The sequence below is a fragment of the Amycolatopsis sp. NPDC004169 genome, from assembly GCF_040610315.1.
GTDB lineage: Bacteria > Actinomycetota > Actinomycetes > Mycobacteriales > Pseudonocardiaceae > Amycolatopsis.
Genome location: NZ_JBEXMD010000021.1, coordinates 114,991 through 161,462, shown reverse-complemented (window position 1 = coordinate 161,462; position 46,472 = coordinate 114,991). Strand labels below are relative to the sequence as shown.

Sequence of the window (46,472 nt, the reverse complement as noted above, 5' to 3'; positions counted from 1 at the left end):
AGAACGTCATGAACCGTATCCGGCCGCTGGTCGTCAGCGCGCTGGCGCTCGTCGCCGTCGCTTCCTTGTCCGCCTGTGGCGAGATGGCCGACCGCGCCGCCTGACCGGCGCGGGGCGGGACGACGGGACCCGGCCCGGTGCGTCTTCACGGAGAAGACCCCGGGCCGGGTCCCGCACGTGGCCCCGCCTGCGGCCTCAGCCGAGGTCCTTGCGGAAACTCAGCCGGTCCAGGCCCGGCCCGTCGTAGTCGGGCTGGACCGGCCGGCCTTCGAACTCCTTCGGCCCTGGTTCGGTGACGAACCCCATCCGGGTGTGGAACGCGTGCGAACCCTTGTTCTCCGGCGAAGTGATCGCCCGCACCACCGAGCGACCGTGCTCGGCGCTGTAGGCGAAGAAGCGCTCGTACAGCGCCGCGCCCAGGCCACGGCCGCGTTCGGCGGGCTCGACGCCGACGAAGTGGATGTAGCTCTCGGCCGGCCGCGACGGCGAGAGGAACCCGATCAGGAACGCGACGACCCGGTCGTCCGCCGTCACCAGGAAGCTGCCGTGGGTGAAGTGCTGGAACATCAGCTTCGGCAGCAGCAGCGCCCGCTGCCGAGAGCCCGCCTCGCCGCCGAGGCCGCCCCACCACTCGTCGAGGACGGCCAGCACCGCGAGGTGGTCCTCCGGGTCGGGGTGCCGGATCGTGTGGTGCTGCCAGGGCGGGGGCAGGGGAGTGAGCATGCTGTCCACCCTGTCCACCCTGCCCGCTCCGCCCGCCCGCGGCGAACGGGTTCGCGGTCAGGGGACGAGCTGGTGCACCCCGACCAGCACCTGCTGCCAGACGGCGGCCGGGTCGGCGCCCTGCTCGACCGCCCTGAGCCCCGGCGCGATCACCGTCTCCTGGATCTTGCCGTCGCCGGGCCCCTTGTACTGCGGTTTCCCGACCTTGCGGGCCTGCGCGACGAACACCTGGCCGCTCAGCGCGCCCCCGAAGTAGCCGTTCATCTCGCTGAGCAGGTCCGGCGAGTCGAGGGCCTCGACCTGGCTGGGGAAGTTCCCGCTGACCCGGAACGCGTGCAGCTGCTGCTCGGGCGCGGTCAGCCAGGCGGCGAGCGCGGCCGCCTCCTTCTGGTGCGGGCTCGAGGCGGGCACGGTGAGGAAGGAACCGCCCCAGTTGCCGCCGCCGTCCGGGAAGGTGTCGGTGAGCGCCCACTTGCCCGCGTTGCCGACCCCGGCCTGCTGTTCGATGACGCCGAGCATCCACGAAGGACAGACCTTCGTCGCGAACGCGCCGGTGCGCAGGCCGTTGTTGCCGTCGTCCTCGAAGGCGGTGAGCCCGGCCGACTGCCCCTGCTTCACCGCGGTCGTGACCTGGTTCCAGGCGTCCCGCAGCGCGGTGTTCGTCTCCAGCGTGGGGTGGTTGTCGCGGTCGAGGTAGCCGACCGGCAGCTGGTTGACCTTGGCGTTGAAGACCTGCGCGGCGGAGTCGAACCACGGCTTGCCGTGCGAGCGCTTGACGTACTTCTCGCCGGCCTTGAAGTAGCTGTCCCAGCTGGCGAACATCGTCTTCACCGAGCCGGGGTCGGTCGGCAGCCCGGCGCCTTCGAGCAGGTCCTTGCGGTAGCACATGGCCAGTGGGCCGATGTCCGTGCCGTAGCCGACGAGCTTGCCGTCCTTGCTGCGGCCCGCCTCGTACTTCCACTCCAGCCACCGGCCGGGTTTCACGTCCGCCGGCCCGATCTCGCCCAGGTCGGCGAACTCGTCGGCGTGGGCGAGCACGTCGGCGAGGTGGCCTTCCTCGACGGCCTGGACGTCGGCCAGCGGCTCGTTCTTCTGCAGCTTGGCCAGCAGGTCCTGGTGGTACGGCCCGCCCGCCTCGGTCTTGACCTGGCGGATGGTGAGCCCGGGGTGGGTGAACTCGTAGCCCGGGAGCAGGTCGTCGTAGCCGAACTGCCCGAAGGTGGCCACCGTGAGGGTGATCCGCTCCGGCGTGCCGGGGCCGCACCCCCCGATCAGGAAGAGCAGGACGACGGTGGCGGCGAACGCCGCCGGTCTCCGGAACTGCCTCATGCTCGCGCACTCCCCATCCACGGCACGCGCCCGGCCCTCGTTGGCTGGGAGCGCTCCCGGGGCGAGTCTCGTTTCCCGGTGCGGCGGGTGTCAAGGTGCGCGACGGCGGGTGTCCGCGCGGACACGGACCGGCGCCCTGACCAGTGGTGCCCGGGCTTCCGGTGCGCGTACTCGTGCGAAGGGAGGACGCGGTGAAGCGTCCCACGATCACCGACATCGCCAGGGAGGCCGGCGTCTCCAAAGGTGCGGTGTCCTACGCCCTCAACGGCAGGCCCGGCGTCTCCGAGGCGACCCGGCGGCGGATCACCGAGATCGCCCGCGAGCTCGGGTGGGCGCCGAGCAGCACCGCGCGGGCGCTGTCCGGCGGCCGGTCCGGGGCGCTCGGGCTGGTGCTCGACCGGTCACTGGAGGCGTTCGTCCCGGCCCTGCTCGACGGGTTCGAGGGCGAGTTGCTGCTGCAGGTCGCGCCGGGCCGCGAGGCCGCGCTGGCCATCTACCGCCGCTGGCGGGCCGAGCGCCGGGTCGACGGCGTGCTGCTCACCGATCCGGGCTGCGCGGCCGAACTGGTGCGGATCGGCCTGCCCGCGGTGGTGCTCGGCGGCCCGGGCGGGGTGCCGGGCGTGCCGTCGGTGCTGGTGGACGACGTCACCGGCGCGGCCGAAGCGCTGGCCTACCTCGCGGCATTGGGGCACCGGCACGTGGTCCGCGTCGCCGGCGTGGCCGTGTTCGCCGACCCGGCGGCCCGCCGGAGGGCGTTCACCACCGCGGCGACCGGCCTGCCGAACCCGGGCACGGTCCACCCGGAGCCCTCGGCCGACGCGGTCCGCAGGCTGCTGGCGGCGCGCCCCCGCCCGACGGCGCTGCTGTGCGACACCGACGACCTCGCGGTGGCGGCCCTGGCGGCCGCGCGCGAACTCGGCTTGTCGGTGCCGAAGGACGTGTCGGTGGTGTCGTGGGACGACACCCCGCTGTGCCGCCTGGTCCGCCCGGCGCTGACGGCGATCCGCCGTCCCCTGGCCGAACTGGGCGCACTGGCGGCTTCGGTGCTGCAGGACGTGCTGGCGGGGGAGCGGACCGGGGACGTGTACACGTCCCGGCCGAAACTGATCACGCGCGGCAGCACGGGTCCGGCGACCACGTGAGTGCCGGGCGGGGTCGGCCGCCCGCTGCCGCGGGGCGGGCTCCGGCTGGGGCTGGTCGTGCGGGGGAGTACGGCTGCGGCGAGCACGCGAGGGTCACGGCCGGGCGGGGGTTGACCGCCCCGCTGTCGCGGGGCCTGCCCCGGGCCGCGGCAAGAGGGCCGCTTCGGGGAACCACCCCCGAAGCGGCCCTCCCGGACCGTCCGATCAGGACCCTTCAGCGGCCCTGGCACGTCGGCGACGGTGCCGCGCTGCCTCCCGTCGTGTTCACGACCAGGCCGAAGCTGGTCGTCCCGTCGGCCGCCACGCGGCCGTTCCAGTCGGCGTTGCGGACCGTGACCGCCGAGCCGGACTGGCTCAGCGTGCCGTTCCACACGCTGGCGACCGTCTGGCCGGCGGGCAGCGTCCAGCCGACCTGCCAGCTCGTGTACGCCGTCGTGCTGTGGTTCATCACCGTCACCGTCGCCTGGTAGCCGCCGCTCCAGGTGTTGGTGATCTCCCACATCGCCATGCACGAACCCGACGGCATCGTCGTCGTGGTCGTGGGGGTCGTCGGCGTGGTGGGCGTGGTCGGCGTCGTGGGCGTCGTGGGCGTGGTGGGTGTCGTCGGGGTCGTCGGCGTGGTCGTCGTGCCGGTGCCCGGGTCCTTCACGCCGGTGACCTCGCCGTGCCCGCCGTCGAAGGTGACGTCCGAACAGCCGTAGAAGGTTTCCGAGCTGTCCGAGCGCTTCCACACCGAGTAGATGATGTGCCTGCCCGACTTGTTCGACGGCAGCGCGCCGCTCCACTTGTACTGGCCGTCCACCGTGCCCACCTGGCCGGTCACCGGCGGGTGGTCGATCGTCAGGAACGGCTGGTCCTCCAGCGAGTCCCAGGTGAGCGGCTGGTTCGGGTTCCAGCCGTCCTTGGTCACGTACGTGTAGAACCAGCCCGGGTGGGCGGCCCACGCGTTGTACGAGAAGTCGAACTGGGCGCCGGCGGTGAGGTGGGTCAGCGGCCAGTTGCCGACCCCGTCGAAGCCCGCGTAGTTCGGGTTCCCGCCCGAGCACAGCTTGCCGTCGGGGATGAACCCCCGCGTGCGCCCGGCGCCGTCCGAGCGCAGCACGCCGAACCAGTTGTACAGCGAGTTGGCGCCGCTGACGGCGACCGCGGCCGCGCAGGCCGGGTTCTGCGGCTTGATCTCGCCGGTCGAGCTGAGGCCGTCCTGCCAGCACAGGAAGGTCCGGCTGCCCGGTTTCATCATGGCACCGTGCGCCTCGGCCGTGCCGGTGTTCAGCAGGATGGCGGTCAGGCTCGCCAGCAGCACGGTGACGGCGGCGAGGATGGTACTTCGTCTCCTGGTCACGTCAGTCCCTTCATTGGGTTGCGTGCGTCGAAGACTGGGAGCGCTTCCAAGGTCAGGATACGCGGCGGCGGTCACTTCCGGAACAGCCCGCGATGGCCGGGGCGGGTGCCTTGCCCTACGTTGGCGGGGGCTCCTCGACCGGGCGGGCCGTGGCGAAAGGCAGAGAGTGGACAGTCCGTCTTCGGTTCCCGCCTGGGTGCGCGCCGAACCCGCCCGGCTGCTCGGGTTCGCCCGCGGCGCGGTGCACCCCGGTGGCGGATTCGCCTGGCTCGACGACGCCGGGCGGCCGGTGCTCGACCGGCCCGTCGAAACCTGGATCACCTGCCGGATGACGCACGTCTTCGCGCTGGCCTCGCTCGGCGGCGCGGACACCCACGAGCTGGTCGCCCACGGCGTCGCGGCGCTCACCGGCCCGCTGCGGGACCACGAGCACGGCGGCTGGTACGCCTCCACGGCGCTCGCCGAAAAGCGCGCCTACGAGCACGCGTTCGTCGTGCTGGCGGCCGCGAGCGCGGCCGCGGCCGGTGCCGAAGGGGCGCGGCCCCTGCTGGAGGAGGCGCTGGAAACCGTCGAACGCCGGTTCTGGGAACCCGAGGCCGGGCTCGTCGCCGACGTCTGGGACCGCGGCTGGACGCGGCTGGAGGACTACCGCGGCGCGAACGCCAACATGCACACGGTGGAGGCGTTCCTGGCCGCCGCCGACGTCACCGGCGACCCGGTGTGGGCGGCGCGTGCGCTGTCCATTGTGGAGCGGCTGGTGCACGGCGAAGCCCGCGCGCACGGCTGGCTGCTCCCGGAGCACTACGACCCGGGCTGGCACGTCCGGCTGGAGTTCAACCGCGCCGAGCCCGCCCACCCGTTCCGCCCGTACGGCGCGACCGTCGGGCACCTCTTCGAATGGGCGCGGCTGGCCGTCCACCTCGGACGCGCGCTCGGGGCCGCGGCGCCGCCGTGGCTGGTGCCCGACGCGGCCGCGCTGTTCGACGCGGGCGTCCGGACCGGCTGGGCCGTCGACGGGCGGCCGGGCTTCGTCTACACGACCGACTTCGCCGGGACGCCGGTGGTGCGCACCCGGCTGCACTGGGTGGTCACCGAGGCGATGGCCGCGGCGTGGACGCTGCACCAGGCGACCGGCGACCCGGCGTACCTCGCCCGCTTCGAGGAGTGGTGCGCGCACGCCGAAACCTGCTTCGTCGACCGCGAACTCGGTTCGTGGCACCACGAACTCGACCCGGAAAACCGGCCCGCCGCGACCGTGTGGGCCGGCAAACCGGACGTCTACCACGCCTACCAGGCGACGCTGCTGCCCGGCCTGGCGCCCGCGGCGTCGTTCGCCGGCGCGCTCCTCGCGCGCGGCTAGACTGCGTTCGCCGTCCCCTTTCCCGACTAGGAGAACCATGTCGCCTTTCGTCGCGGCCGAAGACCGGTACGCGGACATGCCCTACCGGCGGGCCGGGCGCAGCGGGCTGAAGCTGCCCGCGGTGTCGCTCGGCCTGTGGCACAACTTCGGGGACGACAAGCCCCTCGACGTCCAGCGGGCCGTGCTGCGCCGGGCGTTCGACCTCGGCGTGACGCACTTCGACCTGGCCAACAACTACGGCCCGCCGCCGGGCTCGGCCGAAGCCAACTTCGGGCGGCACTTCGCCGCCGACTTCCGCCCGTACCGCGACGAGATCCTGGTGTCGTCCAAGGCGGGCTACCTGATGTGGGACGGCCCGTACGGCGAATGGGGCTCCCGCAAGAACCTGCTGGCGAGCCTCGACCAGAGCCTGGCGCGCACCGGGCTGGACCACTTCGACATCTTCTACTCGCACCGCCCGGACCCGGAAACGCCGATCGAAGAGACGATGGGCGCGCTCGACACGGCGGTGCGCTCGGGCAAGGCGCGGTACGCGGGCATCTCGAACTACTCGGCCGAGCAGACGGAGGCGGCGCTCGCCGCGCTGAAGGAGCTGGGCACGCCGCTGCTGATCCACCAGCCGCGGTATTCGATGCTGGACCGCTGGGTCGAGGACGGCCTGCTGGACACCCTCGACACGCACGGAGTCGGCTCGATCGCGTACTCGCCGCTGAGCCAGGGCCTGCTGACCGACCGCTACCTGGACGGCGTACCGGCCGACTCCCGCGCGGCGGGCGCCAGCCCGTTCCTGACCAGCGACCGCCTGACCGAGGACACGCTGGCGACGGTCCGCGCGCTGAACGACGTCGCCAAGCGGCGCGGGCAGACGCTGGCCCAGCTGGCCATCGCCTGGGTACTGCGCGGCGGCCGGGTCACGTCGGCGCTGATCGGGGCGAGCAGTGTCGCGCAGCTGGAGAACACGGTCGCGGCCACGGCGAACCTGGAGTTCGCCGACGAGGAGCTGGCGGAGATCGAGCGGATCCTCGGCCGGTAGCCGATCCGCGTGCGGCCGGGTTCCGCCCGGCGGGCTGCTCGCCGGTGAGCGGCGCGGCGGCTCGATGAGCAGAGCCGGTCGGCAGCCAACGCGCGGGCCCACCGGCGCGTGGCCGAGGACCCCGGCCGGGCTGCTGAGCGGGCGCGCGCCGGCCACGCAGCCCGGTGCGCAGGGCCGGTCAGCAGCCGATCCGCGAGCTGCCCACTGCCACGTCGTCGAACCACAGCGTGTCCGCGTCGCCGGCGTAGCTCTCCCAGCCCAGGCGGAGGTCGGCCAGTGCCGGGTGCCAGGACTTGGCCAGCCACTGCTGGTCGATGTCCTGGGTCGGGACGCCGTCCACCACCAGGCCGGGCACCTCGGCCGAGTCGAGCCAAGTGCGCAGCCTGCCCGCGCTGCCGTCGACCTCGAACTCGAAGCACGACCACGTGCCGGTCGCCAGCGGGACGCTCTGGGCCACCCCGGCCGGGCTCTGCGCGGGCAGCGTGGCGTCGTCGGACTCGCGGTTCCACTGCAGCGCCCGGTTCTGGCCGCCGGCCCGCAGGTCGCGGCCGCCGTCCGCGGTGTCCCGCAGCGCCATGAACGCCACGTGCCCGGTCGGCAGCGGCGTGGTGTGCCGGACCCAGAACCGCCCGAACAGCGGGCCGGAGCCGAAGCCGGAGAGGCTGGTGCCCAGGAACGCGTGGTTGCAGTAGCCGCCCTGGCCGGTGACCTTGACCGACCGGCCGCCGGAGTGCGCGACCGAGGTGTCGACGGCGACCGTGCCGGTGCCCTGGCAGTTGGCCGCGCCGACGGTCCAGCGGCCGCCAGGGGTGCTGCCGGTCTGCTGCTCGAAGTCGTCGCAGATCGCCGCACCCGTGCAGCCCGCGGGCGGCGGCCCCGACGTCGTCGTGGTGGGCGTGGTCGGAGTGGTCGTCGGCGTGGTGGAAGTGGTGGTCGTCGGCGTGGTCGAGGTCGGGGGAGCGGGGTCGCCGCACGAAACGCCGTTGAGCGCGAAGTCCGTCGGCGTGGCGTTCGTCCCGCTGTAGGTGCCCTGGAGGCCGAACGACACCGTGCCGCCGGCGGGCACCGCGCCGTTGTAGGACAGGTTCTGCGCGGTGACGGCGGTCCCGGTCTGCCGGACGGTGGCGTTCCAGGCGGACGTGACGGTCTGGGTGCCGCCGTAGTGCCAGGTGAGCGCCCAGGAGGAGACCGCGGTGGCGCCGTTGGTCACCGTGATGTCGGCGGTGTAGCCGCTCTGCCACTGGTTGACGCGGTAGGCGACCGAGCACGCGGGCGCGGCGGCGGCCGGCCCGGCCAGGACGATCGCGGTGGTGCCCGCCGCGGCGAGGCAGAGCGCGGCGAGGGCGCCGGCGAACCTGTTCATGGATGGGCTCCTCCTCCGGACGCGGACAGGGGCGCCGTGGCCTGCACCACGACGCCCCTGGTTGGTGGCCGCGTTCTGGCGAGGCGACCTGGCATGGGAGCGCTTCCAGCCGCCGGAAAGGTAACCCCGGCGTGTCGTGGTTGTAAAGTCCGACCCGGACGCCGGCCGATCCGGTGGTCCGTTTTCCGCAGCCGGGACGCCCGGCGGCGGCACTGAACGCTCCTGAACGGCCGAAGCCGTTGGGAGGCCGGACATCTCGCGGTAGCGCTGCGCCACCGCTGCGCGCGGCCGGACGCCTCCGTTGGGGTGGATTCCGGAAATCCGCGACAAGATCACACGAGGGGTCCCCGGAAGCCGATATTGGGAGCGCTCTCAGCCGCTCGCCGAGGCCGGTAGCCCGGAAATCCTCGTTGCGGCCTCAACCTCTCGCCAACCGCGGGGGTTCCCGCCCCGTGACGACCTGGGCCCCCTGGGTGACGCTGCGGTAGGGTCGTGAGCGTGCTCCCGTACTCCGGAAATCGTTGGATGAACGATGAGTCGACAGGCCAAGCCAGGCAGTAAGCCCTACCGCGCGCAGCTGCGGGAGCGGCTGACCGCACTGGGCTTCCCCGAGGAGGCGATCCCGGCCCAGGTGGCCAAGAACCTGGTCGTCGAGTGCGGGATCCCGCCGCGCACCGCGTGGCGGCTGGCTTCGGAGCTCTCCCTCGACGTCGCGGCGCACCAGTACAACGCCGTCACCGGAGACCCCCGCGCGGGCATGCGCGGCACGCGGATCTGGGAGTACGAGCAGTGGCCCGAACGCGGCGTGCGGCCCACCGTCGCGGCGCTGCGGGTGCTGGCCCAGGTCTACGGCACCAGCTGGAAGTGCCTGCTCGGGCTGCGTGACCTGGAACAGCTGCCTGCCAAGGACCTCGCCGAGTACCACGCCGACACCGCCCCGGTCGCGCCGGCCGGGCCCCCGCCGTCGCCGGCCCGCACCCTCGTCCGCGTGGACGCCCGCGGGGACGAGGAGATCGGCGGCGACGCCCTCGACGACGCGATCCTGCTCACGAAGACCAACGTGGACGACGTCCAGCTCGACGACCTGTGGGCGGACCTCGACTTCCTGGGCGGCGCCTACACCCGCACCGCGCCCGACTCGATCCTCGCCCAGCTCGCCGTGATCGAGGAGCGGACCACGGCCCTGCTCAAGGGCAGGCAGCGGCCGAAGCAGACCCAGGACCTCCTGCTCATCGGGGCGAAGTCGAGCGCGATGATGGCCTGGATCGCCGGCGACCTCGGCCGCTACCGGCTCTCCCGCGAACTCAACTCCGCCGCCTGGCTCTACACCCAGTACGCCGACGACTTCCTGGCCCGGCGCTGGGTGCGCACGTCCCAGGCCAGGGTGGCGTTCTGGGCCGGGCACGGCGTCGAGTCCGCGAAGCTCGCCGCGGACGGGCTCAACTACCAGGCGGGCGGGCGCCTCACCGACGCCCCGCTCATCCTCGCCGAAGCCCGCGGCTGGTCGTCGGTGCAGGCCGAGGGCCAGGTGCTGGACGCGATCGCGCGCTGGACGGCCATCGAAGACCCGGACCTCGGGGCCGGCGGCGAGGACAGCTTCTTCAACATCACGAAGGACCGGCGCCACTACATGGCGGGCAACTCGCTGCTTTCGGTCGGGCAGGCCGCCGCCGCGCTGCGCGAGTTCACCACCGCCCGCGAGGCCTTCGAGGGGCTGTCGCTGGAAAACCGCTGGGAAGCCATGGATCCGATGATCCGGATCGACACCGGCCGCGCCCACCTGCGGCTCGACGACCTCGAAGGCGCCGCCGCGCAGGTCGAACCGCTGCTGGACGCCGGGGTCGGCAAGCAGCCGGACATGGTGCGTGCCATGCTCAAGCTGATGGCCACGGAACTGTCCGGGCCGCGCTGGCGCTCGGCCACGACGGCCCGCAACCTCGCCGAAGCACTCCTGGACGCCCACGCCTCGGCGCGGCCGTGACGCCAGATCGGATCCGGACGGAGGCGCCCGTGGTGGCACCGCACGATGTCTCCTGCCCGCGAACCCCGTGCGAGGAGGCCGGGCCGGGTGACGGCGGCACCCGGCGGGACGTCGTCGTGGTCGCCGACCGCTTCGCGCAGTTCGCCCGCGACGACCGGGTGTTCACCCTGTCGGACCTGCTGGCCCTGCTCGACTCCGGCGGGCTCGCCGCGCCGGGCGGGCCCTGGGTCGTCCACTACGGCCAGGGCATCGACGTCACCGACGGCGACCTGCTCGAAGCCGCCTGCGAGAAGACCGAAGGTGTCGTGCGGCTGGCGGATCCGGACGCCTTCCGGCTGCCGCCCGAACCGCCCGGCGTCGTCCACAAGAGCCGTCCGGAGAACGTCCTGCTCGCCGCGGTGCACAGCCCCACGCCCACGCACTGCCGGGCCGAGCTGCGGATCCACCGCGACAACGAGCTCGTCCTCGACCACCACACCGGCGAACACGTGCAGGGCATCGTGATCATCGAGGCGATGCGCCAGATCTGCATCGCGCAGTTCGAGACCGCGATCCGCCCCGGCCTCGCCCCGGCCGCGTACGCCGGGGTGTGGAAGCGGATCGATCTGTCCTTCCAGGACTTCCTGTTCCCGCTGCCGGCCACCGTCGAGTCGCTGATCGTCGAATCCGGACTCGAGCGGGAGACCAACCTCAAGTTCCGCGCCACGACGTCGGTGCGCCAGCAGGGCCGCACCGTCGCCACCGCCGGCATCGAGTACTCGATGATCGCGCAGGGGCGCATCGACACCCTCGAACGCCGCAAGGCCGACCAGGCCACCGCGGGCTACCTCGGCTGAAGTCCACACCGGAAGGGAAACCACCTCACGATGTCCGACCTGCAGCAGCAGGACCGCGCCGCGTCCTTCGCACAGGGCCTGAAACTCATCCAGCAGCTCGGCGGGGCCGACCGGCCCGCCGTGCTGGACCTGTTCGAGAGCATCGGGGAGGCCGAGTTCGGCGAGCAGTGCGTCGGCTTCATCTACGGCGACGTCTACCACCGGCCCGGCCTGCCGCTGCCGGAGCGCCAGCTGGCCACCGTCGCCGCGCTCACCGCACTGGGCTACGCGGGGTCGCAGCTGCAGTTCCACGCCAAGGCCGCGCTCAACGTCGGCTGCACCCGCCGCCAGCTGGTCGAGGCGGTGATCCACGTCAGCTCGTTCGCCGGGTTCCCGGCCACGCTCAACGCGCTGACGGCGCTCAAGGCGGCCTTCGACGGCCTGCCCGCCGAGGAACCCGCACCGTCCGAAGAGGCCGGTGAACTGCCGTGGGCGGGCATCGAAGACCGCTACGAGCGCGGTTTGGCCGCGATGAAGGCCGTCGACGGCGAAGCAGGGGAGAAGGTCGCCGAAGGCCTGCGGGACATCGCGCCCGACCTGGCGACCTACATCGTCGAGTTCACCTTCGGCGAGATCTACTCCCGGCCGCACCTGAGCCTGCGCCACCGCGAGATCGTCACGATCGCCGCGTGCGTCGCGCTGGGCACCGCGCTGCCGCAGCTGAAGGTGCACATCCACGGCCTGCTCAACGTCGGCGGCACCGAGCGCGAAGTCGTGGAAACCGTGCTGCACCTGGCCTTCTACTGCGGCTTCCCGGCCGCGCTCAACGCCATCGCGGCCGCGCGGGAAGTGTTCGCGCAGCGGTGAGCGCGTTCCGGAAGCTGCGCGTGGTCGCGCTCGACTGCGACGGCGTGCTCATCGACGACACCTACCTGGCGATGATCGCCCGGTTCGTCACCGCCCACGGCGGGGTGTACGACGCCGCGGCGGAGCGGGACGTGATCGGGCTGCGCGACATCGTCGTGGCCGAGAAGATCACCCGGCTCTGCGGGCTGGACCAGCCGGCCGAGGAGACGCTGAAGCAGCTGTGGGCCGCGCGGCAGGAGTACCTGGCCGAGCACCCGATCCGGGTGGCCGCAGGGGTCCGGGACTGCCTGGAGGCGCTGGCGAAGCTGCCGGTGCGGCTGGTCTGCTACGGCGGCCGGACGCGGGAGCACACCTTCGACCACCACCTCGGCGACCTGGTGGACCTCTTCGACGCCGAAGTGCCGTACGTGAGCATCAACGAGCACCGGCCGGGTGTGGCGCACATCGCGCGGACCGTGTTCGGCGTCGCCTTCGACGAGATCGTGTTCGTCGACGACGTCAGCCGGGTCGCCGAGGACGCTCGCGCGCACGGTGCCGGGTTCGTCGGCTTCCCGTCGAGCCCCGCCCACGCGCGGCAACGGGAGTTCATGGCGGCGGCCGGGGTCCGGCACTTCGCCGCGTCGCCCGGCGAACTGACCCCGGAACTGCTGGCGATCGTCGACGGGGAGCTCGCGACTTCGACACACTGGCCTCGTCGATGAGTCTTCCCGACCCCTTGGAGCCGCTGTGAAGTTCTTCTCCCTGCCGCGTCCCGGCGCCGGGCTCGTCCTGGGCGAGCGCGACGTACCCGAACCCGGTCCGGGGCAGGTCCTGGTCCGGATGCGCGGGTGGGCGGTCAACGCCCGTGACCTGATGATCCTCAAGGGCTTCTACCCGAAGCCGGTGAAGCCGGACGTGATCCCGCTGTCCGACGGCGCCGGCGAGGTGGTCGCGGTGGGACCCGGCGTGCCGGAGTGGGCCGCGGGGGACCGGGTGGCGGCGACCTACTTCCCGGACTGGCTGTCCGGTCCTGGCACGCCGGAGAAGACCGCGGACGACCTGGGCGGCACGCTCGACGGCGTGCTCGCCGAGTACGCCGTTTTCCCGGCTGACGGCCTGGTCGCGGTGCCGGGGCACCTCGACTACGCCGAAGCCGCCACGCTGCCCAGCGCGGGTGTGACGGCGTGGCGGGCGGTCGTCGAGGAGGGCCGGCTGGTCCCGGGCCAGACGGTGCTCACCCTCGGCAGCGGCGGCCTGTCCACGTTCGCGCTGCAGTTCGCCGCGCTCGGCGGCGCCCACGTCGTCTCGACCTCCAGCTCCGACGAGAAGCTCGAGCGGCTGCGCGCGCTCGGCGCCGCCGAGACGCTCAACCACGCGACCACCCCGGAGTGGGGCCCGGCGGTGGCCGCCCGGACCGGCGGCGGCGTCGACCACGTCGTCGACGTGGGCGGCGGCGGCACGATCGGCCAGTCGATGCTCGCCGCGCGCTACGGCGGCCACGTGAGCGTCACCGGCGTCCTGACCCACGAGGGCGGCGCCGACCCGATCCTGGTGCTGGTCAAGCAGCTGACCCTGCGCGGGCTCACCAACGCCTCCCGCGAGACGTTCCAGTCGATGAACCGGGCGATCGAGCGGACCGGCCTGAAGCCGGTGATCGACCGCCGGTTCGCCTTCGACGAGGTGGCCGAGGCGCTCAAGCACCTGGAGTCGGGCACCCACGTGGGGAAGGTCGTGCTGGAGAGCGCCTGAGCCGCCGCTGCCCGCCGGGTAAGTTTTGCCGTCCCGGGTGGGTATTTTCGGTACCTCCGGAGGGTGTTTCCGCAGCTCAGCGGGGTGGTGGCCGGGCGAAAAAGTCCCCTTTGGGCAGGAATGGCGGTCGCCATCGGCAACGGGGAGAGTGGAGTGCACCGGGGACGTCGCCCGAGCAGGCTGCGGCTGCTCGGGCGGTTGCCCCCGGACTGGGGGCGCGGGGAGGGGGTTTCAACCGCCTGGGGGTGGGTTGAAACCCCCTTCGCCCGCGCGTTGGACGCGTCCGGGGTGCCACCACCTGCCCGGTGGCACCCCGGGTCGCATCACGAGGTCGTGCAGGGCCGCCCGTTGAGCGAGATCGCCGCCGGCCGGGAGTTCACCATCCCCGAACTCCCGGTGAAGCCGAACTCGGCGCTCCCGCCGGCGGGAATGGTCTTGTTCCAGCCCGCGTCCAGGGCGGTCACCGCCGCGCTGGTCTGGGTGACCTGCGCGTTCCACGCCTGCGTCACCTTCTGGCCGTCGGCGAACGTCCACGTCACCGTCCACCCGGTCACCGCCGCCGTGCCCGTGTTGCCCACCTTCACCGACGCCTGGAAGCCGCCCTGCCACTGGTTGGTGACCGTGTAGGCCGCCGTGCACGAGCCCGACGGCACCGATGTCGTGGTCGTCGTCGGAGTCGTGGTGGTCGGTGTCGTGGTGGTGGTCGGAGTCGTGGTGGTCGTGGTCGGCGGTGGCTGGGTGCCCCCGGACTCGCCCACGATCACGCCGCGGCCGTTCGTGCCCACGTAGACCCGGCCGTACACCCGCGGGTCCCCGGTCAGCGCCGCCCCGATGTTGCCGTACTGGTGCTGGTCGTCGTTGATCCGCGTCCACGAACCGCCCGCGTCGTCCGACCGGAAGATCCCGCGCACCCCGCTGATCTTCGCGATCGTGTATAACGTCGCATACGTCCGGCCCGGAGCGGCCTTGCCGAACCCGATGTTGTCGGCTTCGGCGACGTTCGCCAGTTTCGTGAAGGACGCGCCGGAGTCGGTCGAGTGCCACAGACCGTACGCCGAGCCGGTGCCACCGGCCAGCCAGACGTCCCCGGCCACGCCCGGCATCGCTTTGAAGTGCGCGGAGCCGGACGGCAGCCCGGTCGCCGCGGTCGCGGTGAACTGCGCCCCGCCGTCGGTGCTGACGTAGAACCGGCCCGCCGCGAACCCGTAGAACCGCTTCGGGTCGACCCGGTCGGACTCGACCACCGCGCCCGCCGGGATGCCGGCGGACGTCGTCCACGACGAGCCGAAGCCGGCCGAGTAGCTGACGTTCGCGCCGTCCGGGCTCCAGACGAACCGGCTGCCGTCGGCGGCCGCGGCCACCGTGCCGCCACTGGCGTTGCCGCCCGGCTCGGCGCCCTGGAACCAGTTCTTGCCGCCGTCGGTGGAGAAGGCGATCCGGTTGTCGTTCGGCCGCGCGGACCGGTCGAGCGTGCCGGTGCGCACGATCGTCGACGGCGAAAGCTCGGCGTAGTCGAGGCTCGTGGTCGTGGTGAACACCGGCTGCGTGTACATCGTGGCCGGGACGGTGTCGAGGCTGTCGTGCCGGAACCCGCCGATGTCACCGAGTCCGGACAGCAGCGGCGCGCCCGACGGCGGGCTGATCAGGTCGAGCACCGCGGTCTCCTCGAGACCGCCGACGACCGGCTTGATCGTGATCTTCCCGCCGCTGTCCCACTTCGTCAGGTCGGACGTGCCGTAGATCGTCGCGCCGGTGCCGTAGAGCAGGTGGTCGGAGTCGAACGGGTCGATCTCCACCGACTCGGTCATCCAGCCGAGCTTCGGCGAAGGCACCGGGGGAGCGGGCTGCGCGCCGAAGGTCAGCCACGGCACCGCGGAGATGTCCTGGGTGTACCGCAGCGACCGGTCCGGGTAGCTCGAGAAGTCCCAGATGCGGGTCCAGGTGGCGCCGCCGTCGGTGCTGCGGAAGAAGATGACGTCCGGCCACCACGACACCTGCGTGGCGACCACCAGCGTGGTGGGGTGCTGCCGGTCGATCGTCAGCCCGCTGTAGCCGAAGTAGTCGTCGGCGCTGTCGGAGGGGATCGGGCTGATCCGCGTCCAGGTCCCGGTCTTCGTGGCGTACTTCCAGACGTCGCCCTTCGCGCCGTCGTACGGGCCGCCGGTGTCACTGGTCGCCAGGTAGAGGTAGCCGCCGGCGCTGTCGAGAACGCCCTTGTGCGCCAGGTAGCCGGTGGGCTGGCCGGGCAGCCGCGCCCACGTCGTGCCGCCGTCGGTGCTGCGGTAGACGGTGTTCTGCTTGTCCGCGACGCCGACGTAGATCGTCTGCGTGGTGCTGCCGCGGGTGCCGGTCGACGGGTCGAACGTCACCCAGGTGACGCCCTCGTTGTCGCTGGAGTACCCCGTCGTGTCGTTCGGGTCGGGGACGTAGGTGCCGGGGTTGGGGAAGGCGGTCACCTTCGCCCAGGTGACGCCGGAGTCCGTGCTGCGCCAGAGCCCGTTGCCGCTGGGGGCGCCGAGGTAGAGCACGCTGTTGCGGTTCGGGTCGATCGCGAGCCGTTCCCCCATGCCGCGCCCGGGCATGTTGCCGCCGAGCTTGAACGGCAGGGCCGCCGCCTGCCAGGTGGCGCCGCGGTCGGCCGAGCGCAGGACCGCGCCGTTGTTCGGGTCCCAGCTGTTGGTGTACATCCCGGCGGCGACGTAGACGCGGTTCGGGTCGAGCGCGTCGGTGGCCAGGCTGACGACACCGTTGTGGCCCCAGTCGGTCCAGCCGACGGAATCCAGCAGCGGGAGCCAGCGCCCGGTGGCGGTGTTCCACCGGTACGCCCCGCCGATGTCGGTGCGGGCGTAGACCAGCCCGGGTTCGCTCTGGTTGAAGACGATCCCCGGGACGAACCCGCCGCCGGCGATTTCCGCGTTGCGCCACGTCGTGGTGGCCGCGGCCGGAGCTGCCGGGGAGGCGGGCGCGCCGAGGGTGACCGCGACGGCGGCGGGCAGGAGAACGGCGAGCGCGGAGACGAAGAGCCGTCTCGCTGATCGGGACGCGGACGGGGAATGAGTTTTCGGCACGACGGTGTGCACAGTGGCCTCCACCTTCTGGGAGCGCTTCCAGAGCGACGGTAAACCAGCGTTCCGAGCGTTGTAAAGCGTTCGACGATTTCGGTGAGCGGGACAGTCCACAGTGGATTCCGAGCCGGCTGCCGCCGGGTTTGTCGGAATCACATACGTGAACGTCGATCAGGTTTCTGAATTGTTATCGCGGACCTTCTTGCCCGCCATTTTCCGGCGTGTGAGTGTGGTGGCCCCTGGCTGGACTGGACCTACGAAAGAGGCGACCCGGCACATGACCGATCAGTCAAGGACGCAGACGGCGCCGGTGCGGCACATCAACCGCACCACGTTGTACTTCTTCGGCGCGCTCGGCGGCATCCTCTTCGGTTACGACCTCGGCGTGATCTCCGGGGTGCTCCCGTTCATCGGGAAACTGTGGGCGTTGACGAGCTGGGACAAGGGCGTGATCACCGCGAGCCTGTCGGTCGGGGCGATCGGCGGCGCGCTGTTCTCCAGCCGCACCAACGAAGCGCTCGGCCGGCGCCGCACGATCATGGTCGCCGCGGGCATCGTGATCGTCGGTACGCTGGCGGCGAGCGTCTCGCCGACGTTCCTGCTGCTGGTGCTCTCGCGGCTGGTCATCGGGCTGGGGATCGGCCTTTCCTCGTCGACCGTGCCGACCTACCTGTCCGAACTGGCCCCGGCGAAGTGGCGCGGCGCGATGGGCGCGCTCAACCAGATCTTCATCGTGCTGGGCATCCTGATCGCGTTCCTGGTCAGCTACTGGCTCGGCCCGATTTCGGCGTGGCGCTGGATGTTCGCCGGCGCGATCGTGCCCGCGGTGGTCCTGCTCGCCGGGCTGGTCTTCCTGCCGGAGACGCCGCGCTGGCTGGTCAAGAACGGCCGCGAGGAGGAGGCCCGGCGGGTGCTGGCCAGCGCGCACGGGAGCACAGTGGACCTCGACGAGGAACTCGCGACGATCCACGAGGTCATCCGGCTCGACACCGAGGAGAAGCCGCGGATCCGCGACCTGTTCTCCGGGTTCGTGCGGCCGATGCTCGTGGTGGCGCTGCTGCTCGCGATCGGCCAGCAGTTCAGCGGGGTCAACGCGATCAACGCCTACTTCCCGACGATGCTCATCGGCCTCGGCTTCGCCACGCAGGCGGCGTTGCTCTCCGGCGTCCTGCTGGGCGTGACGAAGTTCCTGTTCACCGCGTGGGTCGTGTTCGTGGTGGACCGCTGGGGCCGCAAGCCGCTGCTGCTCATCGGCAACGTCATCATGGTGCTCACCCTGGTGGCGGCCGGCCTGGTGGTGCTGAACGTCCACGACACCGGCACGCGCGGCCTGCTGATGCTGGTGATGATGGTGCTCTACCTGGTCGGCTACGAGCTCGGCTGGGGCGCGGTCGTCTGGGTGATGATGTCCGAGGTGTTCCCGCTGAAGTACCGGGCGGCGGGCATGGGCGTCAGCAGCGTGGTCCTGTGGGCGGCGACGGGCATCGTGAGCGCGGTGTTCCCGATCATCTCCGACCCGAAGTCGCTCGGCATCGGCGGCTCGATGTTCCTGTTCGCCGGGATCAACGTGGTGCTGTTCGTGCTCACCAAGTGGCTGGTGCCGGAGACGAAGGGCCGCACGCTGGAGCAGATCGAGCTCGACCTGCGGGCGCGCCAAGGCGTCGCGGCCGTCAAGAGCTGACCCCGGGGGGTCGATCGCCGGCGGGGCACGGAGGCGTCCGTGTCCCGCCGGTTTTCAGTGTGCCGGGGCGGGGGTGAGCTTCCCGGCCAGCCGGCCGATCCACGCCTCGACTTCTTCCGGGGAGCGGTCGGGGAGACCGAAGATCGTCTCGGTGACGCCCAGGGAATCCAGGTGCGCCAGGCGGTCCGGGTCCGGCCGCTCGCCGAGCGCGTGGATCAGCGGGGCGCCGGCACGGCCCTCGTCGGCCCAGATTCCCTTGAGCAGGGCCACGTGCCCGTCCAGGTCGGTGTCGGCCGGGGTGGTGAGCCAGCCGTCGGCGTGCCGGGCGATCCAGCGGAACGTCTTTTCGGACGGACCCGCGCCGAGCACCGCCGGGATGTGCGCCTGGACCGGCTTCGGCCACGCCCAGCTCGGGCCGAACGAGACGAATTCCCCGGTGTAGGCGGCTTCTTCCTCCGTCCACAGTGCACGCATCGCCTCGAGGTACTCGCGCAGCGCGGTGCGGCGGCGGTTCCCGGGCACGCCGTGGTCGGTCAGCTCGTCGACGTTCCAGCCGAAGCCGGCGCCGAGCGTGACGCGGCCGCCGGAGAGGTGGTCGAGGCTGGCGATCGTCTTGGCGAGCGTGATCGGGTCGCTTTCGACCGGCAGGGCGACGGCGGTGGAGAGCCGGATCCGCTCGGTGACCGCGGCCGCCGTCGCCAGCGCGACCCACGGGTCGAGCGTCCGGCTGTAGCGGTCGTCGGGCAGTGACGCGTCCCCGGTGCGCGGGTGCGGTGACTCGCGCTTCACCGGGATGTGGGTGTGCTCGGGGACGTAGAAGGTCGAGAACCCCGCGGCTTCCGCGGCGCGCGCCGCGGCTGCCGGGGTGATTCCCCGGTCGCTGGTGAACAGCACGATTCCGTAGTCCACCCGCGGAGCGTATTAGAACGTGTTTCAGTTTTCAAGGTGACCGGTTGTCACGCTTCGCAATCGATCGACTGCTCCGGGTGGCCTTGAGGGGGGCTCGATGCCGGGCTGTCACACTCGGCGGCGGCAGTGGTGCGCGATCGGCCGACGGAGGTGCGGGGTGACCCGGATGATCCATTGTGGACAGAAGATGTCCCAGTCCGTGGACACGGCGGCGGGGCGGGATGGCGTACCGGGGCCCGTTTCCGATACCGTGGACCACAGGTCGAGAGGCGCTGCAACGGACCACGGGGTCCGCCACGCTCGGCCGGGAATGACCAACCAAGGGCGCCTCCCGACCAAGGGAGGCTGCCGGTGAACACCCCGCACCAGTCAGAGGCGCGCCTGCGTGAGCTGCTCGACCAGCGGGTCGCCGTGCTCGACGGTGCCTGGGGCACCATGCTGCAGGGCGCCGGGCTCACCCCGGCCGACTACCGCGGCGACCGCTTCGGCGAGCACACCCACGACGTCACCGGCGACCCCGACCTGCTGAACCTCACCCGCCCGGACGTCATCCTCGACGTCCACCGCCAGTACCTGGCCGCGGGCGCGGACATCACCACCACCAACACCTTCACCGCCACCAGCATCGGCCAGGCCGACTACGGCCTGCAGGCCTACGTCCACGAGATGAACGTCCGCGGCGCGCAGCTGGCCCGCCAGGCCGCCGACGAGGCAGGCGGCAAGTTCGTCGCCGGCTCGATCGGGCCGCTCAACGTCACCCTCAGCCTGTCGCCCAAGGTCGACGACCCGGCGTACCGGGCGGTCACGTTCGAGCAGGTCAAGGCCGCCTACGCCGAGCAGATCGCCGGCCTCGCCGAGGGCGGCGTCGACCTGCTGCTCATCGAGACGATCTTCGACACGCTGAACTGCAAGGCCGCCATCGCCGCCGCCCGCGAGGTCGCGCCGGAGCTGCCGCTGTGGATCTCGGTGACCATCGTCGACCTCAGCGGCCGGACGCTGTCGGGGCAGACCGTCGAGGCGTTCTGGAGCTCGATCGAGCACGCGAAACCGCTGGTCGTCGGCGTGAACTGCTCGCTGGGCGCGGAGGAGATGCGCCCGCACGTCGAGGAGCTCGCCCGGATCGCCGACGCCTACGTCGCCTGCCACCCCAACGCCGGCCTGCCGAACGCGTTCGGCGGCTACGACCAGACACCGGAGGAGACGGCCGGGCTGATCGGCGGCTTCGCCCGCGAAGGCCTGGTCAACCTGGTCGGCGGCTGCTGCGGCACGACCCCGGGACACATCGCGAAGATCGCCGAGGCCGCGAAGGAAGTCACGCCGCGGGAGGTGCCGGCGCCGCGCACGCACACGCGCTTCAGCGGCCTCGAGCCGTTCGGCATCGGGGCCGACACCGGGTTCGTGATGATCGGCGAGCGCACCAACGTCACCGGCTCCAAGCGGTTCCGCCGGCTCATCGAATCCGGCGACCACCAGGGCGCGGTCGACGTCGCGCTGGAGCAGGTTCGCGGCGGGGCCAACCTGCTCGACGTCAACATGGACGCCGACCTGCTGGAATCCGAGCAGGCGATGACGACGTTCCTCAACCTGATCGCCACCGAGCCCGAGGTGGCCCGGATCCCGGTGATGGTCGACAGCTCCAAGTGGAGCGTGCTCGAAGCCGGCCTGCGCTGCCTGCAGGGCAAGGGCGTGGTCAACTCGATCAGCCTCAAGGAGGGCGAGGAGCCCTTCCTCGCCCAGGCCCGCACGATCCGCGACTACGGCGCCGGCGTCGTCGTGATGGCCTTCGACGAGCAGGGCCAGGCCGACACCGCCGACCGCAAGGTGGAGATCTGCGCCCGCGCTTACGACCTGCTGACGCAGAAGGCGGGCTTCGCGGGCGAAGACATCATCTTCGACCCGAACGTCCTCGCCGTCGCCACCGGCATCGCCGAGCACAACGGCTACGCGAAGGCGTTCATCGAGGCCCTGCCCCGGATCAAGGAGCGCTGTCCCGGCGCACGGACCAGCGGCGGCATCTCGAACCTGTCGTTCTCCTTCCGCGGCAACGACGTGGTGCGCGAAGCGATGCACTCGGCGTTCCTGTACTACGCGGTCAAGGCCGGGCTGGACATGGGCATCGTCAACGCCGGCCAGCTCGCCGTCTACGAGGACATCCCGAAGGACCTCCTGGAGCTGGTCGAGGACGTGCTCTTCGACCGCCGCGAAGACGCCACCGACCGCCTGGTCAGCTTCGCCGAGAACGTCAAGGGCAGCGGCACCAAGCGCGTCGTGGACCTCTCCTGGCGCGAAGGCACGGTGGGCGAGCGCCTGTCCCACGCGCTGGTCCACGGCATCGTGGACTACATCGAAGAAGACACCGAAGAGGCGCGGCAGCAGTTCGCGCGGCCCCTCGAGGTCATCGAGGGCCCGCTGATGGACGGCATGAAGATCGTCGGCGACCTGTTCGGCTCCGGCAAGATGTTCCTGCCGCAGGTGGTCAAGAGCGCCCGCGTGATGAAGCGGTCGGTCGCCTACCTCGAGCCGTTCATGGAGGCGGAGAAGGAGAAGGCGCGCCAGGAGGGCAGGCTGGCCTCGGCCGGCGGCCAGGGCAAGATCGTGCTGGCCACGGTCAAGGGCGACGTCCACGACATCGGCAAGAACATCGTCGGGGTCGTGCTGGGCTGCAACAACTACGAGGTCATCGACCTCGGCGTGATGGTGCCGGCCGGCAAGATCCTCGACACCGCGGTGACCGAAGGCGCCGACGCGGTCGGGCTGTCCGGGCTGATCACGCCGTCGCTGGACGAGATGGTCGCGGTCGCCACCGAAATGCAGCGGCGCGGCTTGAAGATGCCGCTGCTCATCGGCGGCGCGACGACGTCCAAGCAGCACACCGCGGTCAAGATCGCCCCGGCCTACGACAACGCGACGGTGCACGTGCTCGACGCCTCGCGCGTGGTCGGCGTCGTCTCCGACCTGCTCGACCCGGACCGCTCGATCGCGCTGACCGCGAAGAACCGGGCCGACCAGGAAGTGCTGCGCGAGCAGCACGCCAGCAAGCAGCGCCGCCCGATGCTCACCCTCGAGCAGGCTCGCGCGAACCCCGAAAAGGTGGCCTTCGACGGCCTGCCGACCCCGGTGTTCACCGGTCGGCGCGTGGTCGAGCCGGGCATCGCGGAACTGCGCGAGATGATCGACTGGCAGTTCCTGTTCCTGGCCTGGGAGCTCAAGGGCAAGTACCCGGCCATCCTGGAGCAGCCGGTCGCCCGCGAGCTGTTCGACGACGCGAACACGCTGCTCGACCAGATCATCGCCGACGGCAGCTTCACCGCGAAGGGCGCGTACGCGTTCTGGCCCGCGCACAGCGAAGGCGACGACATCCTGCTCGAAGGCGACTTCGCGCACGTCAAGTTCCCGATGCTGCGGCAGCAGACGGCCAAGCCGGAGGACCGGGCGAACCGCTGCCTGGCCGACTACATCGCCCCGATCGGCGACCACCTCGGCGGCTTCGCGGTGGCCATCCACGGTGCCGAGGCGCTGGCCGCGCGCTACGAGGCCGAGCAGGACGACTACCGCGCCATCATGGTCAAGGCGCTGGCCGACCGGCTCGCCGAGGCGTTCGCCGAGCACATCCACCTGCGGGCCCGCCGCGACTGGTTCGAGCCGGACGCGCAGCCGAAGCTGGAGGACCTGCACGCGGAGCGGTTCCGCGGCATCCGCCCGGCCCTCGGCTACCCGGCCAGCCCCGACCACAGCCAGAAGCGCGAGCTGTTCGCGCTGCTGGAGGCGGGCGAGCTCGGGATGGACCTGACCGAGTCGTTCGCGATGACGCCGGCGGCGAGCGTGTCCGGGCTGATCTTCGCCCACCCGGACTCCCGCTACTTCACCGTCGGCAGGCTCGGCCGCGACCAGGTCGAGGACTACGCCCGCCGCAAGGGCGTCGAGGTCGCCGAGGTCGAGCAGTGGCTGCGGCCGAACCTGGCCTACGACCCCGAGGCGTAGTCCGGCAGCTCGATGTCCGTGGCGAACCGGTCGGTCGCCTTGAGCAGCAGGCCGAGCAGGAAGCGGGACTTGAACGTCCAGTCCCGCAGCTTGATCCGCAGCGGCGTGGGCGGCGCGAGGAACGGGCCCGCGCTGCCGCGCTGTGACACCTTCGCGTAGTCCCGCATCAGCTCCTCGTAGCGGGCGAACGCGACCCGGTGCTCGCCGCCGGCGGCGCAGAGCTCACCCGCGAGCACGTACGCGCCGACGACGGCCAGCCCGGTGCCGAAGCCGCCGAGGGTGTTGCCGTAAGCGGCGTCACCGAGCAGGACGACCCGGCCGCGGGAGTAGCGGTCGATCGTGACCCGGCTGAGCGAGTCGAGGTGGAACTCGCGCGCCTGCGGGATCCGGGCCATCAGCTCCGGCACCCGCCAGCCCGCGCCCCGGTAGGCGTCCACCAGCAGCTGCCGCTGCCGTCCGGTGTCGGTGCGGTCGTGGTCCGGTTCCGGTGAGGCGAACACGAAGAACGCCGACGCCTTCGGGCCGCCGACCGCGGCCATCCGGCCCGGTTCGTTGTACATCTGCGCGTCGCCGCTGCCGAGGTCTTCGCCGAGCTCGGCGAGGGCGTAGTGGTAGCCGAGGTACCGCACGTGGTCGCGCTCCGGGCCGAAGGCCAGCCGCCGGACGGTCGAGTGGATCCCGTCGGCGCCGACGACCAGGTCGAACCGGCGCGGCCGGGCGTGTTCGAAGGTGACTTCCACGCCGCCGGTGGTCTCGGTCAAGGACGTGACGGTGTCGCCGAAGAGGTACTCGCAGTCCGTGTGCGCGTACAGGATTTCGGCCAGGTCGCCGCGGCGGATCTCGATGTCACCACCGGTGAACTCGCCGGGGATCACGGCCCGCGGCCGCCCGGCGGCGTCGACGATGGTCTGGTCCTGCCCGCCGGTCCGGCGGCGCAGGACGTCGCCGAGGACACCCATGCGGTCGAGGACGGTCCGGTGGGTGGCGCCTTTGAAGTCGACGGCCTGCCCGCCGGGCCGCAGCGCGGGCGCGCGTTCGACGACGGTGACGGTCCAGCCGGAGCGGGCGAGCAGGAGGGCGAGAGCGGGGCCGGCGATGCTCGCGCCGGAGATGAGAACGGTGCGGTTGTCCATGCCGCCGAGCTTCACCAGGGCGGCTTACCGCCCCCTGGCGAAGCGCTGACGGTGGCCGTCAGGGGTCAGCTGTCACCGCCCCCGTCAGCCGTCGCCCGCCCGCGGGGGCGCCCCCCGTTTTCCACGCTACCGGAGGGCACCGACAGTTTCCGGATCGTCGCCGGTGGCCCGCTACTCGACGGCGCCGTTGTTCGCCAGCAGTGTCTGGTACCAGCTGTCGTACGGGTGGTTGGTCGCCGGGTAGTTCGCCAGGGGAGTCGTCGCCTGGCTCGCCGAATCGAAGTCCCAGCCGCGGACCAGCCGGCCTGCCTGCCGCGCCGCCGTGATGAACGCGGACTCCGTTGCCGGTGCGGCGTAGAACAACGCGCCCTGCTGCAGCTCTGCGCTGTCGCCCTTCTGGAACTCGTCGAACGCGACCTGGCGGTAGCGGATCCGGTCGCCTGCCACCCGGTCGGTGTCGGCGCGCAGCGTCTGGGCCGAGGTCGGGCCGTCCGCGCCCGTCCACACCGAGACCGTGCGGCCGGCACTCGCCGACGTCGCCTTGGCGAACCGGGCTTCGGACGTCTTGGCGTTGCCGGTCCACGAGACCGTTGTGCCCGCGAGCACGCCGTCCCAGGCCCAGTTCTGGCTGTTGTTCTGGCTCTTGTGGATTTCCCGCAGGTGCGTGCCGTCGGTGAAGGCGACCGTCGGCAGGACGCCGTTGTCGTACTGGTGGCTCGCCTGCCAGGTGATCTCGCCGTCCGCGCCGAGCTTGCCGACGTGGTACCAGAGCGTCGACGCGCCCTGGGACTGGTGCACCTCGACCAGGTCGCCGTTGTCGTTCAGCGCGACGGCCGGTGTCTGGCCGCTGTCGTACTTGCCGTGCCGCAACCAGGTGACCCGGCCGTCGGCGCCGTAGGTCCCGGTCCAGTACCAGAGCGCGCCGGCCCCGGAGTCGTGCACCTCGACGACCTGGCCACGCCCGTTCAGCGCGACCGCCGGGTGGTAGCCGACGTCGCGTTTGTACTCCGTGCGGGAGCCGCCGTCGCCCGACAGCAGCGGCAGCACACGTCCGCGCAGCGCGTCGACGTCCGGCTGCGCCGCCGGGTAGTCCTGCGCCTTCAGCAACCGCGAGCCGAAGACGGACTCCAGCTCCTGGTTGAGCGCGGTCAGGTTGCCGGCGGCGAAGGACGGGTTGTCGGTCAGGTCGTCCTTGAGGTCGAGCATCACGACGATCGGCGCGGCGGCGGGGTGCTGCGCCGACCAGCCGTTCACGACGGCCAGCCAGTCGCGGAGGTTGTTCGACGCCGGGTTGCCACCGCCGTGGTCGACGAGGTTGCCGGGCGAGTCGTGCCCCACGGCGTAGTCGAGCGAGCTCGCGTAGCCGTTGTCGTGCACGTCGAGCTCGAGGAACCGGACGCCGTGGTCGAGCTGGTAGGCGAGGGAGTTCTTGGCGCCGTCGACGTTGCCGGAGTAGCTGTTGTGGGTCGCGCGGAAGACCGACGAGGGGAACGGCGGGCTCGCGGCGTGAGCGGTGGCGGGGGTGAGCAAGGCGGCGGTCAGAGCGGCGGCGGCGAGCGCGGGCAGGCGGCGCATCCTCGGATCCTCACGTCGGGGAACGGGGCGCCGCCCATCCTGGCCGCCGAACGGTTGCGCTGTCTCGAATTCCGGATGAATCCGCGTCCGCGATGTGGGAGGTTTTCCAGCCCGTGGTGTGACAGCGCGGGTGGCCCCGTTGACGCCGGCCGGGCCGTGACCGCAAGTGGAGCGGGTGATCATCCTCCGGCCCGCGACGGGCACGCGGCAGCTGACGCTGCTCGCCGTGGTGCAGGTGTGCGCGATGAGCGTCTGGTTCTCCGCCTCGGCGGTGCTGCCCGCGCTGCGCGCCGAATGGGGGTTGGCGGGGGAGCAGGCGATCCTGCTGGCGGCCGCCGTCCAGCTGGGTTTCACCTGCGGCGCGGTCGCTTCGGCCGCGCTCAACCTCGCCGACCGCGTGCGGCCGCCGCGGCTGATGGCGGTCAGCGCTCTGGTGGCGGCGACGGCCACCGCGGCCCTGCCCTGGTGCGCCGGGCTCGCCGTCCCGCTGCGGTTCGCGACCGGCTTCGCCCTCGCCGGCGTCTACCCGGTCGGGATGAAGGTGGTGGTGTCGTGGTTCCCGCGGCGGCGGGGGATCGCACTGGGGGTGCTGCTCGGGGCACTGACCGTCGGCTCGGCACTGCCGAGCCTGCTCGTGACGCTGGAACCCGTGCGCTGGCGGGCGGTCCTGCTCGGTTCCGCCGTGCTGGCGGTGGTGGGTGCCGCGGTTTCGGGGGTGTTCGTCCGGCCGGGCCCGGACCTGGCGGCGGCACCCCCGTGGCAGCCCCGGTACCTGCTGCGCATGGCGGCCGACCGCCGCCAGCGGCTGGTGTGCCTCGGGTACTTCGGGCACATGTGGGAGCTCTACGCGCTGTGGGCGTGGCTGCCGGCGTACCTGACGGCGACCGGCGGGCCGGGCGGCTCGACGGCGTTCGTGGTGATCGGTCTCTGTGGCGCGGCCGGGTGCGTGGCGGGCGGCGCGCTGTCGGACCGCTGCGGCCGGGCGGTCGTGGCGATGACGGCGATGCTGGTGAGCGGCGGCTGTGCGGTGCTGTCGTTCCCGGTGTCCGGGACGGCGTGGCTGCTGCCGGTGCTGCTGGTGTGGGGCGTGGCGGTGATCGCGGACTCGGGCCAGTTCTCGGCGGCACTGGCCGAGACGGCGGATCCCCGGTACGTCGGAACGGCACTGACGGCGATGACGGCGTTCGGCTTCCTGCTGAGCGCGGGCACGATCCAGCTGCTGCCGCTGCTGGCGGGCGCGGTCGGCTGGCGGGCGGCGGTGCCGGTGCTGGCGATCGGCCCGCTGCTCGGTGCCGCGGCCATGCACCGGCTGCGCCGGTAGCCTCGCGGGTATGGCGCCGGAACACGTGATCGTGACGTCCACGACGGACTCGGAAGCAGCGGCCCGCGAACTCGCCACCCGGGTGGTGGAAGCCCGCCTGGGCGCCTGCGCCCAGGTCGTCGGCCCGATCACCAGCGTCTACCGGTGGGAGGGCGCGGTGCAGACCGACCAGGAGTGGCGGGTCGAGATCAAGACCACCGCCGAGCGCGTGCCCGCGCTCACCGAACGGCTCCGGGAGCTGCACGGCTACGACCTCCCGGAAGTCGTCGCCACCCCGATCGTCGGCGGCAGCGCGGACTACCTGGCGTGGCTGACCGCGGAGACCGCTGGCTAGATTCGGCGCATGGAGCACGAAGGACTCAGGCAGCGCTTCGCGACGCTGACCACCGCCCACCTCGCCGACGCCTGCATCCGGGCCGGGCTGCCGGTGCGGTGCGCGCCGGCGGCGACGCGGGCCGTGGTGCCCGGCAGCAGGCTGTTCGGCCCCGCCGTTCCGGCCCGGCACGTCGGCAGCGTCGACGTCTTCCTCGAGGCGTTCGAGCGGGCCCCCGGAGGTGGGGTGCTGGTGGTCGACAACGGCGGGCGGCTCGACGAAAGCTGCGTCGGCGACCTCGTCGTCCTCGAAGCGCGGGCGGCCGGGCTGTCCGGCGTGGTGATCTGGGGCCTGCACCGCGACACCGCGGACATCCGCGCGATCGGGTTGCCCGTGTTCAGCCTCGGCTCGCTGCCCACCGGCCCGCTCAGCCTCGGGCCGCGCGTCGACGGCGGCCTGGCCGAAGCGGTCGTCGGGACCTGGCGGATCGGGCCCGCCGACCTCGTCCTCGGCGACGACGACGGCGTCCTCTTCGTCCCGCTGGCCCGTGCGGGTGACTTGTTCACCCTCGCCGAAGGCATCCGCGACACCGAACGCCACCAGGCCGACCGCATCCGCGGCGGCGAACCGTTGCGCGAGCAGCTGCGGTTCGGCGACTTCCTGGCGGCCAGGGAAACGAATCCGGGCTTGACTTTCCGCGCACACCTGCGGGCCATCGGCGGCGCGATCGAAGAATGACCACAAAGGTGTGATCACCCGCCCGATCGGGTATCCCGCGCCTGCAGCGGGCGCGGGAGGCGGAAACCATGAACACGCTCATCGGCTTCGGCAGGGACGTCGAATACCACTTCGCCCGGGGGCTGCGCGCCTACCTGGCCCGGGTCGCGCGGGCCGTCGGCGTCGGCTTCGAGTCGTGTTCGCTCGACCTCGACGTGCCCGCCTCCGGGTACGTCGCCCTCGACCGGACGCTCGCGGACCACGACCTCGCCCTGATCTGGGACGAGGTGCACGGCTGGTCGGTGGTCGCCGAGCCCGCGGGTGGCGCGCCGAAGCTGCTCGCCTACCTCGGCGGCCCGGAGGTGCTGCCCGCCCCGCGCGCGGTCGCCCGGTTCCTCGAGGTGCTGCGGGTCGCCGGGCCGCCCGCCGGCTCGTTCCGGCCGCCGGTGTTCCGGAGGGCGGGCCACCACGAGGACCTCGTGGACTGGTTGCCCGTCACCGGCCCCGAAGGGCTGCTCCGGTCGAGTCCGCCCACCTGGTGACCCGCGGCGATCCCCCACCCGGGCGCCTAGGATGGGCGGGCAGCCACCACCGGAGTGAGGGAACACCGTGAGCAGCGCCGACCCGTCCCGACCCGTTCGCGTCCTGCTCGTGGAGGACCACGACATGGTGGCCGAGGCGCTGCAGCTGGCCCTCGACGGCGCCGACGGGATCACCGTGGTCGGCCGGGCCCGGTCACGGGCGGAAGCGGTGGCCGACGTGCTGGCACACGCCCCGGACGTCGTGCTGCTGGACCGGCGGCTCGCCAACGGCGACGCCCTCGGCATCGTCGCGCAGCTCGGGGCGGGCGGGGCGCGGGTGCTGGTGCTGACCGGCGACGCGACCCCGGCGATCGCCGTGCAGGTGGCCAAGGCGGGCGGTGCCGGGCTGCTGCTGAAGTCCTCCCAGCTCGGCGTCCTCGAAACCGCCGTGCGGGACGTGGCCGCCGGCGGCGTGGTCTTCGACCCGGACCTGCTGTCGGACGTCTTCGACCGGCTCACCGGCCGCAGCACAGGCGGCACGGCGTTGACCGCGCGGGAACGCGAAACCCTCGACCTGCTCGCCGAAGGCGCGACCACCGAGGAGATCGGCCGACGGCTCGGCGTCTCCCGCAACACCACGCGCAACCACGTCCAGCGGGTGCTGGAGAAGCTCGGCGCGCGCTCGAAGCTCGAAGCCGTCGCGGTGGCCCGCCGGGAGGGCCTCATCGGCTGATGCATCTGCACCAGGCCGAAGGGGGCTTTTGCATCTCGCGCCGCCGGGTGCGTTTCCCGCAGGCTGGCACCGTGACCACGTCTGCCCCCCTCACCGCGGAGTGCGTGCTGTCCGACGCGCCGGACAGCCTCGCCGTCGCCCGCCGCGTCACGCGGCTGGCCCTCCTGGCCTGGATCGGGGACGGCCCCGCCGTCGACGACGCGCTGCTGGTCGTCACCGAGCTGGCGACGAACGCCCTGCGCCACGGCGACGGCCACCCGGTCCTGCGGCTGAGCGTGGAGGGGACGGACATCCGGGTCGAGGTCTTCGACGACAACCCGGAGTTCCCGGTGCGGCGGCACCCGGGGACCGACGGCGGCTGGGGCCTCGCCCTCGTCGACCGGCTGTCGTCGGTGCGGGGGAGCGCACCGCACGGCCGCGGGAAGGTGGTCTGGTGCGTCCTGCCCGCCTCCTCCGCCGAACTCGCGGGTTGAGCGCCGGTCCCGTGGTCGTGCCGGGTGCGCGGCGATCCGGCAGAGTGGCCGCATGGACGACGACCGGTTCCGCCTCCTGGTGCAGGGCGTGCTGGACTACGGGATCTTCCTGCTCGACACCGGGGGCCGGATCTCGACCTGGAACGCGGGGGCGGAACGCATCGAGGGGTACGCGGCGGAGGAGATCATCGGGCAGCACTTCTCGGTCTTCTACCCCGCGGAGGACGTGGCGGCGGGGAAGCCGGCCCGGGAGCTGGAGACGGCGGTCGCCGAGGGGCGGCTGGAGGACGAGGGGTGGCGGGTCCGCAAGGACGGCACCCGGTTCTGGGCGAACGTGGTGATCACGGCGTTGTACGACGGGGAGGGGCTGCTGCGGGGGTTCGGGAAGGTCACCCGGGACGTGACCGAGCGCCGCGAGGCCGAGCTGGCGCTGCGGGAGAGCGAGGAACGGTTCCGCCTGCTCGTCCAGAGCGTCCAGGACTACGGCATCTTCATGCTGGACACCGGCGGCCACATCTCGAGCTGGAACGCCGGTGCCCAGCGGATCAAGGGGTACGCGGCGGAGGAGATCATCGGGCAGCACTTCTCGGTCTTCTACCCGGCCGAGGACGTGGCGGCGGGGAAGCCGGCCCGGGAGCTGGAGACGGCGACGGCCGAGGGGCGGCTGGAGGACGAGGGGTGGCGGGTCCGCAAGGACGGCACCCGGTTCTGGGCGAACGTGGTGATCACGGCGTTGTACGACGAGCAGGGCAGGCTGCACGGGTTCGGCAAGGTCACCCGGGACATGACCGAGCGCCGCAACGCCGAGCAAGCGCTGCGCGAACGCCGGCGGCTGGTCGGGCACCTCGTCGAGGCCCAGGAGGTCGAACGCCGCCGGATCGCCTGGGACGTCCACGACGAGTCGATCCAGTCCATGGTGGCCGTCGGCATGCGCCTGCAGCTGCTGGCCTCCCGGCTGCCGGAACCGCACGCGAGCGCCGTCGCCGGCCTCGACGAGTCGGTGGCCGCCGCGATCGCCCGGCTGCGCGGCCTGGTGTCCCGGCTGCGGCCGCCGGAACTCGACCGGCACGGCCTGGTGGAGGCGGTTTCGGCCTACACCGACGACGTCGCGGGCCGCTGGGGGCTGGCGCACGAGGTGCGGGACGAGCTCACCGCCGAACCCTCGCCGGAAGCGGCGATCACCGTGTACCGGATCTGCCAGGAAGCGCTCAGCAACGTCCACCGGCACGCGCGCGCCACCAGCGTCTCGGTCACGCTGTCCACAGTGGACAACGGGACCCTGGTGCGGATCACCGACGACGGCGTCGGCACCGCCGGGGGCGAGGCGGGCGCGGGCCACTTCGGGCTGGTCGAGATGCACGAACGCGCCGAAGCGGCGCACGGCTGGCTCTCGGTGGACAGCAGGCCCGGCGAAGGCACCGTCGTCGAGTTCTGGCTGCCGCTGCTGCCCGACGTGACGGAGCCGGGACCGTGACCGAACTGCGCGTGCTGATCTCCGACGACGACGTGATGATCCGCGACGTCCTCAAGGAGGTGCTCGACGCCGAGCCCGACATCGCGGTGGTCGCGGTGGCCGGCGACGCCGACGAGGCGATCCGGCTCGCCGAACGGCACCGGCCCGCGGTCGCCGTCCTCGACGTCCGGATGCCGGGCGGCGGCGGGGCGCGGGCGGCGCGCGAGATCGCCCGGTGCAGCCCGCACACCGCGATCCTGGCCTTCTCCGCCTACGCCGACCGGGCCTCGATCGCCGGGCTGGCCGCGGCAGGCGTCACCGAATACCTGGTCAAGGGTGCGCCGAACACGGCGATCGTCGAAGCCGTCCGGCGGCTGGGAGGCCGGGCGTCCGCCTGAGCGCCCTGTGTCAAGCGGGCTGGTGGGCTGCTCGCAGGTGAGCGGTCAGGGCACCGGCCGGACGTCGGCGACGCAGTCGAAGTCGGACGGCAGCAGGGTGAACAGCCGCTGCACCGCGCGGGACCCGCCGGCGTCCACGGTCAGGCGCGCCCCGGCCGAGTCGGCGAGCAGCTGGGCGCGCAGCAGCGAGTTCAGCCCCGCGACCGAGAAGAACGTGACCCCGGCGAGGTCGATGACGAGGGCGTCGAGGTGGGCGGGGACGCGCTCCTGCAGGACCTTGTCGAGGCGGCGTGCGGTGTTGAGGTCGACCTCGCCGACCACCTCGACGAGCAGGGTGCGGGGGCCGGGGGTGAGCACGCGCACGGACATGTGCCCGCCGGCGTCGAGCCAGTCGGTGGTGGCGAGCCGGGGGTCGGCCGAGCGCGGTTCCGGAACCATCGCGGCACCCTTTCGTCAGGCAGCGGGAGCGAACCGGACGTCTCGGGACGGGTGCGGCAAACCGGCCCGGGCGCGGAACGTCCGGCGGCGGCTGACGGCTCAACCGTGCCCCGCCAGCATAGTGCATCTGCACTACCCGGACCCATCGGGAGTGACCAGGTGGCGCGGGAACCGGTGAAAAATGCACCACGGATCGTGAAGGAGACGGCTCGGCCCGGCGGGCACTCCCGGTGATCGCCGAGCCCGCGGATAACGGGCCGTAACGAAATGCACCCTCTCGGCGAGTAACCTGACACCAGGGGGTGATCGATGGTGCACGGGCGCCGGCTCGGTGGCTTCGACCAGGCGGAACTGCCCGCGGCTCACCGGATCCGGTGGTGGCTGGCGGCGGTGACGGCCGGGCTCGTCGGGGCTGGCTTCGCCGTCGTGCCCTACCTGCCGTTCTTCCAGGCGTGGACGTTCGTGCGGGACCCGAAGGTCGCCACCGTGATCACCTGGACCGTGCTGCAGACGTCCGTGGTGCTCGTCTCCGCCGTCCTGACGCTGTACTTCGTCGGCCGGGCGCGGCTGGAGGCCGCGGCCTACCGGGCCAACCAGATCGACATCCGGGTGTTCGTCGACGAACGGCCCGAAGGCAGCCACGACCGCGAGGTCGACTCCGCCGTCGAGCTGACCGCCACCTTCAAGCGGTTCCTCAACGACTCCCGGCTCTACACCCCGACGCCGGTCCCCGGCGCCGGCAGCTCCTACGACTTCCTCCAGATCGTCGAGCACGCCGGCGACGCCGCGGAGGGCTGGTGGAAGGCGGTCACCAAGGTGATCCGGCTGGCCCAGCCGCCCGCCGCGTTCACCGTCACCGGCACCGTCCGGCCCGGCAACACCCCGGGCCGGCACCAGCTGATCCTGGAACTTGTGCGCGTCCCGCGGTTCGCCGCGAGCCCGCTGGTGATCGAAGACGCGAACTGGCCGCGTGTGCTGCACCGGGCGGCGAACGCGGTGGCCGCGCTGGTCATCCCGCGCAGCGCCTACGTCCGCTCGAACATCCACTGGGCCGCCTGGCGCGGCGCGAAGATCCCGTACGAGCTCTTCGACGCCTACCAGCGCGCCAACCACTTCATCGCCTACCGCCGCTACGACGAGGCCCTCGCGGAGTACTACCGCGCGGTCAGCCTCGACCCGGCGAACGTCTACATCAGACTCGAGATCGCCGCCCTGCAGGAACAGCTCGACCTGCACCTGGACGCGCTCGCCACCTACGACGACGTCATCACCGTCTGCAGCCGGGGCCACGCGCGGCTGGCCCGCTGGTGGATCGGCCCGGACTTCGCCCGCCAGCCGCGCCACGCCGGCCGCGGCCGCGACGTCGCCCTGCTCATCGCCCGCTACCGGCACGCGCTGGTGCTCGGCCACGGCGACTCCGTGGCCGGGTCCTGGTGGGTGCGGCGGACCACCGCGGGCGTCCCCGGCGACGCGCGGGCACAGCGCCGCGCGGAGCTGCGGGCGGCGATCGAGCTGCGGTTCCGCCGGTACGTCGACCTCGACGTCCGGACGCGCCCGTACGCGATCCCGCGCGAGAAGCGGCTCGAGCTGCACCGGCGGGTGCTCAAGGTGCCGGTCGAAGAGCTGCTGGTCAGCGAGGCGACCACGGCGCAGCTGGCCGAGTACAACCAGCGGGCCGCGGAGATGCGGTCGTACTTCTGCGCGCTGTCGCAGTACGAGATCGAGCGGCTCGTCGAGGACTACCGCCGGTTCACCCGCCGCTGGCGGCGCAGCTGGCGGCAGCTGACCAACCGCGCCCTCGACCTGTCCCTGGTCTGGTCGGTGCTGCGGCGCGCGATGGCCGACGTCGAGCCGGTCACCGGCGCGGTGCCCGAGCCGCAGCCCGCCTACCCCGGCAGCCGCGTCCGGCTGGCCGACGTCTGCCCGGACCGGCGCTGGCCGCCGGACCCGCAGGCGCTCGACGACACCGTCGAAGCCGCCGGACCGCGCCGCTCGTGGGAGGAGTGCTACAACGCCGCGAGCGTGTACGCGGTCGCGATGCTCGAAGTCGGCCCGCGCGGCGAGCGAGACCTGCGCGACCGCGCGCGCAACCCGCGTCTGCTGGGCGAAGCGCGGGACGAGGTGGCCCGCCGCGCGGTCCGCGAGCTCTACCACGCGGCGACGATCAGCCACAGCGGGCGGCTGCCGGAGCGCCGCTCGTGGGTGATGGGGGAGGACCCGGACCTCGCGGCGCTGCGCGGCCACGAGCTGTTCCGCGGGTTCGAGATGGTGACGTTCTCCCCGGACCGGGCGGCGCCGCTGCGGCCGCAGCGCGCGCACGTCTGGGAGCAGGTCGGCTACGTCCGGCGGCTGGTCGCCGAGATCGCGGGCTGCCGGGCGCACTTCTGGCGCGGCCGCGCCCTCGACGAGGGACCGCGCCCGGACGGCCGCACGCTCGACCGCTGGCGCTCGGCCGACCGCGACGCCTGGCGCAAGCTGGCGAACCTGGCGGCGGGCAAGCAGGACTGGTACACGCGCTACCAGGCGATCTGCGCGTTCCGCGAGTGGGCGGCCGAGTGCGGCTACCCGGGCTCGATCGCCGGATTCCCGTTGTACTGCGAGGAAAGCCTGCACGCCCAGCTGCGCGGGGCGGCCGGCCCCCGCGCCAGGACCGACCTCGACGCGAACATCGTGGTCCGCGAGTACGTCCGGCTGTGCGACCGCCGCCTGGACCACCTGCTGGCGGACGTGGCCGAACTCGAGCAGACCCCGGTGGACGATTTCGCGGCCCGCGCGGAACTGTGGGCGGCCCTGTGTTCCTGGTTCGACGACGACATCGCCGACGGTTCGTCGGCCGACGAGCGCCGGGAACGGTTCCGCAAGCTCGCGCGGCCCTAGCTCGGCCGCGTGTAGCGGTGCTTGACCCCGACCGGAAAGTACTCGGGGTCGCCCGCCGGCCGCAGGACGATCTCCGGCAGCTGCCGCTCGGCCGGGACGTAGTGGGCGAACTCGCTGTTCAACCGCACGAGCTGGGTGCGCACCGCCTCCGCGATGCGGCCGGCGTCGGCGGTGGCGCCCGGGGCCGTCTCCACGGTCACGCGCAGGCGGCGGTCGCGGTCGGCGTCCTCGACCGACTCGACGACGAACTTGCCCGTCACCGTGTCGCTGATGCCGGGCTGCTCCAGGCCGACGGTCACGTTCTCCGGGTAGACGTTCGCGCCGAAGAACGAGACCGTGAACAGCGAGCGGCCGAACACGTACACGAACGGCAGGTCGGGACCCGGTGGCGGGGTGAAGCCGTGCCGGGCGCAGAACGCGAGCAGCTCCGCGTGCGGCAGGAGCCCGCCGTCGTCGGCGATGTGGTAGCGGATGAGCGGGATGCCGCCGTCGCCGCTGAAGACCAGGGTGCCTTCGTGCACCTCGAAGAAGCGGCTCGCCGGGTCGTACTGCACCAGCGTCGGCAGCCGCGCGTCGCCGAAGAGCTCGCGCGCCAGCTCCGGGTGGCCGGCGAGGAACCGGCGGATGCCCGCCGACAGCGGCGTTTCGGTGCCGAGCACGCCGGCGTCGGCGGTGCCGTACAACGACGCGACGTGGCGGACCGGGTCGGCGATCCCGGCCCGCCGGGCCACCAGCTCCCGCCACTGCTCGCTGAACACCTCGCCGGCGAGCACGAGCTTGATCGCGTACGCGGGCCAGTCGACACCCGCGGCCAGGCCCGTGTCGACGACGTCCTTGACGAACGGCGGGTAGCCCAGCAGCACCACCTGCTCGAAGTGCGGCGCGAGCTCGGGCAGCACCCGCAGGATCTCGGCCTTGTTGTTGCCCGGCGCGACCACGGTGATCGGGCACCCCTTGGCGGCGAGGTGCCGCACGCACGCCGTGGTGAACAGCCCGCCGACCCAGGTGCCGAGCGGGAAGCAGACGACGGCGAGGGTGCTGCGCCGGTCGGCCTCGAAGGCGCCGGCCAGGACGGTCTCGAACCGCCGGGCGACGTGCAGCTCGTCTTCGAGGGCCCGCGGCCAGATCGTCGGGTGGCCGCTGGAGCCGGAGGAGACGGCGATCATGTCGTTGCCCGCGAAGGTGCCGCCGCGGCACAGCTCCGGCAGCGGGTACTTGCGGTGGTAACCGGCCTTGTCGGTGAGCGGCAGCGCCCGGAAGTCCGCGATGGACTGGACGGCCGCGGGCTCGATGCCGTGTTCCCGAAGGAACTTCCGGTACGCGGGAACGGTTTCCGCGGTGCGGTGGAAGAGCTCGAGGACGGGGTTGCCGTCCGGCGGTTCCGCGGTGCCGAAGAAGGTGTCGAACGCCTGCCGCACGCGGAGCTGCCGACCGAGGTCCATGATCGGAGCATAGCGGCGCCCGCGTGCCATGATGGGCGCCGTGAGCACCTCGGCCCAGGAGCAGCCCGCCGGCGCGCCGCTGACCCTTTACCTGGTCAAGCGGCTGGAGCTGGTGATCAGGGCGCTGCTCGACGACGCCCTGCGGCCGCTCGGGCTCACCACGCTGCAGTACACGGCGCTGAGCGTCCTGGAGGCCAGCGGCGCGTTGTCGTCGGCGCAGCTGGCCCGCCGGTCGTTCCTGCGACCGCAGACGATGCACGAAATGGTGCTGGCGCTGGAGAAACGTGGCCTGATCGCGCGCACGCCGAAGGCGGGCAACAAGCGCGTCCTGCTGGCCGGCCTCACCGACGCGGGCCGCGAGCTGCTCGCGGGGTGCGCACCGGCGGTCGCGGAGCTGGAGAACGCGCTGCTGGCCGACTTGAGCCCGGGCCAGCGGGCGACGTTCCGCGAGGGCCTCCAGCACGGAGTCACGGCGTTGGGCGCCCTCTCGGGCCGGCGGGAAGCCTGATTTCCGCGGAGGTACGGCGGAGGGGACACCTGGTCGATCGCTCTCGGCCGAGTGGAGCCGCAGGTCCGGCGCGCTGAGCGGGAACCGCTAGGCCGGACGAGTGGAAGCGCCGGACGGGCCGTTGCGGGGGTGTGGCAGCAGGCGTTGGAGGGTACGTCCCAGTCCTGTTCTCACCGTGGAGGTTCGCCGAAGTGACCGGGGCTCGCGAGGTGGGCGGCGCGTCCGTCGCCGCCCGCAGGCTGCTGGTGCTGGCGGGCGCGGTGGCCGGCCTGTGGCTGGTGTTCTGGTTGACGTCGGACCGTGCCGATGCGGCGGCGGTGGTCTCCGGAGCCGGCGATGCCGTGGCGGGTGCGGTGGGGTCGGATTCGCTAGTGCCGCACGCCGTCGGGCGGGTGGTTGCGGCGGGGAGCCGGGGCGTCGCCACGACGGCGAAGGCGGCCGCCTTGCCTGTCGCGACGAGCTCGGGGGCGGCGGCCGGGGGCGCGCCCTCTGCCGGGCCGAGGGCGCGGGTGGTGGCCTCACCCGTCACCACGGGCGCCACGGTTGTCGCCGGGACGGCGGGGCGCGCCGTGGGTGCGGCTGTTTCGTCTGCGCCGGTGGCCGGCGCCGTCGGGACCGTGGGTGAAGCCGCCCGTACCGTGGCGCCGATTGCGCGGGGCGTGGGCGCTGCCGTCTCGCCGATCAGCGGGTCCGAGCTCGTGGCGCCGGTGTCGCGGGTCGTTGCCGGTGGTGCGCGTCCCCTCGTTCCCGTTCTCGCGCCCGCCACCGCTGTCGCGAAGTCGCTGCTTTCCCCGGTGACCGGGGCGGCCGCCCCGGTCCTCGAACCGATCGTCTCCGCTCTGCCGAGTGACCTGGCCAAGCCGGTCACCTCGCCCGTCGTGAACGAGCCCACCGGCAAGACCGTGCCGCCCGTCGGCGCGCCCGGGGCCGTCGAACCACCCACGTCCGGCTCCGTCGTCCGCGAAGTGATCGTGCCCGGCCGACCCGCGGCGATCAGCGCCCCACCGGATCAGGCTCGCCGGTCCGTCCTGGCGCCGGCGAAGGCCGCCCAGCGAGCGCGCCCCTGTGCCGCGCGCGTCGTCGTCAAGCCGCACCGGAGCGCAGCGAGCTACGACAGCACCCACCGTCCCGGGAACTCCCCGGCGCACCCAAGCTCGCCCGTGCCCTCCTCCGAGGCCACCGCCGCCGGCGCCGGGATCCCGCTCGGCTTCCTGACCGGCGGCCCGGCCCCGCACCGCTTCCGCGCGTCCCCCGGGGCGCACGGGGATTTCGTGCCGCTGTGGCGGCCGTGCAAACCGGGCACCGGACCCGGCTAGCCGCTTCCCGATCTTCCGTCCGTCGTGTGCTCCGCGGCGCGATCCGCGCTGCCCGCGACCGCCGAATCCGACCGGAAAACCCCAGCGTGGAAGAGGGACGAAATGGAAGCGAGCGTGTTCGACCTCGGGAAGGTGCGAAGAGACGCGGTGGTCACTGTCCGCCTGGACGCGATGGCCAACGTGCGGCTGCTGACCGCGGTCAACTTCCAGGCCTACCGGCGCCGGCAGTACTACCGGATGCACGGCGGAGTGGCCACCGCACCGATGTTCAAGATCCACATCCCGGCCAACGCCCACTGGTTCCTGGTCATCGACGTCGAGGGCCTCGAAGCCCGGCCCCTGCGTCCGCGGGTGAGCGTCGAACCGGAAGCGGCCGTCGCGGCGCGGGGCCGCAGCGGCTCGCGGTGACCCTCCTCCGGCGGCCCCGCGACCGGGGCCGCCGGACCTTCGGCGCATCGGCGGCCGGATGCGGGGTACCCGGACCGGATGCAGACGTTCCTGCCGTGCGCCGGCTTCACCGCCAGCGCCCGCACGCTCGACCGCCGCCGCCTGGGAAAGCAGCGCGTGGAGGCGCTCCAGGTCCTCCGCGCGCTGGTGATCCCCGGCTACGGCTGGCGCCACCACCCGGCGGCGAAGATGTGGACGGGCTACGAGGAAGCGCTGACCCGCTACGGCCTCGAGGTCTGCGCGGTGTGGTGCGAACTGGGCGCGGCGGACACGTGCGCGGCGAAACTGGGGGAGGAGTTCACCCGATCGGTGAGCAGCACGGGGATCCGCAGCCAGCAGGAGCTGACGGAGGCGGGTGACGTGCCACCGTGGCTGGGCGACGAAGCGCTCCACCGCAGCCACCAGTCGGCGTTGGTGCGGAAGGACCCGGAGCACTACGGGACGCGGTTCCCGGGGGTACCGCCGGACCTGCCGTACGTGTGGCCGCTGTCGGACCGGCCGAGCCGCACGGCCTGATCGGGCGCGCGCCTGCCCGCACGGGCTTGGCCGGTCGGGGACGCACCCGCGCGGCGGGCCGCTGCGCCTCGCCGGGCCTGCTCGCTCGGTTGCCGCGCTCGGTGGGGCGGGCGGCCGGGCCCGCGTAAGGCTCCGCCGGTTTCGAGCGACCGTGTGGCGCGCCCGCGCGTTGGGCTCTGCGCCCGACCGAGCTCGCCCGGACCGAGCCGCATTCCCCGGAGCGGCCGCCGTGCCTGGCCGGGGTCGCCTCCGCCGGGTCCGAAATGCGTACCGGACCTGCGGTTCCACTGGTCCGCACCCCACTCCGCCCCCCGACCTTCGGCGTATTTACAACGTTGTACCAACGATGTAAATCTGTTTCCCGCCCGGCTCGTACGCCGTTGGAAGGGGCCACCGATGTCCTCCCGAAAAACAACCAGAACCCGAATCCCCGGCCAAGACCACCTCATCCGCCGCGAACTCCTCCGGCTCGCCGGTGGCACCGCCGCCGCCGTCGCGGCCGCGCTCTGGCTGCCCGAAACCGCCACCGCCGCTCCCACCGCCGCCGCCGGGAGCTTCACCCCCATCCGGCCGCCCGCCACCCCCTTGATCGTCCGCTCGCCCTACCTCTCCACCTGGCAGCCCGCCGACAACCTCGCCGGCACCTGGTCCAGCTTCTGGACCGGCCACATCACCGCCCTGTGCGGGCTCGCCGGCATCGACGGCACCCCCTACCTCTTCGCGGGCGCGCCCGGCAGCCCCGCCGCGACCCCGATGTCGCAGCTCAGCCTGCAGGTCACCGGCACGCGCTCGACCTACGTCCTCACCGGCGGCGGGGTGAACCTCACCGTCACCTTCTTCTCGCCGGTCGACCCGGCGAACCTGCAGCGCCAGTGCGTCCCGTTCGGGTACGTCACCATCCAGGCCGCCAGCGCCGACGGCCGGGCACACGCCGTCGACCTGCACTTCGACACCTCCGCCGAGTGGGTGCACGGGAACACCGCCACCCCCGTCACCTGGACTCAGCAGCAGACCGGCGGCTACACGCTGCTCAGCTGCACCCCGGCCAGTCCCGGCGTGCTGCAGGAAAACGGCGACCAGGCCGGCTGGGGCTCGCTCGTGCTGGCCGCGCCCACCTCCGGCGTCACCTGGCAGATCGGGCAGGACACCGTCGTGCGCGGGGCCTCGGCGAGCCAGGGCACCCTGAACAACACCAGCGACACCGCCCAGCCGCGCGCGATCAGCGACCGGTGGCCGGTGCTGGCCTTCAACAAGAACCTCGGCACCGTCCCGGCCGGCGGCACGTCGGCCTCGTTCACGCTCTCGGTCGGGCACGTCCGCACGCCCGCCGTCCGCTACCTCGGCACGGAACTGCGTCCCTGGTGGACGCACTACTGGGGCAGCTGGCAGGACATGGCGTTGTGGTTCGCCAACGACTACGCCGCCGCACTGAGCGCCGCCGCTGCGATCGACCAGCGGCTGCACGACGAAGCCGTCGCCGCGGCCGGGGGCGGGAGCACCGGCGAGCACTACGCCGGGATCTGCGCGCTCGCCCTCCGCCAGGCCTTCGGCGGCACCGAGCTGGTCGACCGGAACGGGGCGCCGTGGGCGTTCCTCAAGGAGATCTCCTCCAACGGCAACATGTCCACAGTGGACGTCATCTACCCCGCGTTCCCCGGCTACCTGCACCTGTCGCCCGCGTACCTGCGGCTGCTGCTGGAGCCGCTGCTCGACTACGCCGAGCGCGGCGGCTGGCCGATGGCCTTCGCCGAGCACGACCTCGGCACCCACTACCCGGACGCCACCGGGCACAACGACGGCAACGAAGAAAGCATGCCGGTCGAGGAGTCGGCCAACCTGCTGATCATGGCGGCCGCGCTGGTGCAGCGGCTCCCCGCGGCGGAGGCGACCGCCTTCGCGAACACCCACTACCGGATCCTGCGGCAGTGGGCCGAATACCTGGTCGCCAACACCCTCGACCCCAGTTTCCAGAACCAGACCGACGACTTCACCGGCTTCATCGCCCACAGCGCGAACCTCGCGCTGAAGGGGATCATCGGCGTCGGCGCGATGGGCGTCATCGCCGCCGCCGTCGGCAACGCCGCCGACGCCCAGCGGTACCGCTCGACGTCCCGCGCCTACGTCAGCCAGTGGGTGACGCTCGCCGAGGACGGCAGCCACCTGCGCCTCGCCTACGACCAGCCGGGCACCTGGAGCCTGAAGTACAACGGCTTCGCCGACCGCGTGCTCGGCCTCGACCTGGTCCCGCTCGGCGTCGCCGCCCAGGAGGCCGCCTGGTACCAGGGCCGGGCCGGCGCCCACGGCGTCCTGCTCGACCCGCGCAACAACTACACGAAAGCCGACTGGGAACTGTGGACCGCGGCCTGGCTCGCCGACCGGCCGGACATCCGCACCACCCTGGTCGAAGGCGTCTACAGCTACGCGAACACCACACCGCAGCGGGTGCCGTTCAGCGACTGGTACGTCGTCGCCGACGCCACCCAGCGCGGCTTCCAGGCCCGTCCGGTGGCCGGCGGCTACCTGGCGCTGCTGACCGGCCCGGCCGCCTCGACGACCGTGTGGCGGAAGCTGCAGAACCAGCGTTCGGGCAAGGTCCTCGCCGTCTCGGAGATGGCGCTGGCCGACTCCGCCGAGGTGACGCAGTGGTCGGACAACGGCACCGCCGACCACCTCTGGGCCGTGGTGGACAACGGCGACGGCACGGTCCGGATCGTCAACCGCAACAGCGGCAAGGTCCTCGCCGTGCACGACCAGAGCCTCGACAACGGCGCCCACGTCCAGCAGTACCGCGACAACGGCACCCCCGACCACAACTGGCGGATCGTCGACGCCGGCGGTGGCTGGTCGAAGCTGGTCAACGTGCGCAGCGGCAAGGTGATGGCGGTCGACCAGCAGTCCACCGCGGACGGAGCCCAGGTGACCCAGTGGGACGACAACGGCACCCCGGACCACCTGTGGCGGTTCGTCTGACACCGGTTTGCGACACTGGCGCCCGTGTGCGCCGACTTCACCCGGATCCGCCGGTTCCTCGCCGAGCGCGAGCCGCCGACGCCGTGCCTGGTCGTCGACACCGACGTGGTCGCGGCCCGGGCGGCCGAGTTCGGTGCGGCGTTCCCCGGCGCGCTGATCCGGTACGCGGTCAAGGCCAACCCGGCGCCACCGGTGCTCGACGCGCTGGTGGCGGCCGGGATCGGCTTCGACGTCGCCGGGCCTGCCGAGCTCGCACTGTGCCTCGGCCGCGGCGCCGACCCGGCCGAGATCGCCTACGGCAACCCGATCAAGAAGCCGCGGGACATCGCCTTCGCCTTCGAGCGCGGGGTCCGGGAGTTCACTTCGGACGCTCCCGCCGACGTCGACCACTTGGCCCGGTACGCGCCGGGCTCGGCGGTGTCGATCCGCGTCCTGCTCGACGCGCCGGACTCGGCGACGCCGTTCGGCCGGAAGTTCGGCTGCGCCCCGGCCGAAGCCCTCGACCTGGTGCTGCGCGCGGCCGCACACGGGCTGCGGCCCGGTATCGCCTTCCACGTCGGCTCGCAGCAGCCGGACGTCACCGCCTGGGAGATCGGCATCGCGACGGCGGCGAAGCTGTTCGGCGAAGCCGCGGCGCACGGGGTCGGGATGACCCGGCTCAACCTCGGTGGCGGCTTCCCGACCACGCACCGCACGGCCGTCCCGTCACTGGCCGCGTACGCGGCGGCGATCGCGGCGGCCCTCGACACGTCCTTCCCGTCCGGGCGGCCGGAGCTGCTGCTCGAGCCCGGCCGGGTGCTCGTCGCGGACGCCGGCCTGCTGCGGACCGAGGTCGTGCTGGTCGCGCAGCGGGACGACCGGCGCTGGGTGTACCTCGACATCGGCCGCTACAACGGCCTCGCCGAGGCCGAGAACGAGGCCATCGCCTACCGGTTCGAACCCGTGGACACCCGCGGCGGTCCGGACGGCCCGGTGGTGCTGGCCGGCCCGACCTGCGACGGCGACGACGTGCTCTACCAGCGGACGCCGTACCGGCTGCCGCTGGCGCTGCGCAGCGGCGACCGGCTGGACGTGCCGGGCACCGGGGCCTACACCGCCAGCTACGCGTCCGTGGGGTTCAACGGGATCGAGCCGCTGCGCACCCACTGCCTCGGGAGGTGGGGCGATGCCTGACGTCGGCCGGTTCACCGGACGGCACGTGCTCGCCGAGCTGCACGGCGTCGACCCGGTCCTGCTCGACGACCCGGTGCGGCTCGGGGAGCTGCTGCGGGCCGCGGTGACCGAGGCGGGCGCGACCGTCCTCGACGTCGTGGCCCAGCGGTTCGCGCCCCAGGGCGCCACGGTCATCGCGCTGCTGGCCGAGTCGCACGCGTCCGTGCACACCTACCCGGAGCACGGGTCGCTCTTCGCCGACGTGTTCACCTGCGGGGAACGCGCCGATCCCGAGCACGCCCTGCGGCTGCTGGCCAAGTCGCTGCACGCCGCGCCCGTCCACCTGTCGGTCCTCCACCGGGGAGAACGCTGATGCCCCTGATCCACGAACCGGTCGGCGACGGCCTCACCCGCGTCTGGGAGGTCGGCGCCGTGCTCTGCCACGAGCGCACGCCGTACCAGGAGCTGCTGATCGGGACGACCGCGCAGGGCGTTTCGCTGTTCTGCGACGGCGAACGCCAGAGCACCGAGGCGAGCCAGCTGGTGTACCACGAAGCCCTGATGGTGCCCGCGCTCCTGCTGGCCGAGCGGGTGCGGCGGGTGCTCGTCGTCGGGTCCAGCGAAGGGGTGGCGAGCCGGCTCGCCGTCGCCGCGGGTGCCGAACTGGTCGACCACGTGGACATCGACGCCGACGCCGTGCGGGCCTGCGCCGAGCACCTGCCCTACGGCTACACCCCGGCGGAGCTGGCGCGGGCCGAGCGCGGCGAGGGGCCGATCCGGGTGTCCTATGCGGACGGCTGGGCCTTCCTCGCCGCGGCCGGGACGCGGGGCGAGCGCTACGACGTGGTCGTGATCGACCTGCCGGACGAGAACACCGATCCGGACGCGCAGCACAACCGCTTGTACGGCAAGGACTTCCTCGCCCGCTGCGCGCGCCTGCTGGCGCCGGGCGGGGTGGTGACCTCCCAGGCCGGCTGCCCGACGCTGTGGCGCAACGAGACGCTGCGCGCGTCCTGGCGGCGGTTCCGCGAGGTGTTCGGCACGGTGCTGTACTTCGGCTCCGACGAGCACGAGTGGGCGTTCCTGTCCGGCCGCGTGGACGTGGTCGGGGACCCGGGCGCGCTGGTGGCGCGGCGGTTCGCGGAGCGGGGGAGCCCGGCGGCCACGCTGGACGCCGAAGCCCTGCTCGGCGGCTGCACCCCGCCGCGTTCGCTCCGCGCCGGTGGTCCGGACCGGCGGTCTTGACCTTCGATTCCGCGAATATCGAGCCCCGGGAAACGTGAATTGGCGGGAAATGGATTTCCCGTGCGCTCCGCTGTCGTGTTACTCCGTTCAGTGGCCGTCGAAAAGGTTGCGATCGCGCTACGATCCTCTCCGCGCGCGATCATCACCACCACTCGGCACCGTGGCCCATTTGGAGGAGCGTCATGCTCGGTATGTCGGTCGTAGGCGCAATGATTCTGTCCACCCTCGTCGCCCCCGTCGATTCTCCGGCGGCCTCGGTGCCGTCCGAAAGAATTACGCTCGACATCAAGACGATCAACGGCTCGGGCTGCCCGGCCGGCACGGCCACCGCCTCGGCCGACGTCGCCTCCGACAACACCTCGTTCACGGTGCACTACACGAACTTCACCGCGCGGGCCGGTGGTGGCGCGCCCGCGCTCGACGCCCGTAAGAACTGCCAGATCAACGTGCTCGTCCATGTGCCACAAGGGTTCACGTATGCGATCGCGGAGGTGGACTACCGCGGCTTCGCCCACCTCGAGAGCGGGGCGAGTGCGCTCGAGCAAGCCAACTACTACTTCACCGGGACGGCGCCGACCGCCCGGGTGCGGCACACCTTCCCCGGCCCGTTCCACGGCGTATGGCGGGCCAGCGACGTCACCGAGGTGGCCGAGCTGGTCTTCGCACCGTGCGGCGAGAGCCGCAACCTGAACATCAATGCGGAACTGCGGGCCGACGCCGGTTCGTCGGCGGGCTCCAGTTTCATCGAAATGGATTCCGAACACGCGAGCGTGGACACGATTTACCACTTCGCGTGGAAGACCTGCTGAATTCGGCCGGTCATTGTCGCGGCGCCCGCTCACCGGAACCCCTCGCCGGTGAGCGGGTTTTACCGTGCCCGCCGGATCGGGGTTTCCGTTGAACGCGGTTCACCCCGATGTGTTCAGCTCCGTACTGCCCGACGCTCGGTTTCCGGGCCGGGCACGACGCCGCATCGTCGTTCGAACCGCTCCATCAGGACGGTAGCGATCAGGAGGGCCACTGGGGTGCTCACCGCGATCCACATGTAGGGAGATTTACCCACCGGCGCGCGCTCTCAACCGTCCGCCGACAGCCGGGTGATCAGGTCCAGCAGGCCGGCCCGGAACGCGTCGTCGTCACCCAGGCCGCCGAGCAGGGCGGGTTCGGCGCGCACCGCCTGCTCGTGCACCTCCCGGCCGCGCGGGGTCAGCCGGGTCAGCTGGCGGCGGCCGTCGGCCGGGTCCGCGGCCCGGCTGACGAACCCCGCCTTGGCCAGCCGGTCGAGCGTGCGGCTCATCGTCTGGTCGGTGACCTGGCAGCGCTGGGCCAGCGTCCGCTGGGGGAGCGGCCCGTCGCGCAGGGTGTGCAGCGCGATGAGACCCGCGTGGGTGAGGCCCATGCCGTCGAGCACGGCCACCCAGCGTTGCTCCACCAGCCGCGCGGCCACGGCCAGCAGCCGTCCGGTCGGCCAGGTGCCCAGATCGGGCTCGGGGCTCGAGCTCACCGTCACTGTGCTCACCATCACTCAGGAGTCGTCGTGCAGAATGTTCAGCTTGCTGAACAATTGGGCGTGTTCGCGCTCGAAAGGACCTTAGCGACCATGAA

40 protein-coding genes and 1 riboswitch (1 of these 41 running past the window's edge) are annotated in these 46,472 nt (G+C 72.4%); of the genes, 29 read left to right on the top strand and 11 right to left on the bottom strand.

Features of this window, described 5'->3' with window-relative positions:
• Positions 1-195: 195 nt before the first annotated feature.
• Together ABZX11_RS27005 and ABZX11_RS27000 are read right to left on the bottom strand one after the other, a co-directional pair.
• Positions 196-723: a GNAT family N-acetyltransferase gene (locus tag ABZX11_RS27005; RefSeq protein ID WP_354917847.1), complete on the bottom strand. Its 528-nt coding sequence runs from the start codon at positions 721-723 to the stop codon at positions 196-198.
• A 57-nt stretch (positions 724-780) separates the two neighbouring features.
• A complete protein-coding gene (locus ABZX11_RS27000) occupies positions 781-2,052 on the bottom strand; it encodes an ABC transporter substrate-binding protein (RefSeq protein ID WP_176177540.1) in 1,272 nt (423 codons plus the stop codon).
• Between the two features lie 191 nt (positions 2,053-2,243).
• Between ABZX11_RS27000 and ABZX11_RS26995 the strand changes: the two genes are divergently transcribed.
• Positions 2,244-3,194 carry a LacI family DNA-binding transcriptional regulator gene (locus ABZX11_RS26995; RefSeq protein WP_354917844.1) on the top strand — a complete coding sequence of 317 codons (951 nt, stop codon included), beginning with the start codon at positions 2,244-2,246 and terminating at the stop codon, positions 3,192-3,194.
• 214 nt (positions 3,195-3,408) lie between these two features.
• Here the strand turns inward: ABZX11_RS26995 and ABZX11_RS26990 are convergent, their stop codons facing one another.
• Entirely contained in the window at positions 3,409-4,536 is a 1,128-nt protein-coding gene (locus tag ABZX11_RS26990; protein ID WP_254897400.1) for a lytic polysaccharide monooxygenase, read from the bottom strand.
• Between the two features lie 166 nt (positions 4,537-4,702).
• Between ABZX11_RS26990 and ABZX11_RS26985 the strand changes: the two genes are divergently transcribed.
• Together ABZX11_RS26985 and ABZX11_RS26980 are read left to right on the top strand one after the other, a co-directional pair.
• A complete protein-coding gene (locus ABZX11_RS26985) occupies positions 4,703-5,896 on the top strand; it encodes an AGE family epimerase/isomerase (protein WP_354917841.1) in 1,194 nt (397 codons plus the stop codon).
• A gap of 37 nt (positions 5,897-5,933) precedes the next feature.
• Positions 5,934-6,929 (top strand): aldo/keto reductase, encoded by a 996-nt coding sequence (locus tag ABZX11_RS26980; protein WP_354917838.1) that lies wholly within the window; start codon positions 5,934-5,936, stop codon positions 6,927-6,929.
• 178 nt (positions 6,930-7,107) lie between these two features.
• Here the strand turns inward: ABZX11_RS26980 and ABZX11_RS26975 are convergent, their stop codons facing one another.
• Positions 7,108-8,292 carry a cellulose-binding domain-containing protein gene (locus ABZX11_RS26975; protein ID WP_354917835.1) on the bottom strand — a complete coding sequence of 395 codons (1,185 nt, stop codon included), beginning with the start codon at positions 8,290-8,292 and terminating at the stop codon, positions 7,108-7,110.
• A 532-nt stretch (positions 8,293-8,824) separates the two neighbouring features.
• On the opposite strand from ABZX11_RS26975, the gene ABZX11_RS26970 reads away from it, so the two are divergent.
• Genes ABZX11_RS26970 through ABZX11_RS26950 form a run of 5 tightly spaced genes read left to right on the top strand, consistent with a single transcriptional unit; the run spans position 8,825 to position 13,683 of the window.
• Positions 8,825-10,273 carry a hypothetical protein gene (locus tag ABZX11_RS26970; RefSeq protein WP_354917832.1) on the top strand — a complete coding sequence of 483 codons (1,449 nt, stop codon included), beginning with the start codon at positions 8,825-8,827 and terminating at the stop codon, positions 10,271-10,273.
• A gap of 29 nt (positions 10,274-10,302) precedes the next feature.
• Positions 10,303-11,109 (top strand): AfsA-related hotdog domain-containing protein, encoded by an 807-nt coding sequence (locus tag ABZX11_RS26965; RefSeq protein ID WP_354917829.1) that lies wholly within the window; start codon positions 10,303-10,305, stop codon positions 11,107-11,109.
• 30 nt (positions 11,110-11,139) lie between these two features.
• A complete protein-coding gene (locus tag ABZX11_RS26960) occupies positions 11,140-11,955 on the top strand; it encodes a carboxymuconolactone decarboxylase family protein (RefSeq protein WP_176177545.1) in 816 nt (271 codons plus the stop codon).
• A complete protein-coding gene (locus ABZX11_RS26955; RefSeq protein ID WP_176177546.1) occupies positions 11,952-12,656 on the top strand; it encodes an HAD family hydrolase in 705 nt (234 codons plus the stop codon). The genes ABZX11_RS26960 and ABZX11_RS26955 overlap by 4 nt, the downstream gene beginning before the upstream one ends.
• Before the next feature lie 25 nt (positions 12,657-12,681).
• Positions 12,682-13,683 carry an NAD(P)-dependent alcohol dehydrogenase gene (locus tag ABZX11_RS26950; RefSeq protein ID WP_176177547.1) on the top strand — a complete coding sequence of 334 codons (1,002 nt, stop codon included), beginning with the start codon at positions 12,682-12,684 and terminating at the stop codon, positions 13,681-13,683.
• A gap of 323 nt (positions 13,684-14,006) precedes the next feature.
• Here ABZX11_RS26950 and ABZX11_RS26945 read toward each other — a convergent pair whose 3' ends face one another.
• Positions 14,007-16,763: a cellulose binding domain-containing protein gene (locus tag ABZX11_RS26945; protein WP_354917824.1), complete on the bottom strand. Its 2,757-nt coding sequence runs from the start codon at positions 16,761-16,763 to the stop codon at positions 14,007-14,009.
• Between the two features lie 262 nt (positions 16,764-17,025).
• Between ABZX11_RS26945 and ABZX11_RS26940 the strand changes: the two genes are divergently transcribed.
• Positions 17,026-18,429 (top strand): sugar porter family MFS transporter, encoded by a 1,404-nt coding sequence (locus ABZX11_RS26940; protein WP_176177549.1) that lies wholly within the window; start codon positions 17,026-17,028, stop codon positions 18,427-18,429.
• Between the two features lie 54 nt (positions 18,430-18,483).
• Here the strand turns inward: ABZX11_RS26940 and ABZX11_RS26935 are convergent, their stop codons facing one another.
• Complete coding sequence (locus ABZX11_RS26935; RefSeq protein ID WP_176177550.1) at positions 18,484-19,338, bottom strand: TIGR03619 family F420-dependent LLM class oxidoreductase; 855 nt, start codon at positions 19,336-19,338, stop codon at positions 18,484-18,486.
• 258 nt (positions 19,339-19,596) lie between these two features.
• Positions 19,597-19,675, top strand: a riboswitch (S-adenosyl-L-homocysteine riboswitch).
• 14 nt (positions 19,676-19,689) lie between these two features.
• Between ABZX11_RS26935 and metH the strand changes: the two genes are divergently transcribed.
• Entirely contained in the window at positions 19,690-23,319 is a 3,630-nt protein-coding gene (metH, locus tag ABZX11_RS26930; protein ID WP_176177551.1) for a methionine synthase, read from the top strand.
• Here the strand turns inward: metH and ABZX11_RS26925 are convergent.
• Together ABZX11_RS26925 and ABZX11_RS26920 are read right to left on the bottom strand one after the other, a co-directional pair.
• Complete coding sequence (locus tag ABZX11_RS26925) at positions 23,301-24,452, bottom strand: FAD-dependent monooxygenase (protein ID WP_354917819.1); 1,152 nt, start codon at positions 24,450-24,452, stop codon at positions 23,301-23,303. The genes metH and ABZX11_RS26925 overlap by 19 nt on opposite strands.
• Before the next feature lie 171 nt (positions 24,453-24,623).
• The gene (locus tag ABZX11_RS26920) at positions 24,624-26,027 is read right to left on the bottom strand and encodes a hypothetical protein (RefSeq protein WP_354917816.1); all 1,404 of its coding nucleotides are present in this window, start codon (positions 26,025-26,027) and stop codon (positions 24,624-24,626) included.
• A 175-nt stretch (positions 26,028-26,202) separates the two neighbouring features.
• Between ABZX11_RS26920 and ABZX11_RS26915 the strand changes: the two genes are divergently transcribed.
• From ABZX11_RS26915 to ABZX11_RS26880, 8 genes are all read left to right on the top strand, one after another.
• Positions 26,203-27,348, top strand: coding sequence for an MFS transporter (locus tag ABZX11_RS26915; protein ID WP_354917813.1), 1,146 nt, complete (start codon positions 26,203-26,205; stop codon positions 27,346-27,348).
• A gap of 10 nt (positions 27,349-27,358) precedes the next feature.
• Entirely contained in the window at positions 27,359-27,682 is a 324-nt protein-coding gene (gene cutA, locus ABZX11_RS26910; RefSeq protein WP_176177554.1) for a divalent-cation tolerance protein CutA, read from the top strand.
• 9 nt (positions 27,683-27,691) lie between these two features.
• Positions 27,692-28,399 carry an RraA family protein gene (locus tag ABZX11_RS26905; RefSeq protein ID WP_354917810.1) on the top strand — a complete coding sequence of 236 codons (708 nt, stop codon included), beginning with the start codon at positions 27,692-27,694 and terminating at the stop codon, positions 28,397-28,399.
• A gap of 68 nt (positions 28,400-28,467) precedes the next feature.
• Positions 28,468-28,920 carry a DUF6292 family protein gene (locus tag ABZX11_RS26900; RefSeq protein ID WP_176177556.1) on the top strand — a complete coding sequence of 151 codons (453 nt, stop codon included), beginning with the start codon at positions 28,468-28,470 and terminating at the stop codon, positions 28,918-28,920.
• Positions 28,921-28,987: 67 nt separating this feature from the next.
• Positions 28,988-29,632: a response regulator transcription factor gene (locus ABZX11_RS26895; protein WP_354917807.1), complete on the top strand. Its 645-nt coding sequence runs from the start codon at positions 28,988-28,990 to the stop codon at positions 29,630-29,632.
• Between the two features lie 71 nt (positions 29,633-29,703).
• Positions 29,704-30,105, top strand: a complete 402-nt coding sequence (locus ABZX11_RS26890; RefSeq protein WP_254897404.1) for an ATP-binding protein — start codon at positions 29,704-29,706, stop codon at positions 30,103-30,105.
• 52 nt (positions 30,106-30,157) lie between these two features.
• Positions 30,158-31,579, top strand: a complete 1,422-nt coding sequence (locus ABZX11_RS26885) for a PAS domain S-box protein (protein ID WP_354917804.1) — start codon at positions 30,158-30,160, stop codon at positions 31,577-31,579.
• The gene (locus tag ABZX11_RS26880) at positions 31,576-31,956 is read left to right on the top strand and encodes a response regulator transcription factor (protein ID WP_176177560.1); all 381 of its coding nucleotides are present in this window, start codon (positions 31,576-31,578) and stop codon (positions 31,954-31,956) included. Before ABZX11_RS26885 ends, ABZX11_RS26880 begins: the two co-directional genes overlap by 4 nt.
• Before the next feature lie 45 nt (positions 31,957-32,001).
• Here the strand turns inward: ABZX11_RS26880 and ABZX11_RS26875 are convergent, their stop codons facing one another.
• The gene (locus ABZX11_RS26875; RefSeq protein ID WP_354917801.1) at positions 32,002-32,394 is read right to left on the bottom strand and encodes an STAS domain-containing protein; all 393 of its coding nucleotides are present in this window, start codon (positions 32,392-32,394) and stop codon (positions 32,002-32,004) included.
• A 309-nt stretch (positions 32,395-32,703) separates the two neighbouring features.
• On the opposite strand from ABZX11_RS26875, the gene ABZX11_RS26870 reads away from it, so the two are divergent.
• On the top strand, positions 32,704-35,271 hold the full coding sequence (locus ABZX11_RS26870) for a hypothetical protein (protein ID WP_354917798.1): 2,568 nt from the start codon (positions 32,704-32,706) through the stop codon (positions 35,269-35,271).
• On the opposite strand, the gene ABZX11_RS26865 is transcribed toward ABZX11_RS26870, so the two are convergent.
• Positions 35,268-36,713 carry a phenylacetate--CoA ligase family protein gene (locus ABZX11_RS26865; RefSeq protein WP_354917795.1) on the bottom strand — a complete coding sequence of 482 codons (1,446 nt, stop codon included), beginning with the start codon at positions 36,711-36,713 and terminating at the stop codon, positions 35,268-35,270. The two genes, ABZX11_RS26870 and ABZX11_RS26865, sit on opposite strands and share 4 nt — an antisense overlap.
• A 28-nt stretch (positions 36,714-36,741) precedes the next feature.
• Between ABZX11_RS26865 and ABZX11_RS26860 the strand changes: the two genes are divergently transcribed.
• The 9 genes from ABZX11_RS26860 (at position 36,742) to ABZX11_RS26820 (ending at position 45,676) form a co-directional block, all read left to right on the top strand.
• A complete protein-coding gene (locus ABZX11_RS26860) occupies positions 36,742-37,221 on the top strand; it encodes a MarR family transcriptional regulator (RefSeq protein ID WP_176177563.1) in 480 nt (159 codons plus the stop codon).
• Positions 37,222-37,412: 191 nt separating this feature from the next.
• Positions 37,413-38,537, top strand: coding sequence for a hypothetical protein (locus ABZX11_RS26855; RefSeq protein WP_354917792.1), 1,125 nt, complete (start codon positions 37,413-37,415; stop codon positions 38,535-38,537).
• Between the two features lie 102 nt (positions 38,538-38,639).
• Positions 38,640-38,945: a DUF1883 domain-containing protein gene (locus ABZX11_RS26850; protein WP_176177565.1), complete on the top strand. Its 306-nt coding sequence runs from the start codon at positions 38,640-38,642 to the stop codon at positions 38,943-38,945.
• A 78-nt stretch (positions 38,946-39,023) separates the two neighbouring features.
• Complete coding sequence (locus ABZX11_RS26845; RefSeq protein ID WP_176177566.1) at positions 39,024-39,500, top strand: MSMEG_6728 family protein; 477 nt, start codon at positions 39,024-39,026, stop codon at positions 39,498-39,500.
• Positions 39,501-39,896: 396 nt separating this feature from the next.
• Positions 39,897-42,470, top strand: coding sequence for a DUF5127 domain-containing protein (locus ABZX11_RS26840; RefSeq protein ID WP_354917788.1), 2,574 nt, complete (start codon positions 39,897-39,899; stop codon positions 42,468-42,470).
• Positions 42,471-42,494: 24 nt separating this feature from the next.
• Complete coding sequence (locus tag ABZX11_RS26835; RefSeq protein WP_354917785.1) at positions 42,495-43,643, top strand: type III PLP-dependent enzyme; 1,149 nt, start codon at positions 42,495-42,497, stop codon at positions 43,641-43,643.
• Positions 43,636-43,995, top strand: coding sequence for an adenosylmethionine decarboxylase (gene speD / locus ABZX11_RS26830; RefSeq protein WP_176177569.1), 360 nt, complete (start codon positions 43,636-43,638; stop codon positions 43,993-43,995). Before ABZX11_RS26835 ends, speD begins: the two co-directional genes overlap by 8 nt.
• A complete protein-coding gene (locus ABZX11_RS26825) occupies positions 43,995-44,867 on the top strand; it encodes a spermidine synthase (RefSeq protein WP_354917782.1) in 873 nt (290 codons plus the stop codon). Before speD ends, ABZX11_RS26825 begins: the two co-directional genes overlap by 1 nt.
• Positions 44,868-45,049: 182 nt before the next feature.
• Entirely contained in the window at positions 45,050-45,676 is a 627-nt protein-coding gene (locus ABZX11_RS26820; protein ID WP_354917779.1) for a DUF4360 domain-containing protein, read from the top strand.
• A 266-nt stretch (positions 45,677-45,942) separates the two neighbouring features.
• Here the strand turns inward: ABZX11_RS26820 and ABZX11_RS26815 are convergent, their stop codons facing one another.
• Positions 45,943-46,377, bottom strand: coding sequence for a MarR family transcriptional regulator (locus ABZX11_RS26815; RefSeq protein ID WP_354917776.1), 435 nt, complete (start codon positions 46,375-46,377; stop codon positions 45,943-45,945).
• Between the two features lie 90 nt (positions 46,378-46,467).
• Between ABZX11_RS26815 and ABZX11_RS26810 the strand changes: the two genes are divergently transcribed.
• Positions 46,468-46,472 carry the 5' portion of an MMPL family transporter gene (locus tag ABZX11_RS26810; protein WP_354917773.1) on the top strand. It continues 2,059 nt past the right edge of the window, so the window shows 5 of its 2,064 coding nt (coding positions 1-5); the start codon lies at positions 46,468-46,470; its stop codon lies off the right edge, out of view.

What these genes read in the sequence shown, in the direction of transcription:
- ABZX11_RS26940 (WP_176177549.1), top strand. Translation starts at nt 17,026, where the DNA reads ATGACCGATCAGTCAAGGACGCAGACGGCGCCGGTGCGGCACATCAAC.
- speD (WP_176177569.1), top strand. Translation starts at nt 43,636, where the DNA reads ATGCCTGACGTCGGCCGGTTCACCGGACGGCACGTGCTCGCCGAGCTG.
- ABZX11_RS27000 (WP_176177540.1), bottom strand. Translation starts at nt 2,052, where the DNA reads ATGAGGCAGTTCCGGAGACCGGCGGCGTTCGCCGCCACCGTCGTCCTG.
- ABZX11_RS26920 (WP_354917816.1), bottom strand. Translation starts at nt 26,027, where the DNA reads ATGCGCCGCCTGCCCGCGCTCGCCGCCGCCGCTCTGACCGCCGCCTTG.
- ABZX11_RS26960 (WP_176177545.1), top strand. Translation starts at nt 11,140, where the DNA reads ATGTCCGACCTGCAGCAGCAGGACCGCGCCGCGTCCTTCGCACAGGGC.
- ABZX11_RS27005 (WP_354917847.1), bottom strand. Translation starts at nt 723, where the DNA reads ATGCTCACTCCCCTGCCCCCGCCCTGGCAGCACCACACGATCCGGCAC.
- ABZX11_RS26925 (WP_354917819.1), bottom strand. Translation starts at nt 24,452, where the DNA reads ATGGACAACCGCACCGTTCTCATCTCCGGCGCGAGCATCGCCGGCCCC.
- ABZX11_RS26875 (WP_354917801.1), bottom strand. Translation starts at nt 32,394, where the DNA reads ATGGTTCCGGAACCGCGCTCGGCCGACCCCCGGCTCGCCACCACCGAC.
- ABZX11_RS26975 (WP_354917835.1), bottom strand. Translation starts at nt 8,292, where the DNA reads ATGAACAGGTTCGCCGGCGCCCTCGCCGCGCTCTGCCTCGCCGCGGCG.
- ABZX11_RS26825 (WP_354917782.1), top strand. Translation starts at nt 43,995, where the DNA reads ATGCCCCTGATCCACGAACCGGTCGGCGACGGCCTCACCCGCGTCTGG.
- ABZX11_RS26905 (WP_354917810.1), top strand. Translation starts at nt 27,692, where the DNA reads ATGGAGCACGAAGGACTCAGGCAGCGCTTCGCGACGCTGACCACCGCC.
- ABZX11_RS26870 (WP_354917798.1), top strand. Translation starts at nt 32,704, where the DNA reads ATGGTGCACGGGCGCCGGCTCGGTGGCTTCGACCAGGCGGAACTGCCC.
- cutA (WP_176177554.1), top strand. Translation starts at nt 27,359, where the DNA reads ATGGCGCCGGAACACGTGATCGTGACGTCCACGACGGACTCGGAAGCA.
- ABZX11_RS26840 (WP_354917788.1), top strand. Translation starts at nt 39,897, where the DNA reads ATGTCCTCCCGAAAAACAACCAGAACCCGAATCCCCGGCCAAGACCAC.
- ABZX11_RS26900 (WP_176177556.1), top strand. Translation starts at nt 28,468, where the DNA reads ATGAACACGCTCATCGGCTTCGGCAGGGACGTCGAATACCACTTCGCC.
- ABZX11_RS26885 (WP_354917804.1), top strand. Translation starts at nt 30,158, where the DNA reads ATGGACGACGACCGGTTCCGCCTCCTGGTGCAGGGCGTGCTGGACTAC.
- ABZX11_RS26820 (WP_354917779.1), top strand. Translation starts at nt 45,050, where the DNA reads ATGCTCGGTATGTCGGTCGTAGGCGCAATGATTCTGTCCACCCTCGTC.
- ABZX11_RS26970 (WP_354917832.1), top strand. Translation starts at nt 8,825, where the DNA reads ATGAGTCGACAGGCCAAGCCAGGCAGTAAGCCCTACCGCGCGCAGCTG.
- ABZX11_RS26850 (WP_176177565.1), top strand. Translation starts at nt 38,640, where the DNA reads ATGGAAGCGAGCGTGTTCGACCTCGGGAAGGTGCGAAGAGACGCGGTG.
- ABZX11_RS26845 (WP_176177566.1), top strand. Translation starts at nt 39,024, where the DNA reads ATGCAGACGTTCCTGCCGTGCGCCGGCTTCACCGCCAGCGCCCGCACG.
- ABZX11_RS26865 (WP_354917795.1), bottom strand. Translation starts at nt 36,713, where the DNA reads ATGGACCTCGGTCGGCAGCTCCGCGTGCGGCAGGCGTTCGACACCTTC.
- ABZX11_RS26860 (WP_176177563.1), top strand. Translation starts at nt 36,742, where the DNA reads ATGATGGGCGCCGTGAGCACCTCGGCCCAGGAGCAGCCCGCCGGCGCG.
- ABZX11_RS26980 (WP_354917838.1), top strand. Translation starts at nt 5,934, where the DNA reads ATGTCGCCTTTCGTCGCGGCCGAAGACCGGTACGCGGACATGCCCTAC.